Source organism: Devosia limi DSM 17137 (genome assembly GCF_900128975.1).
GTDB lineage: Bacteria > Pseudomonadota > Alphaproteobacteria > Rhizobiales > Devosiaceae > Devosia > Devosia limi.
This window is the reverse complement of record NZ_FQVC01000001.1, coordinates 626972-684642: the sequence shown is the minus strand read 5'-3', so window position 1 is coordinate 684642 and position 57671 is coordinate 626972. Positions and strand designations below refer to the sequence as shown.

At 62.9% G+C, this 57671-nt stretch carries 48 protein-coding genes and 1 pseudogene (2 of these 49 running past the window's edge); 28 read left to right on the top strand and 21 right to left on the bottom strand.

Translation table 11 applies throughout. The features are described from left to right. Positions 1–1365, bottom strand: partial view of a hypothetical protein gene (locus tag BUA69_RS03030; protein WP_143154389.1) — the 5' portion only. Its footprint begins 585 nt before the window's first position; the window shows 1365 of its 1950 coding nt (coding positions 1–1365); its start codon is at positions 1363–1365; the stop codon falls past the left edge of the window. Positions 1366–1484: 119 nt separating this feature from the next. Next, positions 1485–2402 (bottom strand): hypothetical protein, encoded by a 918-nt coding sequence (locus BUA69_RS20885; RefSeq protein ID WP_052950692.1) that lies wholly within the window; start codon positions 2400–2402, stop codon positions 1485–1487. Positions 2403–3038: 636 nt separating this feature from the next. Between BUA69_RS20885 and BUA69_RS03020 the strand changes: the two genes are divergently transcribed. The 9 genes from BUA69_RS03020 (at position 3039) to BUA69_RS02980 (ending at position 12973) form a co-directional block, all read left to right on the top strand. Continuing rightward, positions 3039–3812, top strand: coding sequence for a helix-turn-helix transcriptional regulator (locus BUA69_RS03020; protein ID WP_160300148.1), 774 nt, complete (start codon positions 3039–3041; stop codon positions 3810–3812). A gap of 4 nt (positions 3813–3816) precedes the next feature. Next, on the top strand, positions 3817–4299 hold the full coding sequence (locus tag BUA69_RS03015; RefSeq protein ID WP_046136353.1) for a hypothetical protein: 483 nt from the start codon (positions 3817–3819) through the stop codon (positions 4297–4299). Between the two features lie 117 nt (positions 4300–4416). Beyond that, positions 4417–5808, top strand: coding sequence for a GNAT family N-acetyltransferase (locus BUA69_RS03010; RefSeq protein WP_052950693.1), 1392 nt, complete (start codon positions 4417–4419; stop codon positions 5806–5808). 174 nt (positions 5809–5982) lie between these two features. Further along, positions 5983–6927 (top strand): alpha/beta hydrolase, encoded by a 945-nt coding sequence (locus BUA69_RS03005; protein WP_143154387.1) that lies wholly within the window; start codon positions 5983–5985, stop codon positions 6925–6927. A gap of 5 nt (positions 6928–6932) precedes the next feature. After that, the gene (ligD, locus tag BUA69_RS03000; RefSeq protein ID WP_046136354.1) at positions 6933–9377 is read left to right on the top strand and encodes a DNA ligase D; all 2445 of its coding nucleotides are present in this window, start codon (positions 6933–6935) and stop codon (positions 9375–9377) included. A gap of 21 nt (positions 9378–9398) precedes the next feature. Next, entirely contained in the window at positions 9399–10295 is an 897-nt protein-coding gene (gene ku, locus BUA69_RS02995) for a non-homologous end joining protein Ku (protein ID WP_046136355.1), read from the top strand. A 6-nt stretch (positions 10296–10301) separates the two neighbouring features. Further along, complete coding sequence (locus BUA69_RS02990) at positions 10302–11384, top strand: tetratricopeptide repeat protein (RefSeq protein ID WP_046136356.1); 1083 nt, start codon at positions 10302–10304, stop codon at positions 11382–11384. Continuing rightward, positions 11385–12026 (top strand): alpha/beta hydrolase family protein, encoded by a 642-nt coding sequence (locus tag BUA69_RS02985; RefSeq protein WP_046136357.1) that lies wholly within the window; start codon positions 11385–11387, stop codon positions 12024–12026. It abuts the gene before it with no gap. 173 nt (positions 12027–12199) lie between these two features. After that, the gene (locus BUA69_RS02980; RefSeq protein ID WP_046136358.1) at positions 12200–12973 is read left to right on the top strand and encodes an exodeoxyribonuclease III; all 774 of its coding nucleotides are present in this window, start codon (positions 12200–12202) and stop codon (positions 12971–12973) included. On the opposite strand, the gene BUA69_RS02975 is transcribed toward BUA69_RS02980, so the two are convergent. From BUA69_RS02975 to BUA69_RS02960, 4 genes are all read right to left on the bottom strand, one after another. Further along, positions 12963–13715 carry an RES family NAD+ phosphorylase gene (locus BUA69_RS02975; RefSeq protein WP_046136359.1) on the bottom strand — a complete coding sequence of 251 codons (753 nt, stop codon included), beginning with the start codon at positions 13713–13715 and terminating at the stop codon, positions 12963–12965. The two genes, BUA69_RS02980 and BUA69_RS02975, sit on opposite strands and share 11 nt — an antisense overlap. After that, positions 13675–14058, bottom strand: a complete 384-nt coding sequence (locus BUA69_RS02970) for an MbcA/ParS/Xre antitoxin family protein (RefSeq protein ID WP_046136360.1) — start codon at positions 14056–14058, stop codon at positions 13675–13677. The genes BUA69_RS02975 and BUA69_RS02970 overlap by 41 nt, the downstream gene beginning before the upstream one ends. Before the next feature lie 122 nt (positions 14059–14180). Beyond that, positions 14181–16313, bottom strand: coding sequence for a penicillin-binding protein 1C (pbpC, locus tag BUA69_RS02965; protein ID WP_082093925.1), 2133 nt, complete (start codon positions 16311–16313; stop codon positions 14181–14183). Further along, positions 16310–21811: an alpha-2-macroglobulin family protein gene (locus tag BUA69_RS02960; protein WP_046136361.1), complete on the bottom strand. Its 5502-nt coding sequence runs from the start codon at positions 21809–21811 to the stop codon at positions 16310–16312. Before BUA69_RS02960 ends, pbpC begins: the two co-directional genes overlap by 4 nt. Before the next feature lie 289 nt (positions 21812–22100). Here BUA69_RS02960 and BUA69_RS02955 point away from each other — a divergent pair, with 289 nt between their 5' ends. The 4 genes from BUA69_RS02955 to BUA69_RS02940 all read left to right on the top strand — a co-directional run bounded on the left by BUA69_RS02955 (position 22101) and on the right by BUA69_RS02940 (position 27142). Next, positions 22101–22346 (top strand): hypothetical protein, encoded by a 246-nt coding sequence (locus BUA69_RS02955; protein WP_046136362.1) that lies wholly within the window; start codon positions 22101–22103, stop codon positions 22344–22346. Positions 22347–22441: 95 nt separating this feature from the next. Further along, complete coding sequence (locus BUA69_RS02950; protein ID WP_046136363.1) at positions 22442–22654, top strand: hypothetical protein; 213 nt, start codon at positions 22442–22444, stop codon at positions 22652–22654. Positions 22655–22813: 159 nt separating this feature from the next. Then, entirely contained in the window at positions 22814–24580 is a 1767-nt protein-coding gene (locus BUA69_RS02945) for an SLC13 family permease (RefSeq protein ID WP_046136476.1), read from the top strand. 267 nt (positions 24581–24847) lie between these two features. Continuing rightward, positions 24848–27142, top strand: a complete 2295-nt coding sequence (locus tag BUA69_RS02940) for a Tex family protein (protein ID WP_046136364.1) — start codon at positions 24848–24850, stop codon at positions 27140–27142. Positions 27143–27226: 84 nt separating this feature from the next. Here BUA69_RS02940 and BUA69_RS02935 read toward each other — a convergent pair whose 3' ends face one another. After that, complete coding sequence (locus BUA69_RS02935) at positions 27227–27826, bottom strand: hypothetical protein (protein WP_052950696.1); 600 nt, start codon at positions 27824–27826, stop codon at positions 27227–27229. A 204-nt stretch (positions 27827–28030) separates the two neighbouring features. Between BUA69_RS02935 and BUA69_RS02930 the strand changes: the two genes are divergently transcribed. Further along, on the top strand, positions 28031–28639 hold the full coding sequence (locus BUA69_RS02930; RefSeq protein WP_046136365.1) for a zinc metalloprotease: 609 nt from the start codon (positions 28031–28033) through the stop codon (positions 28637–28639). Between the two features lie 2 nt (positions 28640–28641). Here the strand turns inward: BUA69_RS02930 and BUA69_RS02925 are convergent, their stop codons facing one another. The 6 genes from BUA69_RS02925 to BUA69_RS02900 form a co-directional block, all read right to left on the bottom strand. After that, a complete protein-coding gene (locus BUA69_RS02925; protein ID WP_082093927.1) occupies positions 28642–29457 on the bottom strand; it encodes a substrate-binding periplasmic protein in 816 nt (271 codons plus the stop codon). Between the two features lie 70 nt (positions 29458–29527). Beyond that, positions 29528–31288 (bottom strand): pyrroloquinoline quinone-dependent dehydrogenase, encoded by a 1761-nt coding sequence (locus BUA69_RS02920; RefSeq protein ID WP_046136367.1) that lies wholly within the window; start codon positions 31286–31288, stop codon positions 29528–29530. A 22-nt stretch (positions 31289–31310) separates the two neighbouring features. Continuing rightward, positions 31311–31931, bottom strand: coding sequence for a c-type cytochrome (locus BUA69_RS02915; protein ID WP_160300149.1), 621 nt, complete (start codon positions 31929–31931; stop codon positions 31311–31313). A gap of 194 nt (positions 31932–32125) precedes the next feature. Further along, on the bottom strand, positions 32126–32941 hold the full coding sequence (locus BUA69_RS02910; protein ID WP_046136368.1) for a substrate-binding periplasmic protein: 816 nt from the start codon (positions 32939–32941) through the stop codon (positions 32126–32128). Further along, on the bottom strand, positions 32938–33753 hold the full coding sequence (locus BUA69_RS02905) for an ABC transporter permease (protein ID WP_046136369.1): 816 nt from the start codon (positions 33751–33753) through the stop codon (positions 32938–32940). Before BUA69_RS02905 ends, BUA69_RS02910 begins: the two co-directional genes overlap by 4 nt. 62 nt (positions 33754–33815) lie before the next feature. Further along, complete coding sequence (locus tag BUA69_RS02900) at positions 33816–34790, bottom strand: ATP-binding cassette domain-containing protein (RefSeq protein WP_046136370.1); 975 nt, start codon at positions 34788–34790, stop codon at positions 33816–33818. 217 nt (positions 34791–35007) lie between these two features. Between BUA69_RS02900 and BUA69_RS02895 the strand changes: the two genes are divergently transcribed. Then, a complete protein-coding gene (locus tag BUA69_RS02895) occupies positions 35008–35451 on the top strand; it encodes a pseudoazurin (RefSeq protein ID WP_425283952.1) in 444 nt (147 codons plus the stop codon). 67 nt (positions 35452–35518) lie between these two features. Here BUA69_RS02895 and BUA69_RS02890 read toward each other — a convergent pair whose 3' ends face one another. From BUA69_RS02890 to BUA69_RS02865, 6 genes are all read right to left on the bottom strand, one after another. Then, positions 35519–36943: a M20 family metallopeptidase gene (locus BUA69_RS02890; RefSeq protein ID WP_046136372.1), complete on the bottom strand. Its 1425-nt coding sequence runs from the start codon at positions 36941–36943 to the stop codon at positions 35519–35521. A gap of 21 nt (positions 36944–36964) precedes the next feature. Further along, positions 36965–37684: a copper homeostasis protein CutC gene (locus tag BUA69_RS02885; protein WP_046136373.1), complete on the bottom strand. Its 720-nt coding sequence runs from the start codon at positions 37682–37684 to the stop codon at positions 36965–36967. Then, positions 37681–38652 (bottom strand): ROK family protein, encoded by a 972-nt coding sequence (locus BUA69_RS02880; protein WP_046136374.1) that lies wholly within the window; start codon positions 38650–38652, stop codon positions 37681–37683. Before BUA69_RS02880 ends, BUA69_RS02885 begins: the two co-directional genes overlap by 4 nt. Continuing rightward, positions 38649–39518 (bottom strand): ABC transporter permease, encoded by an 870-nt coding sequence (locus BUA69_RS02875; protein ID WP_046136375.1) that lies wholly within the window; start codon positions 39516–39518, stop codon positions 38649–38651. The genes BUA69_RS02880 and BUA69_RS02875 overlap by 4 nt, the downstream gene beginning before the upstream one ends. Continuing rightward, positions 39518–40438, bottom strand: a complete 921-nt coding sequence (locus BUA69_RS02870; RefSeq protein ID WP_046136376.1) for an ABC transporter permease — start codon at positions 40436–40438, stop codon at positions 39518–39520. The genes BUA69_RS02875 and BUA69_RS02870 overlap by 1 nt, the downstream gene beginning before the upstream one ends. Before the next feature lie 67 nt (positions 40439–40505). Continuing rightward, the gene (locus tag BUA69_RS02865) at positions 40506–42044 is read right to left on the bottom strand and encodes an ABC transporter substrate-binding protein (RefSeq protein WP_046136377.1); all 1539 of its coding nucleotides are present in this window, start codon (positions 42042–42044) and stop codon (positions 40506–40508) included. Positions 42045–42166: 122 nt separating this feature from the next. On the opposite strand from BUA69_RS02865, the gene BUA69_RS02860 reads away from it, so the two are divergent. The 4 genes and pseudogenes from BUA69_RS02860 to BUA69_RS21590 all read left to right on the top strand — a co-directional run bounded on the left by BUA69_RS02860 (position 42167) and on the right by BUA69_RS21590 (position 48729). Continuing rightward, a complete protein-coding gene (locus tag BUA69_RS02860) occupies positions 42167–43294 on the top strand; it encodes an ROK family transcriptional regulator (RefSeq protein WP_046136378.1) in 1128 nt (375 codons plus the stop codon). 12 nt (positions 43295–43306) lie between these two features. Next, on the top strand, positions 43307–44755 hold the full coding sequence (locus BUA69_RS02855) for a M81 family metallopeptidase (RefSeq protein ID WP_046136379.1): 1449 nt from the start codon (positions 43307–43309) through the stop codon (positions 44753–44755). A gap of 25 nt (positions 44756–44780) precedes the next feature. After that, positions 44781–46601, top strand: coding sequence for an ABC transporter ATP-binding protein (locus tag BUA69_RS02850; RefSeq protein ID WP_046136380.1), 1821 nt, complete (start codon positions 44781–44783; stop codon positions 46599–46601). Positions 46602–46783: 182 nt separating this feature from the next. Further along, positions 46784–48729 (top strand): annotated as a pseudogene (locus BUA69_RS21590) (GTP-binding protein). A 260-nt stretch (positions 48730–48989) separates the two neighbouring features. On the opposite strand, the gene BUA69_RS02840 reads toward BUA69_RS21590, so the two are convergent. Then, positions 48990–49679 (bottom strand): GntR family transcriptional regulator, encoded by a 690-nt coding sequence (locus BUA69_RS02840; protein WP_046136381.1) that lies wholly within the window; start codon positions 49677–49679, stop codon positions 48990–48992. Positions 49680–50000: 321 nt separating this feature from the next. Between BUA69_RS02840 and BUA69_RS02835 the strand changes: the two genes are divergently transcribed. From BUA69_RS02835 to BUA69_RS02805, 7 genes are all read left to right on the top strand, one after another. Then, the gene (locus BUA69_RS02835; protein WP_046136479.1) at positions 50001–50810 is read left to right on the top strand and encodes an ABC transporter substrate-binding protein; all 810 of its coding nucleotides are present in this window, start codon (positions 50001–50003) and stop codon (positions 50808–50810) included. A gap of 102 nt (positions 50811–50912) precedes the next feature. After that, positions 50913–51578 carry an amino acid ABC transporter permease gene (locus BUA69_RS02830; protein ID WP_046136382.1) on the top strand — a complete coding sequence of 222 codons (666 nt, stop codon included), beginning with the start codon at positions 50913–50915 and terminating at the stop codon, positions 51576–51578. Between the two features lie 9 nt (positions 51579–51587). Further along, entirely contained in the window at positions 51588–52241 is a 654-nt protein-coding gene (locus tag BUA69_RS02825) for an amino acid ABC transporter permease (RefSeq protein WP_046136383.1), read from the top strand. Further along, positions 52234–52956, top strand: coding sequence for an amino acid ABC transporter ATP-binding protein (locus tag BUA69_RS02820; protein WP_046136384.1), 723 nt, complete (start codon positions 52234–52236; stop codon positions 52954–52956). Before BUA69_RS02825 ends, BUA69_RS02820 begins: the two co-directional genes overlap by 8 nt. 35 nt (positions 52957–52991) lie before the next feature. Then, complete coding sequence (locus BUA69_RS02815) at positions 52992–54104, top strand: cis-3-hydroxy-L-proline dehydratase (protein WP_046136385.1); 1113 nt, start codon at positions 52992–52994, stop codon at positions 54102–54104. Then, a complete protein-coding gene (locus BUA69_RS02810) occupies positions 54104–55144 on the top strand; it encodes a trans-3-hydroxy-L-proline dehydratase (RefSeq protein WP_046136386.1) in 1041 nt (346 codons plus the stop codon). Before BUA69_RS02815 ends, BUA69_RS02810 begins: the two co-directional genes overlap by 1 nt. Positions 55145–55146: 2 nt before the next feature. After that, a complete protein-coding gene (locus BUA69_RS02805) occupies positions 55147–55341 on the top strand; it encodes a 2-hydroxymuconate tautomerase (RefSeq protein ID WP_046136387.1) in 195 nt (64 codons plus the stop codon). Between the two features lie 334 nt (positions 55342–55675). Here the strand turns inward: BUA69_RS02805 and BUA69_RS02800 are convergent, their stop codons facing one another. After that, complete coding sequence (locus BUA69_RS02800) at positions 55676–56710, bottom strand: proline racemase family protein (protein ID WP_046136388.1); 1035 nt, start codon at positions 56708–56710, stop codon at positions 55676–55678. Between the two features lie 205 nt (positions 56711–56915). Between BUA69_RS02800 and BUA69_RS02795 the strand changes: the two genes are divergently transcribed. After that, complete coding sequence (locus BUA69_RS02795; RefSeq protein ID WP_244468799.1) at positions 56916–57647, top strand: GntR family transcriptional regulator; 732 nt, start codon at positions 56916–56918, stop codon at positions 57645–57647. Positions 57648–57661: 14 nt separating this feature from the next. Continuing rightward, a protein-coding gene (locus tag BUA69_RS02790; protein ID WP_046136389.1) for an NAD(P)/FAD-dependent oxidoreductase crosses the window boundary here: on the top strand, positions 57662–57671 show its 5' portion. 1217 nt of this gene lie beyond the right edge of the window; 10 of the gene's 1227 nt are visible here — the first part of the coding sequence; its start codon is at positions 57662–57664; its stop codon lies off the right edge, out of view.

Genomic DNA, 57671 nt, shown 5'->3' with positions numbered 1-57671 from the left:
GCCGTGGCTGCCGCCCCCTGCCCCGCCGCCCATGCCGGTATCGTCATCGAGCAGCACATTGGTCTGCAGGATCACGTTGGCGTCGTACAGATTGCCCCCGACCAGGATCAGGTCGTAATAGGACCCCAGATCCTCGAAGGAGACGATGTTCTGGGCAAAATTGGCGCCGGTAGTGAGCACCGTGTTGGCGCCGGTCTGCGACAGGACGTGGATGTCGTGGTCGTATGCGAAGGTGACCTGGGTGATCCACTGCATGAATATGGCGTTGCCGTCGATGACGCTGAGTTGCCAAGAAGCGGGCATGACATCGCTGTCGGGGTCGATGCCCCTGACGTCGGCGTCCGGCGTGCTGGCGAGAAAGTTGGCGACATTGTAGGCAGCTGACTGGGTGCGGGTCGGATCGACCAGGTCAGTCAGGCCACTGTCATTGTCGCTGATGGCATTGACCTGGATGACGGCATCGATGCTGTGGACATTGCCGGCCACCGCGACGACGCCCCCCATCAGCCCGGTATTGGTGAGGATGGCCGAGTTGCTGAGCAGGTTGGCGCCGGCCTGGACGGTCAGCGAGCCCTCAGGGGCCGCGGTGATTTCCTTGGTGGCGTGGGAGACTACGGGCACGTCATCGATGACTTTTTCGTCGAACACGGCGGGCAAGAGGTCATCGAGCCCGGGAGCCTCATCGACCGCGACGCCGTTGACGTAGATGCCCTGGATGGACGCACCCGAGGCGACGACATGAGCTCCGTCATTGGCAAGTGTCTGGATCGCCCCCGCAGCGTCGTCGAAGAAGTCCGGGATGGCGGCAACATTGTGCGGCATATCGAGCTGGGTCAGTTCGGCGCCAACACTGAGGGCGCTGATCACCAGTTGGTCCAGCCGCGCGGCGAGTGTGGGATCCAGCTCTGGTGCAATGCCGTCGCCCAGAACCACCACGTCATTGTCATGCAGGAGAATTTGCTGCTGGGCGACCAGAATGACCTGGCCCGGTCCGGGATAGAAGTGGCCGGCGTCGTGGCTGACGGGCCCGTGGGACACACGGACGCCACCATCAAACCAGAAGTCATGCGGCACGCGCCAGACCGGGACATCAATGGGTTCGGGCCAGCGCATTTCGAGGGGCGCGTGGCCCTGTGGATGCCAGAACCTGGGGGCATGATCGACGCCCGGCTCGTGATGCGCCACCGCCACGAACTGGAAGTTGTGCAACCTGATATTGACCAGATCGCCCGCTGGCTCGTCGGCGCGGTGGCGAAAGGCAAACTCGGCATAGTCCAGCCGTTGGCGCATCTCCTCGACCCGGACATCGAAATGGCCGATAAAGTGCGCGATGATTTCCTCAGCTCGATTACTGAACATTAGCATGGCGATAACCCCCAGCCGTTCGGGTGCCGGGCAACAGTATGCCCGGGGCAATTAGGCCTGCGCGGTGTGATCGCGCAGGCCCTTCCTAGCGTAGCGGTGCGGAAAGAACCGCGGGGAGGTCAGGCCTCGGAGTCGTCCCCACCGGCGCTGGCATAGTTGCTGTCGCCACCGACGATGCTGACATCAACAGCGTTCTGCTGCAGATTGGCACCCACCACGATTTCCTGGGAGAAGGCGTTCGAGGTGATCGACGCTGCTGCACTCGCTGCTGCCGATGCGGCGATGTCGTCACCGGCTTCCACGCTCCAGCCACCGCTCGGATCGTCATGGTGGTTGCCACCGCGGGCGAAGTCATAGCCGTCACTGCCACCGCCTGCACCAAGCCCGATGCCGTCGCCGGCTGTGGCAGCGCCGCCAGTCGCGGTCCAGTTCAGATTGTAAGTGCCGCTGTTGTCCATGCTGATGTTGTCGACGCTGTCATTGTCGACAAGATCGGCGATCTGGTTGATGGCGAAGGCGGAGTTGTGGTCGCCCGAGCCGAAGGCATCATTGAAGATGTCCTGGAAGTTCACGTCATCACCAGGGTTGAAGTCGATATCGCCGTCCTTGGTGATCAGCATGTTGTCGAAATCGACATCCTTCATATCCAGATCGACGAAGTCGTCATCGGTCGGCTCGTAGCCATCGAGGTCGAGGTCAACGTCGACATTCACATCAACGTCAACGTCGGTCGCATTGACGTTTTCGTTGTAGTTCAGGTTGCCATTGGCGTTCAGATTGCCATTGAGGTTGCCGTTCAGATTGCCATTGCCATTGAGATTTTCGTTCTCACTGGACTGCCACTGACCCTGGCCTTGCCCCTGGTCTTGATCCTGATCTTGCTTCTGGTCCTGATCCTGATCTTGATCCTGCTTCTGGTCCTGATCCTGGGCCTGCAGCTCGGCCTGGGCCTGCAGCTGTGCCTGGAGTTCGGCCTGGGCCTGAGCCTGGTCCTGAGGATCATAGTAGTTGTTCTGGTTGTGACGATTGCGAGACATAGTGACGTCCTCCGCGCTGGAGCGGCAGGCAAGACCCCACTCATTTCCAAGGGGCTATATGCCAATCCGCCAGACAGTTACCGGCAGCGGTAGTGTACCGACGCGTGATCCCCGCTCGGAAAACGGACCGAGTGGCTGCACGCTGGGAATACTGACCTTGCCGTGGGCGATGATGGGGGACCGATCACTGTCGCCAACTGGCGGCTTGGATCGAAAGCCCGGCGCTGCACCCGTCTGGCACCGCGTCATCCCGAGGCCCACCCGAGACAGTTGTGATCCTGCTGATGTTTGACCAGACGATAAAGACGCCAATTCGAGCTAGGCCAGTCAAGGGTCTCAATTCACTCAAGAATCGACGATTTCATCGGCCCTAGTAGTCCCCGCCCCATGCCGCTGGCATCAACGAAACCGGGGCCCGTCCGGCGACTCACACCCCGATGACTCAGGGGAGCTAATCCGGCAGTGATTCACCTAATCAGAAGTGTTAAGTTCCGTGGCGGCCTAAATTGATGTAGTTAATACTTAGTGAGAAACCCAGTTACGTTATCCTCGCTCGCCACTCGCAGCTGAATCACCATTTGGGGGCAGATGAGAATGGGCTATCCTGGAGATAATCCGACCATCACAAGCGATCTTGTGGGTGGCGCAATCGACGACGGTGCCGCCCGCAGAATTCTGTTCGTCGCCGAGTCAAACGCCATGTTCCAGGGCCTGGTTCATGCAACCCGGCAAAGCCTGCCGGGATATGTTCCCACGATCACCCAAAGCCTGCCGGCGGACGGCCGCGATATCGCGCTGGTCCTGATTTATGGCGAGGCATTCAGCAATCTGCTGCCAACCCTGATCGCAGCGCGCGAGCGCTACGCCAATGCCGCCGTAGTTCTGCTGGTGGACAAGGCGACAGACCCGATCCCCGACCTTGATCGCATTCTCAACGAGCGCCTGGTGCAAGGCATTCTGACGCTCAACCAATCCTTCAAGATCTGGATCGCAGCGCTGTGGCTTCTGCTCAACGGCGGGGAGTATTTGCCGGCTGCTTTGGTCCGGCGCAATTTCCGCTGGGCCGCACCAAGCGAGACTGGCGGCCCGGAGGAGCGACGCGAGACGGTCTCGCCCGAGCTGATGGAGGCGGTTACCGAGGTGGCCGACGACCTGACCCGGCGCGAGCATGAGGTGCTGAACTACCTTTCCGAGGGGTGCCAGAACAAGATCATCGCAGCGCGGATGAGCCTGTCGGAACATACCGTCAAGGTTCACGTTCACAACATCATTCGCAAGCTACGGGTCCATAACCGAACCCAGGCAGCCAATAGCTACCTGACCGATGCCGGACGGCGGCGCCCCAAAGCCCCGGCGCGTGCAGCCCTGCCGCCTGTGAGCACCCGAGGGGCGCCGGAAGACCAAGGTTAGCGCCATGCCGGCCATGCAGGAAGTTTTGCAGCTTGTCGGACGGCTCAACTATGTATGGACCAATACCGAAAGCCTGTTCATCTACCTGATTGCCCATCTCATGGGGACGAGCAAGGAAGCGGCGATCGTTGTCTTTCTGACGCTGAACACCACCCGGGCGCGGCTCGACCTGATCGAGCGGCTGGCGAAATTGCCCAGTACCAATGCCGACGACCGCAGCAAGGTCCTTGGCTTTGCCAAGCGGCTGGGGCGCGAGGCCCGTCTACGCAACAAGTACAATCACTGCATCTATTCGTTTGATGCAGCCGGCAGCGTTGCCTCGACCCAATTGATGCGGATTGCCGACATCAATGACGACCTGCGCTACGGCAAGACCGAGGCGCTGGACGATGCCGAGATGGCGCGGATCGAGGAAACCATCCATGCCATCGGAGCGGTGAACAAGGACATCTGGAGCTTCCTGCATCTGCATCACATTCAGGCGTGACCCACCCAAAAGAGCTATCCAATTAAACCGCTCAGTTTATTTTCGCTGCGATCACAGGGTGTTAGCGTTAGTCCTAGCACGGGGTGACTTGAGGCGAGTTGAGTCATGGGGCAACACATGCGCGTTGATCTCATCGATACCGCAGAGGGCTTTGCTGCATTGCGTGAGCAATGGGACGCGGTTTATGCCGCTGACAGCTTCGCTCGCTACTTCCTTTCCCACCGATTTCTGAGCGGCTGGCTGCCAACGCTGGGCACGCAATGGCTGGTGCTGGCGGCGCGCGGCGACCGGCGAAAGGATCCCTATCAAGCTTTCTTTCCGCTGCGGCTTGGCTCGGTACGGCGGCCGGATGGACACTATGTCAACGAGGTGTTCATGGCGGGCAATTACAGCGTCGACTATACCGGCATGCTCACCGAACCCACAGTGGAGCGCTCAGCGGTGTCGGCCTTTGCCGCGCGGCTGAAACAGATGCATTGGTGGGAAATCAATCTCGACTATGTGCCGGCGGGGGATCGGCGCTATCACGACCTGGCGGCGCATTTTCCGCGCGCGGTTTTCGGCATTGAGACCGAGGAACGCGTGAACAAGCGCGATGGGGTCAATAACCTGGTTTGTCCCTGGGCGCGATTGCCCAACAGCTGGGACAGTTATCTCGACCAGCTCAGCGCCAATACCCGGCAGAAATTGCGGCGGCTGCTGCGGGCCTTCGAGGCCGATCCCGAAATGGACATCATCTTTCCGAGCGCCGAGAGTTTCGACGGCGACATGGAGCGGCTGTCATTTTTATGGGCCAGCAAATGGGCAGCCCGCAAGGGCGAAGCACGGACACGGACCCTTTTGAAAGGCAGCGCCGCGTTGCTGCGCGAGAGTTTCAGTATCGGCGACCTGTTTATGCCGATGCTGCGCCGGAATGGTCGCATGGTGGTGGGATTGGCAAGCTTTCTCGACCGGCAAAAGAAGGCTGCACATTTCTATATGACTGGCCGCGACGAGACCTATGAGGGCGCATCGCCCGGCCTGTTGCTGCACGCCTGGTCGATCCGCCACCTGATCGACCAGGGCTTTGTCAGCTACGATTTCATGCGCGGGGACGAGCCCTATAAATGGCTGTTCGCCGGGGAACAGCTGGACCTCCAATGCCTTCGCATCGCCACGCGGTCACAGAAAAATCTGGGGGAACGGCTGGACCTGCGGAGTCTGCCCGTGGTGGTGGAAGGGGCCACGGCGCTGCATCGCAAGGGCAGAGTCCTGCAGGCAGCGACCGCCTATAAGCAGGTGCTGGCGATCGAGCCGGACAATGTCAACGCGCTCTATCGCTATGGCCAATTGCTGGAAGACAATGGCGACTATACCGGAGCAGGCAGACTGTACCGCCGGCTGCTGACCAATCATCCCGGATCAAAGAAGGCCTGGCTGCGCCTTTCCAATTGCCTTGCCCATCTCGGCCATCTGACGGCGGCAAGCGACGCCAGCCGGCGCGGTGGCGTCGGCGCCAGTATCCACTAAGGCTCAGGGCAATGCCACATCGGCACCGTTGCGCCGGCGTCGGAAGCGGCATGTCACCACCGCCATAATTTTAGAACCAGGGGCTGTCCGCCGCATCGGGCAGCCGCTTTGCCATGACTGGACGTTTGTCGCCAAACCGGGAACACTAGGATGGCAGTGCAAGGAGGTGCGGTCATGCAGGATATTCTGGGCGCTGACTGGGTATCGCGGACAATCGAATTGGCGCCGGACGCGGAAGGCGCGGTGGTGGCGACGCTGGTGGAGCGGGCCGAGCGGTCCAAGGCAACGCGCGCCGTGCTCTATGTGCATGGCTTTGTCGATTACTTCTTCCAGACGCACATGGCGGAACAGTGGGAGCAGCAGGGATATGCGTTCTATGCCCTGGACCTGCGCAAGTATGGCCGTTCGCTGCTGGACCACCAGACCCCAAATTACACCTCCGATCTCAGCGTTTATGGCGAGGAGCTGGACGCGGCTGCGCGGATCATCCGCGAGGACTATGGCCATGGCGTGCTGGTGGTGATGGGGCATTCAACGGGCGGACTGATTACGAGCCTCTGGAGCCACGACCGGCGCGAGGCGGGGATCATCGATGCGCTGGTGCTGAACAGTCCGTGGTTCGATCTCAATGGGACCTATTTCGAGCGGACGCTGGGCACCTGGATGATCGACAAGTTCGGCGCTGTCTCGGCGCGCACGCCCGTCAGCACGCTGGGCGAGCATTATGGGCGGAGCCTCCACAAGAGCACCGGCGGCAACTGGGATTATGACCTGAGGCTCAAGCCGCTCAAGGGGTTCCCGGTACTGGCGGGCTGGGTGCGTGCGGTGCGGCGGGGGCATGCGCGTCTGCATGCGGGGCTTGATATTGCCTGCCCCGTGATGGTTTGTGCCTCGACCGAGAGCGGGCCGCATACGCGCTGGCATGACAAGCTGGACCGCACCGACAGCGTGCTCAATGTCGAGCATATCGCCGAGCGCGCCGTGGGGCTGGGCAATCTGGTGACGGTGGCGCGGATACAGGACGGCATCCATGATCTGGCGCTGTCGCCGGAGCCGGCGCGGCAGCGGTTTTTTGACGAAGTGTTCCGCTGGGTTGGCACCTATGTGCCCGAGGCGTAAGCCGCATGACGCCCAAGCTCGATACCTATCGCGCCAAGCGAGACTTTACCAAGACCGCGGAGCCCGCGGGTGGCGAGGCGATCGAAGCGGGCAATCGGTTCGTGGTGCACAAGCATTCGGCCACGGCCGACCATTATGACCTGCGGCTGGAAATCGGCGGGGTGTTGAAAAGCTGGGCGGTGCCCAAGGGGCCATCGCTGGACCCGGCCGAGAAGCGCTTTGCCGTCGAGACCGAGGACCATCCGCTCGACTATATCGACTTCGAGGGCGTGATCCCGGCGGGAGAATATGGCGGCGGGCCAATGATCGTCTGGGACAAAGGCGTGTGGGCGCCGATGGACGATGTGGACAAGAGCCTGCGCAAGGGCGCGTTCAAATTCCGGCTGGCGGGCGAAAAGCTCAATGGCGGCTGGATGCTGGCGCGGCTCAAGATGCGGCCGGGTGAGGACAAGCAGGGCTGGCTGCTGATCAAGGAACATGACCTGGCGGTCGATACCGAGAACGACATTCTGGTGACGCGGCCGGAGAGTGTCAAAAGCGGGCGGCGGATCGAGGAACTGGTCGCGGTGGTCAAGCCGGCGCGGGTGGCGCGGATTGTGCCGGGCAAGCTGGCGGGCGCCGTGGCGGCACCGATGCCGGAGCGGCTGGCACCGCAATTGGCGAGCCCGGCAGCAAAGGCGCCGGATGGGGGCGACTGGCTGCACGAGATCAAGTTCGATGGCTATCGGACCATGGCGCATGTGCAGGACGGGGCGGTGAAGCTGATCACCCGCAGCGGGCTGGACTGGACGCATCGCTTCGGCACGCTGCCCAAGGCATTTGCCCCCCTGCCCTGCAAGGGCGCGGTGATCGACGGGGAAATCGTGGTGCTCGACGACAAGGGCATCAGCCGGTTTGCGGCGCTGCAGGATGCGCTGGCCAATGGCGCAGGCAACAGCCTGGTGTTTTATGCGTTCGACCTGGTGCATCTGGATGGCTGGGACCTGACCAAGGTGGCGCTGGAAAAGCGCAAGCAGCTGCTGGCGCAGCTGCTGGGCGGGCATGTAAGCGGCACATCGGCAATCCAGCTCAGCGACCATGTGGCGGGGAGCGGGAGCGAGCTTTATGAGCGGGCCTCGGAGCTGGGGCTGGAGGGCATTGTCTCCAAGCGTGCCTCGGCGCCGTATCAATCGGGACGATCGACCACCTGGACCAAGACCAAGGCGCTCAAGGTCGATGACTTTGTGATTGCTGGCTTCACCACCTCGCAGGCAGCCGAAGGGCTGGCAGCGCTGGCGCTGGGCGAGTGGGTGGATGGCGAACTGCACTATCGCGGCAAGGTGGGGACCGGGTTTGATGCGGCGACGCTGGTGAGCCTGTTACGCCGGCTGGAAGCGCTGGAGGATGGCGCGGTGCCGCTCGATGGCGCGCCGAAGGATATTCGCTGGGTGCGGCCGATGCTGTCGGCGCGGATCCATTATGCCAACCGCACCGCCGACAATGCGCTGCGCCACGCGGTGTTCAAGGGGTTGCGCGAGGCGGCTCTCTCGACGCCGACAACGGGGCCACGCAAACGGCTGATTTCGGATGCGGATCTCGCGACGATCTGGGTAACCAATCCGACGCGGCGGCTGTTTGGCAAATCGGGGCCGACCAAGCTGGATATCGCGGTCTATTACGCGGCGGTCGGCGACTACATGCTGCCGCATCTGTTCGGGCGGCCGGTCTCGCTGGTGCGCTGCCCGACGGGAAAGCCAGCCGACTGCTTCTTCCAGCGCCACGCCTTTACCGGCATGCCACCAACTATCGAGGCATTCGAAACCAAGAATTCGGATGATGAAACCAAGACTTACCTGACCGTGGCGGATGCGCGCGGATTTCTGGCGCTGGCGCAATTTGGGGTGGTCGAATTCCATACCTGGGGCACGCATAAGAGCCATCTCGACAAGCCGGACCGCATCGTCTTTGACCTCGATCCCGGCGAGGGCATCGGCTGGCGCGAGGTGGTGGAAGCGGCCGTGCATATTCGGGGGCAGCTGGAGGATGACGGGCTGGTGCCGTTTGTGAAAACCTCGGGTGGGCGGGGGCTCCATATCGTGGTGCCGATCAAGCCCAAGCTGGGTTGGAAGCAGGTGCATCAGACGACAAGCGCCATTGCCAACCAGATTGCGGCGGCCGCGCCCGAGACCTTTACCGCGACCATGGGCAAGGACAATCGCAAGCGGCGCATCTTCATCGACTTTCACCGCAATGCGCGCAGCGCCACGGCAGCAGCGCCCTATTCGCTGCGGGCGCGCACCAACCTGCCGGCCTCGACGCCAGTTGATTGGCGAGACCTCGAGTCCATCGACGCCCCCGAGGATTTGAACTATTCTTCCCTTCCCGGACTATTAACTACATCAGGCGATCCCTGGGCCGAGATTAACGAGTCCGCGCGGGATTTGCCGGCAAAATTGCGGTCGAAGACTTAGTGTGTCGCGTAGGAGAAGACGATGGCGCCAAGGGCAAGTTGGAAGGGTTATCTGAAGCTGAGTTTGGTGAGCTGCCCGGTGCGGCTTTACCCGGCGAGCAGTTCGAGTGAACGCATCACGTTCAACCAGCTGCACAAGGATACCCATAACCGGATCAACATGAAGCCGGTGGACCCTGAACTGGGCCTCGTCGAACGCAGCGACCTCGTCAAAGGCTATGAATACGAGGACAAGCAATACGTCATCATCGATGAGACTGACCTCGAAAGCGTGCGCATCGAGTCCAATCACACGATGAATATCGAGGCGTTTGTCGACGAGGATGAAGTCGACCAGATCTATCTCGATGCCCCCTATTACATGGCGCCGGACGGGGCGATGGCGGAGGAAACCTTTGCCGTGCTGCGCGAGGCGATGCGCAAATCGGGCAAGGTGGCGATCGCCCGGCTGGTGCTATCGAGCCGCGAGCGGGTGGTGACCATCGGGGCGCGCGAGAACGGCATGTTCGTCTGCACGCTGCGCAATCCTAACGAGGTGCGCGGCACGGCTGAATATTTCAACACCATCCCCAAGGGTGAGCCAGACCCCGAAATGCTGGAGCTGGCGGAAAAGCTGATCGAGCAGAAGGTGACCCATTTCGATCCCAAGAATTATGAGGATCGCTATGAGGCGGCGCTGATGCAGATGATCCGCGAGAAGCTCAAGGGGCACAATCCGATCATTGCAGCGGCACCGGAGCGCGGCAATGTCATCAACCTGATGGACGCCCTCAAGGCGAGCCTGGGCCAGGCCAAGCCGCCCGCCAAGAGCAAATCCAAGGCGGATGCGCCGGCCAAGACCTCGGTGGACAAGGCAGCGCTGGCAGCGGCGGTGGAAGCCTCCAAGCCAGCCAAGACGGCGACCAAGAAGAAGGCCTAATCCGACATGCCGATCCGAGGCGCGACATTTGGCATCGTGGGGGCGCTGGCCGCGTTCCCGCGGCGGCTGGCGGCGCGCGAAGTTGCCCGCCTGAACGGCGTATTGCGGCGCGGGGTGACGCGCAAGACCACCCATGTGGTGTTTGGGCGGATCCTGCTGGAAAAATCAACCGCTGCGGAGATCGAGGCGCGCTATGACGCGGTGATGACGGCGGCGCAGCGAGCGCTGAGCGAGGCGGGATTTCTGCGCTTGTTGGAACTGGCGCGCGGGCCCGTGGCCTCGGCGATTTCGGCACAGGCGCTGCGCGAGCAATCGCGGCTATCGGAACGAGACCTGGCGCTACTGTCGCTGTTCGATGCGTTTGAGCATGATGGCGAGCCCTATTCGTTTCGCGATGTGATCCTGGCGCGCAAATATGCGGGGCTGATCGCTGGCGGCGCGGGCTGGCATGCCATCGCCCGTTCGGCGCACCGGACCGGGGAAGTCACCTCGCTGACGGCTCTGTCGCTGCATGTCGAGGATGGCGAAACGATCTATGTGCGCAGTGGCGATCTGCTGCATGAGCTGGATGGGCAGACGCTGCTGCCACTGGGCGATAGCGACGACGCGGAGCTGGAAGAGCTGTTCGGCGCGGCTGAAATGGCCGAAGCGGAGCATGATTTTGCGCTGGCCAGCGCGCTCTATCGCCGGTGCCTGTCGATTGATCCCAGCGACTCGGTGGCGGCGTTCAACCTGGCCAATGTGCTCAAGGCCGAGGGCAAGGTCGACGAGGCCAGCCATGCCTATGCCATTGCCATCAAGCAGGACCCCGATTTTGTCGAGGCGTGGTTCAACTTCGCCGACCTGCTGCGTGGGCAGGACCGGAGCGATGCGGCACGCAAGCATCTGCTCAAGGCGGTGGCGATCGACCCCGACTATGCCGACGCGGTCTATAATCTGGGTGCGCTGGAATATGACCTGGGCAATCTGGCGGCGGCGCGGCGCTGGTGGGTGCGTTATCTGGAGCTGGACGCCAGCTCGGACTGGGCCAAGACAGCGGCGCGGGGTATTCAGTTTGTCGATCTGCACAAGACCAAGAGCGCCAGCTAGATGAGCACCATGTTTCTGTTTGACGGGCCGGAGGACGCCGAGGCGACGATCCTGTTGGCGCATGGCGCAGGGGCGCCGATGGACTCCGCCGCGATGAACGCGGTGGCCAAGGCGCTGGCGGATGTACGGCTGCGAGTGGCACGTTTCGAGTTTGGCTATATGGCCGCGCGCCGGACGGATGCGGGGCGCAAGCCACCGCCGCGGGCCGAGACGCTGATCCCGGAATATCGCGCCGCAGTGGCGGCATTGGGGGCCAAGGGGCCGCTGATCATTGGCGGCAAATCCATGGGTGGGCGGGTGGCCAGCATGGTGGCCGATGAATTGCATGCTGCTGGGGCGATCAAGGGATTGTTGTGCCTGGGCTATCCGTTTCATCCACCTGGCAAGCCGGAGCAATTGCGCACCAAGCATCTGGTGGGTTTGCAGACGCCAGCGCTGATCTGCCAGGGCACGCGGGATGAATTCGGGACGCGCGACGAAGTGCCGAACTATGCGCTGTCGGAGCGGATCGAGCTGTTCTGGTTGGAAGATGGCGACCATGACCTCAAACCTCGTAAGACGATTTCTGGGTTTAGCGCGGCGGATCATTTGAAGGCGGTGGGGGATAGGGCTGCGGCTTGGGTGGAGCGGGTGGTCAGGTAGGTTTTTGGGGATTGCGGGTGCTGGAACCGCAGCACCCCCACCCCGGCCGTCCCCTCAAGGTGGAGGGGCGAAGAAGCCGAGGCATCTGTTCCGGGAAGAATGGACCACCCGGACGCGCCGGGTGGTGACGCGGTGGCAAGACCGTGGCTCGGCGACGGCAGGATTGCACAGGCATGAAGATCGCCACCTTCAATATCAACGGGATCAATCGGCGGTTGGGGAATCTGCTGGCATGGCTGGCACAGGCGCGGCCGGATGTGGTGTGTCTGCAGGAGTTGAAGGCGACGGATCGGCAGTTTCCGCGCAGTGCGCTTGCAGCGGCGGGATATGGAGCGGTGTTTCGGGGGGAATCGGCGTGGAACGGGGTGGCGATCCTGGCGCGGGGCGTCGATCCGATCCTGACGCGCGATGCGCTGCCGGGCGATCCCGAGGATAGCCAGGCGCGCTATATCGAGGCGGCGGTCAACGGGCTCATAGTGGCCTCGCTCTATGCCCCCAATGGCAATCCGCAGCCGGGGCCGAAGTTTGACTACAAGCTGGCCTGGGGCGAGCGGCTGATCGGCCATGCTGCGGAGCTGCTGGAGACCGGGCTGCCGGTGGTGCTGGCCGGGGACTACAATATCGTGCCGGAAGCGCGCGATATCTATCAGACCACATCCTATGCCAAGAACGCGCTGGTGCAGCCGCAGAGCCGGGCGCAGTACCGGTCTTTGCTGGAGCAAGGATGGAGCGACGCCCTGCGCAAGCGCCATCCCGAGGCGGTGATCTATACGTTCTGGGACTATATGCGGAACCGCTGGGACCGGGACGCCGGTTTGCGGCTCGACCACTTGTTGCTGAGCAAGCAGCTGGCGCCGAAGCTGACGGATGCCGGGGTCGACAAGGCGGTGCGCGGTGCGGAGGGCGCGAGCGACCACGCGCCGGCCTGGATCACGCTCAAGGATTGAGGCGCGGATCGGCGAGGAAGGCTTCGCGCGGGAACTCGATGCCGAGGGCGGGGAACTCGCAGATGGCCTGGGCGCCACGCGCACCGATGCGGATGCGCCAGGTCTGGCGATCGCGCGGGGCCGAACCGGCGAAAGCCCGGCAGGTGAGGAGCGCCAGGTTGGCCCCCTGCCCGGGATCGCGCACCGAGAGAAAGCGGATCAACTGCAAATCGGCGTCACGGGCGGCTTCGGCGAGGCGCTGGCAAGCTTCGTAATCGGTCAGATGGGTCCAGTGAGCGGCGTCGCGGATGAGCGGCTCGGCGGTGAGATCGAGAGCGGCGGTGGTCGTCGCATCGGCGGAAAAGGCGGTGTATTCGGCAGCGCCATCGGGGAAAGGGGTGGCGGGCGACTCGGCGAAGAACAAGAAGCGGTAGAAGACAATTTCGGCGGCGGCAGTTTCGGGACGCTCGGAGGCGTAGAACACGCCCGGCGTCAGCCCGGCGCGACGGAAGCGCGAGCCGTGGGGGTATGGCGCGCCATAGCGGAACGGGGTTGCCAGCAGATAATCGAGATGCCGGCATTCTACGGGAATGCGCGGCTTGGTGGTTTCGAGAATGTCCTCGAGCAAAGCCTGTTCGGCGAGGCTATCGACGAGCTTGAGCGTCGAGACGCGATGCTGCGCCTCGACCATGCGCCAGGCGCGGCCGCGATAGGGCCGCGCCTCAGACGAGAGCGCGGCGGGCGTCCAGATAGGCCATGACATCGGTGAGCCCCGTAATGGTGCGGATTTTCTCGGCAGGCACACCGTCGAGGGCGATATTGGGATTGCTCATCCAGGCGCGGGCGACACTTTCGTCGCCGCCGGCAATGGCATCGAGCGAGCGAAACACCCGCACCAGCAGCACGGCGAGTTCAAAGGGCTTGCTGCCGCTTTCGAGGGCGTAGTCACCCGACTTCATCCGCGACACAGTCGGCTCGCTGACGCCGATGACCTGGCTCAGGGCGCGCGCCGTCAGCCCCAGGCGGGCGGCAGTGCGCAGAACGGCTTTGGTGATGACCGGCCCGCTGGCAATCCGATCGGCGGGATTTTCATCATGGCGCAGCATGGGCACCTCACTTTCCACGGAGAATATAGTGCACCATAATTTCCTTGGAAAGATGACAAATTGAAGATCGCGGGAGGCACTCAGGCACTGCCGGGATCGAGTCGACCGCCAAACGATTGGCATCAATCAATAAAAACTGTGACCATGTCCGAACGTCCTTCGGCATCGAGGACGGAGAGGGTGACGTAGCCTGGGCCATCAGGCGTCCAGCTGTTCTGGCGGGCAAAGGCGGAGCGGGCGAAGGGCGCGCCATTGGCGAAGAAGGTGAAGGGTGGCACGCCATTGCGCACCTTGACCATGAGCGGTCGCTCGGAACCGCCAGCAGCGCCGAGATCGACATCGACGCCGTCGGCCGGGAAGGCAATTTCGGGGGCGGCATCGCGGGCAACCATCTGCAGGTCAGGGTGGCGGAAGCGGCGGAGCGGACTGGGCAGCTGGGAATTGGAGGCAACAATGGCGCCTGCAGGCGCGGGGCGGAGCCGGACGGTTGGCGCGCCCAGGCGGTCAAAGCTCTCGAACAGGATGGGGGCCGCGGCGACAATGCCGGAAATGCCCGGAACCGGCACGCCATCGGGACGGCCAACCCAGACGCCGATGACGGTCTTGCCGTCATAGCCAATGGCCCAGGCGTCGCGATAGCCATAGGAGGTGCCGGTCTTGTAGGCGATGCGGCCGGGTGAGCCATTGAGCGGCGGCGGCACATCGGCCAGTATATCGGAGACATACCAGGCGGCCACCGGATCGAGCACCGGCGCGACTTCGCCCATGGCTGGCGAGCGGACGGAGACGCCATCGTTGAGCCGGACGGGCGAGCCGCCACGGGCAATGGCGGTGTAGATCGAGACCAGATCGCGCAGCGTGACGCCGACGCCGCCCAGCCCGATGGCCAAACCCGGCGCGGTATTGCCCGGCAGCTTAGGATCGACATTGGCGCGCTTGAGCCGCGACATCAGCCGGGCCGTCCCCACCGCATCAAGCACGATGACGACGGGAACATTGAGCGACTCGGTGAGAGCCTGGCGGATGGTGACGGTGCCGCGGTTATAGCCGTCAAAATTGACCGGCACATAGCCGTTAAAGGCCGTCGGGCGATCCTCGATCAGGCTTTCGGGATGGGCGAGGCCGAGCTCGAAGCCAAGCCCATAGATCAGCGGCTTGAGCGTCGAGCCCGGCGAGCGGACGGCATTGGTCATATCGACAAAGCCATCGCTTTGCCGGGCGAAGAGACCGGCGGAGCCGACCGAGGCGAGGATATTGCCGGTGGCCTGATCGGCGACGACGATAGCGACCGACAAGTGCGGGCCAAGCTGGCGGGCGCGCGAGGCGCCGAGACGTTCGAGGGCCGACTGGATCTGGCGATCGACGGTTAGCGCGATGCGGCGCGCATTGGGCTGGGCGGTGATGGCCGACTGCGCCAGATGGGCTGCCAGCATGGGGAACTGGTGGCGCGCCGTGGGGATCGGCTCGCGCCTGGCGCCATCGGCCTCGTCGGCGGTGATGACACCCTTGGCCACCATGCGATCGAGCACCTTGTTGCGGCCAGCCAGGGCCGCGGCGGGATCGCGATCTGGGCGGCGGGCTTCGGGCGATTGCGGCAAGGCAACCAGCAGCGCGGCTTCGGCCGAAGTCAGGCGCGTCGGCTCCTTGCCGAAATAGGCGAGGCTGGCGGCACGGATGCCCTCGATATTGCCGCCATAGGGGGCGAGCGTCAGATAGAGGGTGAGGATGTCTTCCTTGGTCAGGCGATGCTCCAGCACATCGGCATGGACCATCTGGCGCACCTTGCCCCAGAGATTGCGGGTGGGCTGCTGGTCGACCAGCCGCGCCACCTGCATGGTGAGGGTTGAGCCGCCCGAGACAATGCGGCCGGCGCCGACATATTGGCCAGCAGCACGCAGCATGGCGGACCATTCGATGCCGCCATGGCGCTCGAAATTCTGGTCCTCATAGGCAATCAGCATGTCGATGAAGCGGCGGTCTACCTCGTCGACGGTAACCGGCAGGCGCCAACGACCATCGCTGGTGGTGAAGGGGCGCAGCAGCAGGCCGGCGCGATCCACCACCGCAGTGGAGACGGGGAGCGTAGCGATATCGGGGGTCGCAGGGAGCGTTGTGGCGATCTCATCGACGATGGAACGCACATAGAATACGCCACCGGCAGTCAGCGCGGCGGCGGCCACCAGGCCAATAGCGGCCCACCGCGCCAGACGGCGCGATGGACGGAATCTGGGCTCAACCGGTGCGGCCGAAATCATGGGCCGGCTGTGCTGATCTCGATGCTGCCGGCAGCAGTATTACCGCGCAGTTCGGGGCGATACATGTCTTCAACCGTCGCACCCGGCAGCGAGAAGGCTCCGGGGGTAACCGCGCGGACCAGATAGGCGGTACTGAAGCTGGTCACATCGGACCAGTAGCGGAATGCCGCGACATACTGATCGGTGCGGGCTTCGGTGTGCACTGGCGTATCGACGCTGAGCCAGGACAGGTCGGATACCCCTGCCCCAGCGGACAGATCGGGATTTTCGATCTCGAAGCCGGCCGGAAGTGGATCAGCGACGATGTACTGGCCGGAGCCGAGCATGTCCGGATACATGGTCAGCACCACTACGAAGCGGTCGTTCTGGCTGGCAGTGGCAAGATCGCGTCCCAGCTCGATGCCATCGGGGGTGAAGTAGGTGCGGGTGATCAGGAACCCGTTTCTGCTGGCCGGCGGCGGCACGATCGGGATCGCCGTCACCGAGACCCTGGCTTCGGTGGCCTCGGCACCATTGTTGACGATGCTGACAGCAGCGCCGTCGAAGTGTTCCTGATCGTAGCGGTCATAGACCGAACCGGTCAGCTCGACGCCATCGACGCTCACCGAGCCATCGGCGGTGTCGCGGGCGATTGCGGAAGCGGCAACCAGGGTCCACGCGTCTTCCTGGGTGGACGTGTAGGTGGCGATATCGCGCAGCTTGGCGAGGCGGGTGGTCAGAGCGGCGATATCGACGCTGGTCGGCGCAAACTCGGCCGCCAGGGCCAGCAAGGCTGCGGTATCGCGCAACTGGCTGCCATAGTCGGTGCGGAAGCGGTTGCGCTGCTCGGGCGTCCGGAGCGCCTCCACTGCCGCGTCAAAGGCCGTCGCGGAGCGGGTGGTATCGCCGTAAAGCGCCAGGGCCGCACCAAGCTGGGCCTTGGCCAGGGGTGAGCCGAAGGCATCGAGGCGCGCCTCGAGATAGTAGCGCAGATCGCCGATGGCGGCGCGACCGGCGCGGGCAAGGTTGTAGAGCGCATAGGCAATGTCTTCACCGCCATTGCTGAAATCGGAGGCGTAGGAGACCTGGTTGCCCAGATTGTCCAGCGCCATGCTCATGGCCTGTTCCGGCACAATGTAGCCGGCAATCTGAGCGCGCAGCAGGAAGTCGGTAACGTAGGAATCCAGCCACAGATCGCTGCCGCTGAAGGGGCCCCAGAGGCCAAAGCCGCCGCTGGACGTCTGCTTGGACAGCAGTGTGACGATGGCTTCGCGGATGCGCAGATCGAGTTCGGCATCGGTGCCCAGGCCAAGCATCTGCGCCACTTCATTGAAATAGAGCAGCGGCAGGACGCGGCTGGTGACCTGCTCGGCGCAACCATAGGGGTAGCGATCGAGCTGGAGCAGCAGGCCGGGGATATCGAGGCGGGCGACCGGACCGATAGCCATGGTGAGGCTGCCGGTGTGGGGCACCATGCCATTAAAGAAGCTGGCATCGAGCGTGACGGTTTCGCCGGGCTCCATCGGCAGCAGCGTGCTGCTGGTCAGAGGAGCGCTGGTGGCGCGGACGCCCAGCGTCAGGTTCTTGATCAGTGGCTTACCCGTTGGCGGGGTGATGGTCACGCTCAATTGTTGGTCGCCGATAGCGATGCCGGTCAGGTCAAGATTGAGCGCGGTACGGGCGCCCTCGGCCAGCTCGACTGTGGTTTCGGCGGCGCCGGTGGCGAGGCCTGTACCGGGGGACAGCGCGATCTTATAGGCGCCGGCAGAGCCGGAGACATTGTTGACCTCGACCAGGAGGCGCGACACGTCATCGAGCCGCAGGAAGCGCGGCGGGCTGAGCGTGACGACGACCGGATCGCGGACGATCACATCGGCCTGGGCATGGCCCACGGCGTCAGCAGTCCAGGCCATGGCCATGAGGCGCACTGTGCCGGCAAAGTCGGGCATGTCGAAGCTGACCGTGGCATTGCCATCGGCATCGACCTCGACAATCCCCGAATGCAGGGCGACCAGCACCGAAGTGGGCGGAGGCGTGCCGAGACGGGCTGCGCCACCATCACCGCCCGAGCGCATGGCGCCGGGCATGCCCTGGGTCGGATCGATCAGCTGGCCATAGAGATCACGGAATGCCATGCCGAGCTGGCGCTGACCAAAGAACCAGCCATCGGGATCGGGGGTCTTGAAGTTGGTGAGGTTGAGAATGCCCAGATCGACGGCAGCAATACCGACATAGGCCTTTTGGCCGGCAGCGACATTGCCCAGCTTGACGGTGGTGGTGAAGGCCTGGCGCGGCAGCGATACGGCGGGCGCATCGATGGTCACGTCGAGCTGGCGATCGCCCGGCTCCACATCGGCGAAAGCAAGGCCCAGAGCGCGGGCGGGCATGCGCTTTTCGGCGGCGCTGGAGGGACGATAGAGCACGGCGGTGACATAGGCGCCAGGGCCCCAGTCATCGGTGACTTCGAGGGGGATCGTGGTGCCTTCAGCGGGAACCGGCACGGCGATCATGTCGATGATGCGATCATCGACCACCATGACCAGCGCGGTGCCGGCAAATTGTGGATCGAGGCGCAGATTGGCGGTTTCGCCGATGCGGTAGGCGGGCTTGTCGAGCGCAACCTGCAGCGTATCGGGCGTGTCGGAGCCGGCATCGGCGTAATAATAGCCAGCATAGAATTCATAGCTGCTGGAGGTGGCGTCGCGGCCGGTGCTCTCGATTTCGAGCTGGTAGCGGCCCCAACGAACGGCGGCACCGACCTGCACGGGCGCATCGGCGAGCGTATCGACACTGCCATTGGCGACTGCGCGGGTGGTGGTGATGGCTTCCCACTTCCAGGTGCTGCTGTCGCGATACCACTGATAACTGGTTTCGATGCGCGACAGGGTCCAGTTCAGACCCGACTTGGCGATAGTTTCCCCGGTGGGCGCCACGGCGATGATATCGAAGCTGGCTTCGCTGCCTTCGGCCAGACCATCGCCCCGCTCAAAACGTGGCTTGATGCCAATGCGGTCGGTCTGGGCCAGGACAGGACGAACCAGGCTGCGCTCAACTGGACGGCCATTGGTATCGACCAGACGCAGGATGATCTGCGCTTCCAGCGGACGGGTTGTGGACTGTGGTTCCGGCAGGGTGAGTTCGGCAGTGAGGTTGCCTGTCGCATCGGTGGTGCCGATGACGCCAAGAGGCTCGCGGCTGGTTTCGATGGTGTCGTCGACCCGCCCGAAGGTGTAGCCCGGAAAATCAGCCAGACCATTGACCGGACGGATAACGGCATCAACCTCAACCGCAAGGTCCGGCGCGGTGGCGCCATAGAGGTATTTGGCCGCGATGGTGATTGGGGTCACCTCGCCGATGGGCATGGGCTCATCGGGGGCACTGACTTCAAAGGCGAGGCGTTCGGGTTCAAAGTCCTCGACGAGGAAAGCCACGCTGGCAAGCGGCTCGGCCTTGGGATCGGCAAACAGCCGGATGGCCCAGGAGCCGCGCATGGCGCCCTCTACCATGGGCAGGGCGGCGAAATAGCCGCCAGCGCCGGCATCGCTCAACACTTCGCGGGTGGCGATAACGCCATCGGGGCGTTCGACTTCCAGAGTCAGGGGCAGATCGGCGACGGCATTGGCGTGACTGTCGCGCAGGAGCGCGGTCAGGAACACGGTCTCACCCGGGCGGTAGACGCCACGTTCGGTGGTGGCGAACAGGTCGAGCGGGCCCGGGGACGGACGGCCTTCCACGCCCCTGTCGGTCAGATCGAAGGCGGGCTTGGAGACATTGAGGAAGGCATAATCGCCCTGGCTGGTTTCGGCCACCAGCAGCTGCGGCGCACGCCCACCGGCGCCACGGGCCAGGCCCGGAGCGAAATCGGCGCGGCCTTCGGCATCGGTGATGGCTTCGCCCAGGATCTCATTATTGACCGCAACCAGGCGCACCTTCGCATTGGCCACCGGTTCGGCACTGCCCAGGGCGCGTACAAAGGCGTGGACACCATCGCTGCCCGAAATGGTGGTCAGGCCGAGATCGGTGACGATGAACCACTGGGTGGCGGTTTCGGCCCAATAATCCTCCTCCGCGCCAGCAACGCGAGCGGTGACGACGTAGGCGCCCGGCTCGACGCCGCTCAGCACATCGGCCACGGGAATGGCGGTGACGGACATGGCATTGGGCGAGCTCTGGGCCAGATCGACCTGACCGTTCCAGATTTCCTCGCCATATTGATTGGCCACGTCGGAGGCGGAATAGCCGGTCAGGTTGCCCTGGAAAATGCCATTGCGGACGGCGGCCGCAATCGAGCGATCGCCAATGCGGTAGATGATGACATCTGCCGTTTCGGCATTGACCGAGGTGATCGGCAGGCCGCCACCGAGGCCGGCGGGCAGCACATAGGCATTGTTGGCGAAGCCGACAAAAGGCGAGCGATCAGGCACATAGACGTTCAGGGTCACATCCTTGCGCAGACTCTCGCCATCAGCGGACGGCAGGCCGGCGCGCAGCTTGATATTGTAGCGGCGACCATGCTCGACGCCCTGCAGACAGATCTGGCGCTGTTCGGTTTCGACGGCGAGCTGCGCCGCGCCTTCGACGCTGACATAGCTGGACAGATCAGTGCTGCCAGAGGGCAGCGGATCGGAGAAGACGACGCAAATGCGGGGGGCGGCGGCTTCGGCATCGACCTCGTTGGAGGTCACGCGGAAGCCATGCTCGGCCACGACCCTGTCGAGACGTTCCTGCAGGGCCATATCCCCGGCCAGGGCCAGGCTGGCGCGATAAGTGGCGATAGACTCCCGCCACTTCTGGCGATGTTCGAGGCCGCGCGCCAAGGCACTGAGGGCATCCGCCCGTTCCTGTTCAGAGTTGGACAACAGAAAGGCATTCATCGCGGCGGAGGTGCCGATAATGCCAAGATCATAGCTGTTGTCGCCCTCGGACTGGCCTTCGACGAGATCGGCCTGGTTCAGCGCAACATTGGCCAGCGACAACCAGACAGCCGGGTCATTGTCGACGATTGCCAGAGCCTGACGATAGGACAGCATGGCGAGGGAGGGATTGCCCTGGCCGGCGGCGGTATCGGCCGCGGCAACCAGATCGGCATAGGCCGCGCCGGGCGGGGGCGCGTCGGTGGTGGGCAGTTCGCGGGCAAAGCGCCGGGCGGAATCGATCAGGTCTGCGGCGGGAAAAGGCAATTCGGACTGACGGGCGGCAGCGGTCACCTCGGGCGCGTCCGCGTGGGTTACGCGACCGGAAAGGGCGGCTGCGAACGGGGTTTGTTCGCCGACATCGCCCTTCAGGAAGCACCAGCTGGACTTCTGATTGAAGGTGAAAGCACGGCAGATGCGATCATCCATGCAGGCGGCCTGGCAGGCCTCAGCGGTGGTACCCTTGAGGATAGAATAATCGAAGCCCGGCAGATCCATGCCTGGCAACAGCGTCACCTGGTCCTGCGCCGATACCCCGCCAGACGCACCCAGCGTCATCAAGAGCGCAGCACAAAGTCCCATCGCCGACCGAAACATCTGCCGCATACCAGCCCCCTGCAAACCCATTTCCCGCACCATAGGAGCGCAACACATTGCGGTAAAGGTGCGGCAGCAAACAGAAAACCTGCGATTGACGTCACTTCGAGGGGAGATGTCATTGTTAAATGCGACCGCCCACAGACCGGCTAGGTTCAATGGCGGCATCGTGGACACATGCTGCACACTGGGCCCAGGCGGTTCCGGCCGCTTGGGTCGATTTTTTCCGGAGCCCCGGGCGTACCGATCTTGACGGCGACTGGCCCGACACCGACAATTCGATGGGAGGATAGGCGACGTGTATCCAGAATCCGAAGTCCACGACATTCGTATTACCCAGGGCGGCGCATCCTATAAGGCCACTTTCTTCGTCGAACACGGCATCATCAATGCCAATATCGCCGGCCGCATCATCACTGCGCCCCTGGGCGACCGGCCTGCGGAAGTATCGGTCTCCGAATTATTGGCGGGCTATATCCACCAGCAGACGCGGCGTGCGCGGACCGGCCGTCGCTGGGCGGACGTCCTGGCCAAGCCGAAATGAATGGGCAAAACGGGTTTTGATAAAATTGCCCGTGTCAGCTTAACCGAAGGCATTCCTGCCCCGAATAAAATGGCGCGATTGCTGAAAGGTGAGCGATGCTAAAACAACTGGTGCCCGATCCCTTATACGAGCACGTGCGAGATCACCTTGAACAGGCCCTCGCCATCGTGCCGCTGGATCCCAAGACCGATGAATTGCGCGCATCTATCGGCGAGGCCGTTGATACGGCGATTGAACTCGCCTATCGCCGCCGCGAACGTCACGGGCGGCGGGCGGCGCTTTATGTCATCAGCAGCGAGCACCATTGAGGCAATGCGGTGATCGCGTGACAAGCGAACCGAACATTCATAAACCTGATCCCCGTACGTAGCGACAGTGGCCAATTCAGATTGGCTGCGCAATTATCGATGGTGCCCTGCGCCCAATTCGATCCCGGCGCGTTTGTACTGTCGGCACCGGGGATTTCTATGACGACACCGCAAATTCTGGCCTTTGGCATTATCGCAGCGATGATGGTTGCCTTCGTCCTGGGGCGCTGGCGCTATGATGTCGTTGCCGTGGGCGCGTTGCTGGCGGCGGTGACCGTCGGGGTCGTCAAGCCCACAGAGGCCTTCAAGGGGTTTTCCGATGACATCGTCATCATCGTGGGCAGCGCGCTGGTGGTCAGTGCAGCGGTGGCGCGTACGGGGATCATGGAAATGGCGGTGCGGCGCTTTGCGCCCAATATCAGCACGCCACGGGCGCAATTAATTCTGCTGGTGCTGACCGTCACGGTGCTGTCGGCCTTCATCAAGAATATCGGCGCCCTGGCAATCATGATGCCGATTGCCTTCCAGATGGCTCGGAAATCGGGGGTGTCGCCCTCCTTGTTCCTCATGCCGATGTCGTTCGGCTCGCTGCTGGGCGGGTTGATGACCCAGATCGGCACCTCGCCCAACATCATCGTATCGCGGGTGCGTCAGGATCTGACCGGCGTGCCGTTCACGATGTTCGACTTCACCCCGGTGGGTGCAGCGCTGGCGCTGGTCGGGCTGGTTTTTCTGGCCTTTTGCTACAAGCTGCTGCCAGCACGCACGCGCGATACCAGCTCGATGGACCAAGCCATCGAGATCAAGAACTACACCACAGAAGCCCATGTGCCCGCCCAATCGTCCGCTGTCGGCATGACCATCGGCGAACTGCAGCGGCTGGGCGGCGGGGCCGCAATGATCATCGGCATCATCGGGGAATCCGGTGCGCGCCGGAAGCCCTTGCCGGATTCGATCATCAAGGAAGGCGATGTGCTGCTGCTGGAAGGCGCCCCCGAAGCGCTCGACACCATGGTGGCCCAGGGCAAGCTGACATTCTCCAAGCGCCGCGACACCAAAGCGACGTCGGACAATACCGGCATTGTCGAAGCCGTCGTCACCAAGACATCGGACCTGATCGGGCGCAGTGCGCAGGAATTGAGCCTGTTCGACCGGACCGGGCTGAACCTGCTTGCGGTCAGCCGACGCGACAAGCGGTTTACGGAACGACTCGGGCAAATCCGGTTCCAGAATGGCGACGTCATCGTGCTGCAGGGCGACCTCAAGGAATTGCCCGACCTGCTGCGGCGGTGGAACTGCCTGCCGCTGGTGGAGCGCGGCCTGAAGCTGGGAAGCGTCCGCAATGGGCTGGTGCCGCTGCTGATCCTGGCGGCTGCCATGGCGACCACCGCGCTCGGCCTGATACCGGTGGCGATTGCCTTTTTCGCCGCGGCGGTGCTGATGGTGGTCAGCCGCGCCCTGCCCTTGCGTGAGGTCTATTCACATCTCGATGCACCGATCCTGATCATGCTGGCGGCGCTGATCCCGATCAGCGACTCGCTGCGTACCACAGGCGGCACCGACGTGATTTCCAGCTGGCTGTCGCAAGCGGCGAGTGTATTGCCCGCCTATGGTGCGCTGGCGCTGATCATGGTAGCGGCGATGGCCGTGACGCCCTTCCTCAACAATGCCGCGACAGTGCTGGTCATGGCGCCAATTGCCGCGACCTTTGCCACCGACCTCGGGTTCCAGCCGGAGGCGTTCCTGATGGCCGTGGCCATCGGCGCGGGCTCGGACTTCCTCACCCCCATAGGTCACCAGTGCAATACGCTGGTGATGGGCCCGGGCGGTTACCGGTTCGGGGATTACTGGCGGTTGGGACTGCCGCTCTCAATCCTGGTGGTGCTGGTTGCGGTTCCGATGCTGCTGCTGGTCTGGGCGCTTTAGCGCCCTTTGCCGATGGGGATGGACCCAACGGAACTGCTGGTGCACTGGCATATCGCCTCGGCCCGCACGGGCGTGCAGGCCACATTTCCGGCAGGATAGGCCTGAGGGCTTCCTCCCTCGTTGCTTGCCACAAGCAGACAGCGCGGCAATGCAGGCATCGTCACAGCCGCACCCCTACATCAGAATGAGGATATCGCGACTGGCGGGTAGTCCAGGGGCAGCGGGGGCAGTATGGTCCGGGCTCCTGAACGAACCGAAACGACTGCCATGACCGACCTCGCCCGCCGTATCGCTGCCCAGATTGCTACCGAAATCGCTGCTCGTCCCGAGCAGGTCAATGCCGCGGTCGAGTTGCTCGACGGTGGCGCGACGGTGCCGTTCGTGGCGCGCTACCGCAAGGAAGTGACCGGAGGGCTGGATGATACGCAGCTGCGCAATCTGGCGGAACGGCTGGTCTATCTGCGTGAGCTGGAAGCGCGGCGGGCCTCGATCATCGCTTCGGTCGAGGAACAGGGCAAGCTGACCGATGCGCTGCGCGTGAGCATGCTGGGCGCCGCGACCAAGGCGGAGCTCGAGGATCTCTATCTGCCGTTCAAGCCTAAGCGCCGGACCAAGGCCGAGATTGCGCGCGAGCGGGGACTGGGGCCGCTGGCGGCGGCGATCCTGGAGAATCGCAGCGCCGATCCGGCAATGCTGGCAGCAGCTTACCTGACCGAGGACGTGCCCGGCACCAAGGAAGCGCTGGATGGCGCTCGTGACATTGTCATCGAGGGGCTGTCGGAGAATGCGACCCTGCTCGGGCGCCTGCGCGATCATATGCGCGACAAGGCCATGCTGCGGGCGCGCGTCGTCGCCGGCAAGGAAGAGGCTGGCGCGAAGTTTTCGGATTATTTCGACCATAGCGAACGCTGGGCCAAGGTGGCCGGGCACCGGGCGCTGGCGATGATGCGCGGGCGCAACGAGGATTTCCTCAGCCTCGATATCGAGGTGAATGCCGATGTCGAAGACAAGGTGAAGCCGGCCGAGCGGTTCGTTATCGCGGCGCTGGAGGCACAGGGCAGCGGCCCGGGCGATCAATGGCTGCGCGAGGTGGCCAGCTGGGCCTGGCGGACACGGCTGCGGGTGACGCTCTCCATCGACCTGATGGTGGAATTGCGCGAGCGCGCCGAAGAGGAAGCCATTGGCGTCTTCGCGCGCAATCTCAAGGATCTGCTGCTGGCGGCACCGGCTGGCGCCAAGAACACGATGGGGCTCGATCCCGGTATCCGCACCGGGGTCAAGGTGGCGGTGATCGACGCGACCGGCAAGCTGCTGGATACCGAAACGATCTACCCCTTCCCGCCGCGCAACGACATCATGGGATCGCAAGCCGCGATCCAACGCCTGATCGGCAAGCATGATGTGCAGCTGATCGCCATTGGCAACGGCACCGGTAGCCGCGAGACGGAGAAGCTGGTGGCCGACCTGATCGCCCGCCTGCCCGCACCCAAGCCGACCAAGGTGATCGTTTCGGAAGCGGGCGCGTCGGTCTATTCGGCGTCAGAAGCGGCGGCGAGTGAATTTCCGCAGCTCGATGTATCGCTGCGCGGGGCGGTGTCGATTGCCCGCCGGTTGCAGGACCCGCTGGCCGAACTGGTCAAGATCGAGCCCAAGGCAATTGGGGTCGGGCAGTACCAGCATGACGTCGATCAGTCGCGGCTCAATCGCTCGCTCGATGCGGTGGTGGAAGATGCGGTGAACGCGGTGGGTGTCGATCTCAATACCGCTTCGGCGCCGCTGCTGGCGCGCGTTTCGGGCCTGGGGCCGGCGCTGGCCGAGGCTATCGTCGTGCATCGCGACAGCAATGGCCCGTTCCCCAGCCGCAAGGCACTGCTGGATGTGCCGCGGCTGGGTCAGCGTACCTTTGAACAGAGCGCCGGGTTCCTGCGCATCACTGGCGGCACCGAGCCGCTGGATGCGTCGTCGGTACACCCGGAAGCCTATGGCGTGGCGCGCAAGATCGTTGCCGCCTGTGGGCGCGACCTGCGCAGCCTGATGAATGACAAGACGGCGCTGGCCGGGCTTGATCCGCGCGGCTTCGTCGATGACCGGTTCGGCCTGCCGACGGTGCGCGATATTTTCCTCGAGCTGGAAAAACCGGGACGCGATCCGCGGCCCAGCTTCAAGACCGCCTCGTTTGCCGATGGCATCGACGACATCAAGCACCTCAAGCCCGGCATGCTATTGGAGGGCACTGTGACCAATGTGGCGGCCTTCGGCGCCTTCGTCGATATCGGCGTGCATCAAGACGGGCTGGTCCACGTTTCTCAGCTGGCCGACAAATTCGTCAAGGACCCACATGAGGTGGTCAAGGCGGGGGATGTGGTGAAGGTGCGGGTGGTCGAGGTGGATGTGCCGCGCAAGCGCATCGGACTGACCATGCGGCGCGAGATCGACACCACACGGCCGACGGAAATGCCACGGGACAAGCCGCAGCGGGTGCCGCAGACGCGGCCGCAGGCGGCGCCGAGCATGGGTGCGCTGGGTGACAAGCTCAGCGCGGCGTTGCGGCGGAAGGACTGATATTCCTCAACGCAAGCCGAGGCGACAGATCGACCACCCGGACCAGCCGGTTGGTGACGGCGGGGACGAAACCGGCCCAGCCAATCAGAACTTTGGCAATTCGGCGGCGGCGAGGGCCGGGACCTGGACCGCCTTCAAGTCCTGCAGCGATGCGAGGAAGGCGCGGGCGGCAGGTTCGCCATAGGCGCGACGGCTAATGGCCAGCAGCATGCCGCCGGTCTTGCCCGCAGCGGTCTGGGCCTGCGCATAGCGATAGGCATTCCATTCGACCACGATCCCGCCGGTTTCGTCGCGGCCGCTCAGGATGAAATCAAGAATGACCTCGCCGCTCTGCGCATTCTCGGTCAGCGCCATGCTGACCAGGGGGTCGCTGGCCTTACGCCGGTTCAGCAGGTCCATCTGGGCGCCGGCCATGCTTGTGGGCTTCAGGTCGCCGGCCAGAAATTCCACCATCAGCATACTGCTATAGGCCTCGGGCACCTGCCCTCTCGGCAGGTATTCCTGCTTGATATAGTCGGGCGTCGGCTTGGAGGACCAGGACAGCGCATAATCGGTGCCGTTGAAGGTTATGGGGCCGGGAACGCCCAGATAATCCGTCACCTGCTGGGCAAAGACCGGACTCGCCAGCGCCAACACCACAAGCACTGCAGCTGCCATGCGATGGAGCTTGGGGTGGCGTGACATGTTGGCTCCTGTTTTGCCTGAGGCAGGTTCGCGACAGTGTGGATGGCAGACTGCGATCAGGCAACCGCCCCGATACTGCTCATTATGAGGTCTTTCCCAGCCTGGAAAGAGTCATTTCGAAGTCCCGTTGAAGCTGGCCGAAGCAGTGATAAATCCGTAACATCGGGGGGCGCGCCACGGTCCGGCGCTGTCGGGATAGAGCCGTTGAATTTTCTGAACAATCTGACGATGGAAGAGATCGTCACGCGAGTAGTGGCGCTGTTGATCTTCGCGGCGTTGCAGGGCGCAATTCTGGCAGGACTGGCCAGGGCGATGGGCGATAGCAGGCCCCGTCATGACGGCCGGCTGACGCTCAATCCGTTCCCGCATCTCGCCGTGCTGGGCCTGGCCATGGCGGTATTGTTCAGGATGGGCTGGATACGCCCATTGCGCTACGACGTGAACAGCAATCGGCTGGGCCGTTGGGGGCTGGTGGTCATCGCACTGGGTGGACCGCTGCTGATGCTGTCGGCGATTCCGCTGGCCGATCTGCTTGCTCCACTGGTGCAGGCGAGTCTGCCGCGCACGGCGGGCTATGTGGTGCTGTATAGTCTGCAGCAGTTCCAGATTGTCTGTGCCGGGTCGGTGCTGCTCAATCTGTTGCCGCTGCCCGGCCTGATCGGTGGCACGCTGCTGGAGGCGATCTGGCCATCGGCCGAGAAGCGCCTGCAAAAGGCAGAGCCCGTTGTTCTGGTCGGGCTCTGCGTCCTGCTGGTTCTGGGCTGGGTGCCCGATTTCTCACCGGTGCTGCTGGACTGGCTGCGGCTCAGCTGAACCTATTCACCGGCGTGGCCGGTATAGCCGTAGCGTTCCATCAACGCTGTGATGGTGCCATCGGCCACCAGGGCATCGATGGCTTCATCGACCTGCGAGCGCAGGAAGCTATCCTTGCTGGAAACCAGCGCACCGACATGAACATCGACGGCGGGAACCGGGGCCAGATCGATGATGCGCACGTCCCTGGCGGCCGGGACCGTCTGCTGCAGCTTCACCAATGAGGGCTGCCAGAGCAGCATGCCGCCAAGGCTTTGGTCCTGCACGCGCTTCAGCATTAATTCGAAATTGGCATAGGGCAGACGCTTCCAGCGCTCGGCCTCGGGCTGCTGCTGCGCCCAGGTGATGAACACCAGTTCGCCCAGGCTTTGCAGCGCGGTGCCGATCTTGCGGTCGTGAGGAATGTCGGCAAGGCTCTGCCAGTCGGGGTTATCGACGGCGAGCACGAAGGGCATGGAGGCGTAGGGGCGCGAGACCGCAGCCCATTCGGGGAACTGGGAATTGACCTGGACCGAGATGCCCATGAACAGATCGCAGGTATTGTTCATGGCAATCGACAGTTCGTCCATGAAGCCAGCGCCATCAATGGGGAAGCCGCCGAAGCCGTCGCGGGTCTGCAGATCAACGAACAGGGAATCGGCGATCAGCCTGGCGACCTCGCGGTCGAATTCCAGCGTGGTCGCGGTGGTGTCGAAACAGGCCGTGATCGACTCGCCGTTCTGGCGCCGCGTGTTGTTGAGCAGTTCAGGCGGCACCTGCGCGAAAGCGGGGAGGCTGACCACCAGAGCGAGGCCCGTCATCAAACCACGTAGCATCATCGAAACCGTCTCCTGAATGGAGAAAAGGGGCCGTTTGGCCCCTTTTCAGTTAGTCGCCTTGGCGCAGCAATTACTTGGCTGCAGGCAGCTTGAACACGAAGATCGAGTTGCCGGTACCGGTCGGCAGCGGGATTTCCGGGAAAGCCGACGAGATCGAGCTGGCGGCATTGGAGTAACCAGTCGGGATGACCAGGTACTGTTCGCCATCGAGTTCGTAGGTCATCGGATAGCCACCGATCGGGGCGTTCAGACGCTGTTCCCAGAGCACTTCACCAGTTTCCTGATCCCATGCCTTGACGAAACGGCCAGCGTCGCCGCCGAACACCAGATCACCAGCGGTGGCCAGCAGCGAGCTGGTCATCGACGGACGGCTGCGCGCCTGCCACTTGGAATCACCCTCGGTGGGGGAAACCGACAGAGCCTGCACGAGGCCGGCTTCGGTGATGCCTTCGGGCAGAACGCGTGGGCCGAACTTGACCGCACCAACGGCATTGCCGGCGGTGAATTCGGTCTGGGTCGGGGCCACGGTGTTGCAGGCCTCGGTCAGGGGCACGAAGAAGGTCTGGGTCTTGGGGCTGTAGGAGCCAGCCATCCAGAGCTTACCGCCGGAAACCGAGGTACAGATCAGGTGGGCTTCGCCAACAGCGGTCGAGATCAGGTCTTCGTTGATATGGACAGTGCCGTCCGGATCAATGCCGGTCACAACGTTCTGCTGAACGGTTTCCTTGGACCACAGATACTTGCCGGTGTCGCGATCGAGACCGAACGCAATGCCGTTCTTGCCGGGGACGGAAACGACCATATTGGCCATTTTCCCATCGACTTCCTGGCTGACCAGGATGCGCTCGAACGGGCTGTCCAGATCCCAGTTATCGCGCGGCAGGTGCTGGTAGTACCACTTCAGCTCGCCGGTATCGGCATCGAGAGCCAGGGTCGAGTTGGTGTACAACACGCTGCCATCGCCCGAACCACGGATCAGTTCCGCGTAAGGACCAGGCATACCGACGCCCCAGAAGGTCACGTTGGTTTCCGGATCATAAGCGCCCGTAGCCCAAGGCGTGCCGCCCCAACGGTTTTCCGCCGGAACTTCGCCCCAGCTTTCCTGCTGGGCCGGGTTATTGGGATCGTCGATGGTGTTGAAGCGCCAGAGCTCTTCACCGGTATTGGCATCGTGCGCCAGGATGAAGCAACCACCGGCCGTGCCGGCGATCGAGCAACCCGAGATTGCCGAGATGATCTTGTCCTTAACGATCAGCGGCCCAATCGTGTAGCTGTAGCCGACCTGGTAATCGAGGACCTGCTTTTCCCAGGCAACGGTGCCGTCGGCGGCATTGAGCACGACGATCTTGGCATCGACGGTGGTCAGGATCACCTTGTCGCCGTAGAGCGCGATCGAGTTCTTCTGGCGACGAGCCTGGTTCAGCTGGTAGCCCCAGGCTGCGGGCAGCTCGGGCAGCACGTGGCGGTACTGCCAGATGCGGTCACCGGTCTTGGCATCGAGTGCCTCGACGATGTTGTTGTTGGTCTGCAGGAACATGACGCCGTCATGGACGAGCGGCGCGGTTTCCTGGATGCCAACATCAGCCATCGGCCAGGCCCAGGCCAATTGCAGGCCCGCGACGTTGTCCTTGTTGATCTGGTCGAGTTCGCTATAGCCCTGGTTGGCATAATTGCCGCGCCACATCAGCCATTCTTCGGCCGGCGGGTTGAGCAGCATCTCGTCGGTGACAGGCTCGTAATTCTCGCGAACGCCCTGCGCCTGAGCTGCCGTGCCGAGCATGAGCAGCGCTGTTGTCGCAATAAGGCAGGTCTTCATTAGCCCCAGTTTCATTTTCTATTTCCTCTGGACTGGATCAGTTGGCAGCAGTCGGCAACTGCTTGCCGAATGTGAATGCTTGAGGGACGCCTGGTGCCGCAGGCGCAGCAGAGGCTGCGGCGGGGGCCGCTCCGCCCGGCAATTGCTTGCCGAAGGTGAAGGCCTGATTGACAGGAGGCGTCGGATTGAGACCGCCGGCGGCGGCCGCATCGGTGGCAGTAACCGCCGGGGCCGCTGCTGCGGCGGCGGCAGCGCCAGCGCTGGTTTCGGCCGGCAGGCTGATGGATGCCAGCAGGTCAGGATCGGCGCTCATCGGCGTTTCACCCGGCTGCGCGCCGTTGAACGACATGATGTAGGAGACGATGTTGAGATACGCATCTTCGCCCAGCATACCGGGCGCGGATGGAGGCATCGCGACCGAGATGAAATCGTAAAGGCCTGCAGCGCTATCCCAATTCTGCATCACGTCCATGCCGACCAGGCCGGGAGCTTCCGGGCCTTCGAGTTTGAACCCGTGGCACTGAGCGCAGTTGGAATCATAGGCCGTCTTGCCCGCCGTAGCTTGCTCGGCAGTGAAACCGGCAGCGTATGCACCGGACACTGCCAGGGACATAGCGGCGATCGCAAACGGGATCACGCGCCTAGATCGTACGTGCACGACATCCTCCATTTTTTAAAGTGTTGTAAAATCTTCTTCGAATGCCGTTTTGAAACAGGCATTTATTGCTCGAGGACAGCCCTCGGGCCATTCGCGCAACTCTTGTATTCATACGCACAAACCCGTCGTAACGGCAATGTGGAGCGACACCAATCAGCACAGAAACAAGACTAAAGTCGCACTTCAGCGGGGGCCTAAGGTTCTGGCGCGTCGTCCAATCCACCGGACAGGCCATAGCGGTGCCGCAGTGCTTCCAGGCTTCCATCGGCCTTCATGGCATCGACAACGCCATTGACGGCGCGCCACAAGGTTTGGTCGCCCTTCCACAGGCCCAACGCCATCTGGTTGCGCGCAAAGCCCTCTTCCGTGAGCCAGGCGACACTCAGCCCCCGTTCGGCAGCATCGCCGGTGGAAATCAGGAAACGCTCGGTAATGCCGATACTCGCCTGATCATCGGCGACCGATTCGAGCAGAGCCGCCGGATTGGCGGCGCGCTGCACCTGCCAGCCGCGCCCGCGGAGCCAACTGGACAGGGCGACCCGGGCGAAGCCGCTGGTTGCTGGCAGCACTGCCACTGTCGCGCCTGCGGCGGGCAGCGTGCCGCCACGCGAGACGACAACCCAGCCGGTCTCGACGCCAGTCGGCAGCATTTGCAGGAAGCCCCGGTTCTGCAGGGTATCGGCGAGGCCGCCGGCGATCATATCGCACTGGGCGCGCGTCAGCAGCCAATTGCGCGGATTGAAGTCGCTTCCCATCGCTGCCAGCGGATTGAGCGCAAGCCGCAGGCCAAGGCTATCGGCAATATGCTGGACCAGTTCGACATCGAAGCCGGGGTCTGTGGCGTTGCCGGTAACCAGCGGCGGAAATGTCGGCGGCACGCAAACCTTGAGCACCCCGCTGCGCTGCACATCGCGCAACGAGGTATCGGGGGGCAGAAAGCTGACAGCGACCAGCAGCAAGGAAACGGCAGCGATATTGACGAGCCCGGCGCGCCAGCGCGACCAGGTCATTTGGAACGACCGAAATCAACAAGCGCGAGCAGGAAAAACCCTATCGCCATGGCAGCAATGACCGCCGGGCCATAGGCTGGCGGAAACTGATTGAAATTGATCAGGATGCCGCGCAGCAGATCGACCGCATAAGTGATTGGATTGATCTGCACCATGAACACCAGCCACTCTGGATAAGTCGCCGCCATCTGGGTGCGCGACAGTGCCGGATCGAGTGGAAAGATCGAGGACGAAGTGAAATAGAGCGGCAGGATGATGGTGTTGGAAAACACTCCGAAGCCTTCGAAGCTGCGAATGCGCGAGGCCAGCAGGACGCCAAAGCAGGTCAGGCCGAACGACAGGGCGAACATGGCGCCCAGCGCCATGACCACTTGGTCCGGGGTCAGCGTGACATCGGCGAAACGGGCCAGGATCAGCACGATGGCGCCATGCAGCGTGGCCGCGGTACTGCCGCCCAGCACCTTGCCGAGCAGGATCAGCGGACGCGGCATCGGCGACACCAGAACTTCGCGCAGGAAGCCGAATTCACGGTCCCAGATCACCGACACCGCGAACTGGATCGACGTATACATGATGTTGAGGACGATGACGGCGGGGAACAGGAACTGCAGGTAGGTATAGGGCACCACATATCGGACTTCGCCGAAGACCTCGCCACGAAAATAGGGATTGAGGCCGACGCCCATGATCAACAGCCAGACCAGAGGACGGCTGACCCCGCCGATCATCTGGCCCCGGTCGCGGGTGGCTCGCAGGATCTCGCGAAGCCAGATGCCGTAGACCCCGCGCAATAGCGGCAGAATCCTGCTCATTTGGTTTCTCCCACCATTTTTGGTCAGCGCCATGTCGTGGCGCCCATCAGGAAGCAATTGCATCATCGGCGCCCTGCCCGGCGGCCGGCGGCCTGCTCGATGGCATGTCGATCGGCCATGCGATCGCGCAATTCGCGGCCGGTCAGCGAGAGGAAGACGCTTTCGAGCGAAGGCGGCTCGTACCGTGTTTCGGCCAGCAGCGAACCGAACTGGCCAAGAAAGGCATCGACCTTGTCAGCACCAGCAAGCGGGATGGCCAGGCGGCCATGGCTGAGTTCACGACAATCGGGGACCGCGGCGGCTATGGTGTCGCGCGCAGCAGCATCCAGCGGCACGACATGCAGCCAGCTGCGGGCATACTCGTCCTTGAGGGATTGCGGACTGCCTTCGGCCACGATCCTGCCGCCATCCAGAATGCAGACCTGATCGCTGCCCTCGACCTCTTCGATGTAATGGGTGGTGGTGAAGACGGTCAGGTCGCGCTCCCTGCGCAACTGATCGAGATAGGCCCAGATGCGTTGTCGGGTCTGGGCGTCCAGCCCAACCGTCGGCTCGTCCAGAAACAACAAGGCCGGCTCATGCAGCAGGGCCCGGGCAATCTCGAGGCGGCGGCGCATGCCACCGGAAAAACTCCGGACCACCGTCTCGCGCCAGTCGCTGAGCTCGACAAGGTCAAGAACCGCATCGATGCGCTGGCGGCGCTTCCGGGCGGGCATGCCATAGACCAGCCCGTGGAACTCGAGGTTCTCCCAGGCACTCAGGCGGTCATCAAGGCTGGAATCCTGAAACACCACGCCAATGCTGTTGCGCGCCTGAGTAGGATGGCGCGCAACATCGACGCCGGCGACCATGGCGATGCCGCTATCGGCTCCCTGCAGCGTACACAGGATGTTGATAAGGGTGGTTTTACCTGCGCCATTCGGTCCCAGCAGCGAGAAACTTGCGCCGGTGGGAATGGTCAGGCTGACACCATCCAGCGCGCGCTTGCCGGCATAGCTGCACGTCAAATTCTCAACAAAAACAGCGGGTTTCGTCATGGCGCGCGTTCCAGGAAGGATGCTTGAGGGGTGCGGGCGGCGCTGCCCGTTGCGGTCTTCATGTCTCATTCGGGGCTTGAACGCAAACCGGCACGGGCCTTTTGAAAATTGGCAGTGGCGCTGCGATGTCCTATATCGCCAGGACGTTGGGCAAGCCGGGGTCAATCGAGCCGCTGGCTGGCCCTTGCCAATTCAATCTCACCCCAGAGGTCCCCAAATTCGTACTCTTCAAGCCGTTTTTCTCGCTGCAGCCGTAACCCTGACGTCGTCGATCGCCGCAATGGCAGCCGATCACCAGGTCATGATGCTCAACAAGGGCACTGACGGCAGCACCATGGTGTTCGAACCAGCGTTCCTGTCGATCGAAGTTGGTGACACCGTCACCTTCGTGCCCACCGACAAGAGCCACAATGCCGAAACCATCAAGGGCATGACCCCCTCGGCCGACGCGACCTTCAAGGGTAAGATCAACGAAGAATTCAGCTACACCTTCGATGTGGCCGGCGTTTATGGCTACAAGTGCCTGCCCCACCTGCCGATGGGCATGGTTGGCCTGATCCAGGTCGGCGGCGACTCCAGCAACCTGGAAGCCCTCAAAGCCGTCAAGGTGCCGCCCAAGGCCGCCGCTCGCTTTGAAGAGCTGTATACCCAGCTCCAGTAGACTTCTCGCAAATGACAGATGCCCGGCTGGTACAACCGGCCGGGCATTTTACTGCCCGCTGCCGGGCCTATTGCGACATCGCAGCGATGGGCGGCAAGGCGCCGTCCGGCAGGGCCGAGCGATAGCGCGAGCGGCCGGCAATTGCTTCGAGCGCGGCCTTGGCTTCGGCGCGAAGCTCCTGATCGATGAAAAGGCGCTGGGCGGTGGCGGCCATGACCTTGGCGGCATGGACCATGCCCTTGTGCGCCGCTTCGCTCTTGCCCTGGGCAACGAGCTGCCAGGAATGGAACGGCGTGCCGATGGCGAAGTTGGCGCCATCGAGCTGCACGGTCGGGACGACCCAGGTGACATCGGCAACGTCGGTCGAGGCCACGCCGGCCCGCGGGGCTTCGATCTCGCGCGGGATGAGGAAGTCACCAAGCGCGCGCCCGGTTTCAGGCGCCATGCCGTGGCGCGTGTAATCGAAGGCGATGTGCTGATCGGTCAGGCTCTGCTGAATCTGGCGGGCAAAGGCCTCGTCGGCAGCGCTGAACAGGGGCGCACCGAGCTCTTCAAGCGCGTCCTGCATGGCGTTTTCGAGCGGCAGATTGGGGATCATGTTGGCGACCGAGCTGATGATCTCGGTCTGGACCGAAGTGCCGGTCATCATTGCGGCGCCTTCTGCAACCTTGGTGACGCGTTGCACCAGGTCGATCATTTCATCGACGGTCCTGGAACGCACCGAATAGCGGACCTTGGCACTGGCCTGGACGACATTGGGGGCAATGCCGCCGGCGTCGAGATAGGCATAGTGCAGGCGGGAATCGGCGGGGATGTGCTCACGCAGGTAATTGCAGCCGACGCTGGTCAGCTCGACCGCATCGAGCGCGCTGCGGCCCAGATGAGGGGCGCTGGCGGCGTGGGCAGCCTGGCCGGTGAAGGTGAAATCGACGCGGGTATTGGCGAGCGAGCTCCGGCGCGTGACATTGGCAAAAATGCCGGGATGCCAGGAGATGGCGATATCGACATCATCGAACAGACCGGCCTTGACCATGAAGGCCTTGGCGCCACCGCCCTCTTCGGCGGGGCAGCCATAATAGCGCACGCGACCAGCAAGCTTGCTGGCAGCAAGCCAGTCTTTGATGGCAGTTGCTGCCAGCATGCTGCCAGAGCCGAGAAGGTTATGACCGCAGCCATGACCATTGGCGCCGGTCTGGATCGGGGTATGGGTGGCAACGCCGGCTTCCTGGCTGAGGCCGGGCAGCGCGTCGAACTCGCCGAGGATGGCGATGACGGGACCGCCCTGCCCCGCTTCGCCGATGACGGCGGTGGGCATCCCAGCGACATTGGTGGTGACGGTAAAGCCCTGCTCGCGCAATGCGGCTTCATGGGCGGCGGCGGATCGCGCTTCCATGTAGCAGGTTTCGGGCGTGCCCCAGACGGTATCGGCAAGGGCGATAAACGCCTGTTGCTTGGATTCGACATGATCCCAGATGTCGCGGGCATTCTTCATATTGATACTCGATTGGTCAGTTCACGAATGGATGGCAGCCAGCATCTCGGCGACGATGGCGGCGCTGGTGTCGGCTTCGAACTCGGTGCGGAAGCCCAGCGCGACTTCGAGAGGCTGGTCGACGGCAACCGGCGAGCGGCAGGAGGCGTGGACCTGGCGAACGCCGGTGCGGGCGATGAGTTCTGCGACATTGGCTGGCTTGACGCCGGAGCCGGCCATGATGGCGATGCGGTCTCCGGCCTGCGCAACGAGCGCGGCGAGGATATCGGCCCCCTCGATGCCGGTAAGCCGGCCACCAGAGGTCAGAATCTGGTCGAAGCCCAGATCGACCGCGGATTCGAGGGCGGCGGGGAAATCGGGAACCAGATCGATGGCGCGGTGCAGCGTGGTGCCGAGGTCACCGGCGGCGTCGACCAGTTCGGCGAGCATATCTATGTCGAGGGTGCGATCCGGGCGGTTGACGCCAAGCACGACACCAGCAAGTCCAGCGGCACGGATGCCGGCAATCTCGACGTGCATGGCAGCGAGATCGGTGGCGTCGAAGACGAAATCGCCAGGACGCGGCCGCACCATGGCATAGACCGGGATCGGGCTGGACGCTGCGGCGGCGACCAGACCGGGGGATGGTGACAGCCCGCCAAGACCGAGCGCCGAACACAGTTCGATGCGATGGGCGCCACCGGCAATGGCGGCCTGCAGCCCGCGAGGGCTATCGACGCAGACTTCAAGCAGGATGGTCATTTCTGTGCCACCAGCACCGACATGCCGACCAAACCGCCATTGGCAACCTGCGTACCGGGGACCACCAGCGGCTCGGTAAAGCGGATCAGCGTGTGCTCACGCACATGCAGGTCGAGCGCGGCGATGAGCGCGGTGCGGCTGGCAAGGCCCCCGCCGACCGGCACGATGGAGGCGCCGGTGATGTTGACGGCAAAGGCCAGCGGCTCGCTCAGCAGTTCCAGGAAAACGGCGACAGTGCGCGCGGCAGCGGCCTCGCCCGTCTCCCAGGCATCGAGGATTTCATGGCTGGTGGCGCGGACGCCATGCAGATGGTGATGCAGCCGTTCGATACCACGGGCGCCGCCAATGGTATCGGTGCAGCCGACCTGCCCGCAGCCGCAGGGGAAGCGCGGCACGCTGATCGGATCGGCCAGGCCGGGAAGCGTGACTTCGGTGCGCACAATGGGGCCGTGGCCCCATTCGCCGGTGACGCCGGCGGCGCCACGCACCAGACGGCCATTGGCGACGAGACCGCCACCAATGCCAGTGCCCATGATGGCACAGAACACCACGTCATGCCCTCGGCCGAGGCCGACATTGGCTTCGGCAAGGGCAAAGCAATCGGCATCATTGGCGATCAGCACCGGCCGGTCGAGATAGGCCGAGAGTTCGGTGACGACATCATGACCGGACAGGCACGGAATATTGGCGGCAGTGACCGAGCCGGTGCGGACGTTGAACAGGCCGGTGGTCGAGATCGCCAGCGGCAGACCAGCATCCTGGCTGCTGCCCCAGCGCTTGATCAGGGCCGACATGGCGGCAATCAGATCGGACCAGGAATCGATGGGGGTGGGGACCTTTTCGCGCAGGTCCACATTGCCGGGGCCGAAAGCGACACCGAACTTGATGAAGGAGCCGCCCATATCCACGCAATAGGCTGTGGGTGAAGGCAGTTGCGAGGTGGCTGTGCCGAAATGGGCAATACTCATTTACGCGGATCCAGCAGGTCACGCAGACCATCGCCCAGCACGTTGAAGCCAAGCACCATGACCATGATGGCCAGACCGGGGAACAGCGACATCCAGATATTGACGCCCAGATAATTGCGGCCGACGCTCATCATCGCGCCCCATTCGGGGATGGGCGGCTGAGCACCGAGGCCAAGGAAGGACAGGCTGGCAGCCGAGAGGATCACGGTACCGGCCGTCAAGGTCGACTGCACGATCAGCGGGCCGACCGAATTGCGCAGGATGTAGTGGGTCAGGATACGTGGCCGCGAAATACCCAGGGCATTGGCAGCCTCGATGAATTCCATGCGCTTGAGACCCAGCGTCAGGTTACGGCTGAGGCGAGCATAAACCGGCACAGCGAAGATAGCGATGGCTATCAGCAGGTTAATGAGGTTGGGGCCGAGTACCGAAACGATAAGAATGGCGAGCACAATGCCGGGGAAGGCAAACAGCACGTCCATCACCCACATGATGACGGTATCGACGACGCCACCGGCCATGCCCGCAATGATGCCAAGCGGGGTACCGACGATCAGCGCCAGACCGACGCTGAGCACCACTTCAAGCAGCGAGATGCGGGCGCCATAGATGACGCGGGCAAAGATATCGCGACCATTATCGTCGGTGCCAAAGGGATGCTCCCAGGATGGCGGCAGCAGGGTCGCCATCAGGTTCTGGGCATAGGGATCAGCCGAGGTGATGAGCGGCGCAAAGATCGCGGCAAAGACGATCAGGCCGATCAGCCCGCCGCCGATGACGATATTGACGTGGCTGCCGCACCAGCTCAGGGCGGCTCGCATGGCGCTGCGCTTGCGCGGGGCGACGGTGGAAGGAGCGAGCGTCATTAGTCGAACCTGATTCTGGGGTTGAGGAAGGCAATGAGCATTTCCGCGAGGAAGTTCATCAGCACCACGCCGAACACGGCGACCAGCGTGACGCCCTGGATCACCGGATAGTCGCGGAAGCGCACGGAATCCACCATCAGGCGGCCAATGCCGGGCCAGTTGAACACGGTTTCGGTGACCACGGCACCACCGATGAGGCTGCCGAAATTGAGGCCGACAATGGTGACGATGGGGATCACGGCATTGCGTAGCGCGTGGCTCCAATAGATCGAGCGGACCTGCAAGCCCTTGGCGCGGGCGGTACGGACATAGTCCTGCCCCAGCACTTCGATCATCGAGGAGCGCGTCATGCGGGCGATAACGGCGGTGGGTAGAACGGCAAGGGTGATGGAGGGCAGGATGTAGCTTTGCCAGCTATTGGCGCCGAGCAAGGGCAGCCAGCCCAATTGCACCGAGAAGAAATTCATGGCCATCAGCGCCAGCCAGAAATTGGCGAAGGAGGCGCCCATGATGGCTATGATCATGACCACATAGTCGGGCCAGCGATTGTGATAGATGGCGCCAATCATGCCGGCGGGCACACCAATACTGATGGCCAGCAGATAGGCAGTCAGCGCCAGGGTGAGCGTATAGGGCACGCGCTCGGCAATCTCCTGGATCACCGGGAGGCGTGAGCGGAGGGAATCGCCGAAATCACCGCGGATCGCGTTGCCGGCAAAGGTCAGATATTGCTCGAGGAGCGAGCGATCGAGGCCCAGCCGGATCGTTACCAGGTCAACCGCTTCCTGGGTCGCTTCGGGCCCAGCCATGATGCGCGCCGGCTCTCCCGGCAGCGCGCGCAGCGCGATGAACACCAGGATGGAGACGCCCACCAGGATCAGCGGCAGTGCGATGAGCTTGCGAAAAATATAGGCCTTCATGACCCTGCCCCTTCAAAAATCCCGGGCACGGCAAAGCCGGCCCGGGTTTGATCGTTTGTCGTTGCGCTTAGTTCTTGGTGGCCGTTTCAACGCGGATCTGGCCGCCCGGAATGGTCCACACACCTTCAACATTGGCGCGAGTCGCCACGAGGTCCTTGGTCACGTAGAGCAGCACGTGCGGAGCATCTTCAGTGATCAGCTTCTGAGCGTCGACATAGATGGCGTTCCGCGCGTCTTCGTCGATGGTGGCAGCGGCCTTGTCGAGGAGGGCGTCGAGTTCCTCGCTCTTGTAGAAGCCGAGATTGGCGCTACCGGGCGAGAAGCTGCTCGAGTGATAAAGCGGACGCAGCTGCAGGTCGGCGCCATTGACGCCGCTGGACCACGAAGCCATCACCGAATCGGTGCCTTCAGCTGATTTCTTGGCCTGATCGCCAAAGGCGGCATCGGACCAGACGCCGCTTTCCATGCGACGGACATCAAGGGTGACGCCGATCTGCTGCCACATGGCCTGCAGAACTTCGCCGATCCGCGCTTCTGGCTCCTGCACCACCACCGACATGGTGAAGCCGTCGGCATAACCTGCTTCGGCGAGCAGTGCCTTGGCCTTTTCCAGATCGAGCGGATAGGGATTGAGCGAGGGATCGAAGCCCGGCGCGACGCTTGGCAGCGGCGAATTGGCCGGCGAGCCGTAGCCGCTCATGATCGCCTGCACCAGGCCAACCTTGTCGGTGGCGAAGTTCAGGGCCTGGCGGACGCGGACGTCGGACAGCGCATCGTTCTCGGTATTGAGCGAAACCCAGAACACGGCCGAGCCATCGGAAACCGAGAGCTTGAGGTCGGGGTTGGCTTCGATCTGGGCGGCGAATACCGGGGGAACCGGGTTGATGATGTCAGCATCGCCAGTCTGCAGCGCCATGTTCAGCACCGAAGTTTCGGCCGACCAGGTCCACTTGATCTCGTCTTCGCCGGCGGCCTTGTCGCCCCAGTAGTCGGCGAACTTTTCCTGCAGGACATATTCGCCCGAATTGTACTCGGCCATGCGATAGGGACCGGTGCCGACGGCAGCGGCGCCCAGATTGCCGGCAGCGTCGGCCGTTGGGCTGACCTGCTGACCGCTATTGGAAGTCAGGATGGCCAGGAATGCCGGATAGGGCGACTTCAACGTGAATTTGACGGTGAAATCGTCCAGCTTTTCGATCTTGGACAGGAAGGTCCGGATACGGCCGCTGGCGGCGAGGCCGCGCTCGGTATTGAGGTGACGCTCGAAATTGTAGACCACGGCGTCAGCGTTGAACGGAGTGCCATCATGGAACACCACGCCTTCGCGCAGCTTGAAGGTCCACTCCAGGCCGCTCTCGTCCACCGACCACTCGGTGGCCAGCGCCGGCTGCAACTTCAGATCGGAACCGCGGATCAACAGGCCCTGATACATCGGCCCCAGCAAGGCGTTGGTATAAGTGGCGCTCTGATCACCTGGATCCATGGAGCGCGGGCCTTCGATCTGCATTACGGTCAGCGTGTCGGCCATAACGGCGGTCGATGCCAGCAACGAGGCGAGCAGCGCTCCGCCAACCAGCCAGCCACGATTCTTCAGCTTTAGATTCATTTCGTTCCCTCCACGTACATAAGGAGCCAATTTGAGCGCTGAGTTACATCACAAATTGAACTCAAGACGCTTGAATAGTTCACCTACTGTACTTAGTGTCAAGCCACAGAGAGAGAGTTTGCATGCTCACAGCCACCCATAACCAGATTTTGCGCGCCATCGGCGCCTCCGGCCCGGTCACCCGGACGGAGCTGGTGGCTCGTACTGGATTGAGCAAGGCGGCGATGAGCGGGCTGACCCGCGAACTCATCGAAGCCGGCCTCGTGCATGAGACCGACACGGTGGGTGGCCAGGGCCGGCCATCGGCCATGCTCGATATGCGGCCGGAAGGCGCCTATTTCATTGGCGTTTCAATGCTGACCGACCCGGCAATCGTGGCGCTGGCCGACCTCAAGGGAAATATTGTGGCGCGGCTGACAATGCCGCGCGATACCGATCCCGAGCGCTTTGCGCAGGACCTCGGCAAGGTTGTGCCCAAGCTGCTGGAAATGGTGCCGGCGGCGCGTGAGCACCTCAATGGCATCGGCGTTGCGTTGTCCGGCCTGATCGATCAGGCGCAGGAAACCTGCATCGAATCGACCCTGTTGGGCTGGAAGGACGTGCCGCTGGCGCGGCTGGTGCACAAGGCTGTGGGCCTGCCCACCTATATCGAGAACGACGCCAAGGCCTTGGCGCTGAGCGAGAAGCTGTTTGGCAGCGCGCGCGACATGCAGAACTTCACCGTGGTCTCGCTGGGCGACGGCATTGGCTGCGCCCATTTCATCCGCGACCAATTGCACCGTGGCGCCCATGGTGGCGCCGGCGAAATCGCCCATAGCACCATCGAACCCAATGGCCTGCCCTGCCGCTGTGGCAAGGTCGGGTGCCTCGACACCATTGCCTCGGTCTATGCCCAGCTGGCGCTGGCCAACGACCAGGGGATCGAGGCCAAAACGCTCAGCGACATCGAGACGGCGGCAACGCGCGGCTCGGCCCAGGCGATTGCGCTGCTGCATCGCGCCGGCAATGCGCTGGGGCTGGCTATCGCCAATGTCATCCAGATCAACGATCCGGAAATGGTGCTGATCACCCACCAGGAGCCCGCATTTTCCGGGCTGTTTGCAACGGTGGTGAAGCAGGCCATCGAGAACAATGTGCTGCCGCGCCTGTCCGGGCGCACCCCAATCCGCAGCCAGAAACTGAGCGATGATGTGTGGGCGCGTGGCGCCGCCGGCATCGCCACCCATAACTTCCTGCTCGGCTTCAACTAGAGGGAAAAGCCTATGCGTATCGCCGTCGGTGGCATTCATGTGGAATGCAGCACGTATAATCCGGTTCTGACCCGCACTGCGGATTTCCGCGTGACGCGCGGCGATGGTCTGCTGACTGCGCCCTATTTCGCCTTCCTCAAAGATTATGACGTGACCTGGCTGCCGCTGGTGCATGCGCGCGCCGTGCCGGGCGGCCCGGTGGAACGCGCCACCTATGAGGCGTTCAAGACCGAATTTCTCGATGGGCTGAAGGCCCTGCTGCCGCTCGACGGGCTGTACCTGGCCATGCATGGCGCGATGAACGTGCAGGGCATGGAGGATGCCGAGGGTGACTGGATCACCGCCGCCCGCGCCGTGGTGGGCGAGGATTGCATCGTCACCGCCAGCTATGACCTGCATGGCAATGTCACCCAGCGCATCATCGATAGCCTCGACATGTATTCGACCTATCGCACGGCGCCCCATATCGACGTGGAAGAGACCATGCGCCGCTCGGTGACGATGCTGGTGCGGGCGCTGACGACCGGGGAGATTCCACAGGTGGTGTGGGCGCCAATTCCGGTGGTGTTGCCGGGTGAGCGGACCAGCACGGTCGACGAGCCGGCAAAGGGGCTTTATGCCCGCCTGCCCGGCATTGATAGCGATCCCGGCATCTGGGATGCCTCGCTGATGGTGGGCTATGTATGGGCCGACGAACCGCGCGCCACGGCCGCTGCGATCATGACCGGCACCGACCGGGCGGCGCTGGAGCGCGAAGCCAAGAAACTGGCCCAGGCCTATTGGGATGCGCGCGAAGAGTTCGTCTTCGGCTGCGAGACCGGGACGATCGAGCAATGCGTGACCCGCGCGGTCAATAGCGATACGGCACCGGTGGTGCTGGCCGAATCGGGCGACAATCCGACCGGCGGCGGCGTGGGCGACCGGGCAGAGGTGCTGGCGGCGCTGGTTGCGGCTGGCGCGCAGGGCGTGGTGCTGGCAGGAATTACCGACCCGGCAGCGACGGCTGCGGCTTATGCGGCGGGCGTTGGCGCCAAGCTGACGCTTTCGGTTGGCGGGGCGCTGGCGCCGCAGGACAGCACGCCGTTTACCGGCGAGTTCGAAGTTGTGTTCGTGCTGGACACCAATGACATGCCGGAGCGCCAGGCAGTGCTGCGCATCGGCGGCATTGATGTGGTGGTTGCGGCGCGCCGCCGCCCCTATCACAACATCGCCGATTTCACCCTGCTGGGGCTCGATCCGCACAATGCCAAGATCATAGCGGTGAAGTCGGGCTATCTGTCGCCGGAACTGGCACCGATCGCCAATCCGAACCTGATGGCGCTCTCGACTGGTGCCGTCGACCAATATGTCGAACGGCTGGTGCGTGATCGCAAACTGACCAAGACCTTCCCCTTCGACCGCGACTTTACCTTCACGCCGCAAGCCTTTGTTTCGGCCCGCGCGGCCAAGACGCAAGCCTGATAGCGCCTTCGACCGGAGACAGACCATGCCCGATATCAATGCCGTTCAGCCGGTGCTTTCGGTCCGCAACCTGACCACGTCCTTCCTGTCCAATGGGGACTGGAAGGACGTGGTGCGGGACATGTCATTCGATGTGATGCCGGGGGAAACCGTGGCCATTGTCGGCGAATCCGGCTCGGGCAAATCCGTCACCTCACTCTCGATCATGCGGCTGCTGGCCAGGACCAGCAGCCGCATCGATGGCTCGATCCTGCTCAATGGCAAGGACCTGTTGAACCTGGACGAAGAGGCGATGCGCAAGGTACGCGGCAATGATGTCGCGATGATCTTCCAGGAGCCGATGACCAGCCTCAATCCGGTGTTCACCATCGGCCGGCAGATTTCGGAGGCCCTAACCTGCCATCGACCGATGAGCGCGGCCGAGGCGCGCGCCGAAACCATCAGGCTGCTGGAAAAGGTGCGCATTCCCAATGCCGTCCAGCGGCTCAAGGAATATCCGCACCAGTTTTCCGGCGGCATGCGGCAGCGCGTCATGATCGCCATGGCGCTGGCCAGCAAGCCCAAGCTGCTGATTGCCGACGAGCCGACAACGGCACTGGACGTGACCATCCAGGGGCAGATCCTCGACCTGATCAAGACGCTGCAGGAAGAGGACGGCATGTCGGTGCTGTTCATCACCCATGACATGGGCGTGGTGGCCGAGATCGCCGACCGCACCATCGTGATGTATCGCGGCGAGGCGGTGGAAAGCGGCGATACCGCCGATATCTTCCATCGCGGTCAGCATCCCTATACGCGCGCCCTGCTCTCGGCCGTGCCCAAGCTGGGATCGATGACCAACGAGAAATATCCGCGCCGCTTTCCCATCGTCGATCCGGTGACGGGCCTGTCGAGCGAACCGACGGCGCTGGAGCGCCCGGTCGAAGTCGACCATCCGGTCCTGCAGGTGAAGAACCTCGTCACCCGCTATCCGCTGGCCGGCGGGTTTTTCGGCAGGAACAATGGCGCCGTACATGCGGTGGAGAATGTGTCGTTTGACCTGTTCCAGGGCGAGACCCTGTCACTGGTGGGGGAATCGGGCTGCGGCAAGTCCACTATCGGGCGATCCATCACGCGGCTGGCGACCCCAAAGAGCGGCTCCATCGAAATGGACGGCCGCGACGTGATCAGCATGAGCCGGCCGGACCTGCGCGAGTTGCGCAAGTCGATCCAGATGATTTTCCAGGACCCTTTCGCCAGCCTCAACCCGCGCGCCACCATTGGCGAAGCACTGATGGAGCCGTTTCTGGCGCATAAGCGCGGCACACGGCAGCAGGCCAGGGAAAAGGCGGCGCATCTGCTGGCCGAGGTGGGTCTGTCGCCCGACATGCTCAAGCGCTATCCGCACGAGTTTTCGGGCGGGCAACGGCAGCGCATCTGCATTGCCCGGGCGCTGACGCTCGATCCCAAGGTGATCGTGGCCGACGAATCGGTTTCGGCGCTGGATGTGTCGATCAAGGCGCAGGTGGTCAACTTGCTGCTCGACCTGCAGGAGCGGCTCAACCTATCCTACCTGTTCATCTCCCACGATATGGCCGTGGTGGAGCGGGTCAGCCACCGCGTGGCGGTAATGTATCTGGGTGAGATCGTCGAGATCGGCCCGCGCGAGGCGATCTTTGCCAATCCGCAGCACGCCTATACCAAGAAGCTGATGGCGGCTGTGCCGGTTCCCGACCCAGCCCGCCGCAACATGCGCCGCAAGATTGCCAATGACGAGCTGAAGAGCCCGGTCCGGCCCGCTGGCTTTGTGCCGCCGACGCGGAACTATACCAGCGTTGGCGAGGGCCATTACGTCCAGGCGAGCTAAGCGTCCGAGCCGTATGGCAAAAATACATCACTGCGATTCACTGTAGCCGTCCGCCCGTTGCAAGGCGGGCGGCTCCTGCATATCATCGCCGGAGTGTTCACCCTTGATTATGGAGTTCGCAATGCCTCGCCTCATGTTCATCGAGAAAGGAGATTTTACCAATCTTGAGGATGTGACGCTGCATGCGAGCACTGAATTTAGGGATCCTGGCGCATATCGACGCCGGAAAGACTAGCCTTACCGAACGACTGCTGTTTGACGCCGGCGTCATCGACGCCATGGGGAGCGTCGACCGCGGCAATACGCAGACCGACACAATGGCGCTCGAGCGCCAACGCGGCATCACCATCCGATCCGCGGTTGCTTCGTTCGTCGTCAATGACGTTACCATCAACCTGATCGACACCCCCGGCCACCCCGATTTCATCGCCGAGGTCGAGCGGACGCTCGCCTGTCTCGATGCGGTGGTACTGGTGGTTTCAGCGGTCGAGGGCGTACAGGCGCAGACGCGCGTGCTGATGCGGACGCTACAGCGGCTGCAGATACCGACGCTGATTTTCGTCAACAAGATCGACCGGATGGGGGCCGATCCCGAGGGGGTGGTGGCGCGCATTGCCGACAAGCTGACGCCAGCAATCCTGCCGATGCAAAGGGTGGTCACCGCCGGGGAACGCGGAGCGGATGTCGTCACCCCGGGAGCGACGGAGCACGCCTTTGTCAGCAAGCTGGCCGAAGCGCTCGCCGAGAATGATGCTGCCGTGCTGGAAGCTGTCATTGCTGACCGGGCCTTGCCCTATGCCGACCTGCAACGGAGCTTGGCGCAGCAAACAGGGGCTGGACAAATCCACCCCATCTTCTTCGGCTCGGCGATGACCGGTGTCGGGATCGCGAGTCTCATGGCAGGGATCACCGGGTTGCTGCCGGTCGGACAAGGGGATGCCGCGGCGGAACTGTCGGGCATTATCTTCAAGATCGATCGTGGACCGGCAGGCGAGAAGATCGCCTATGTCCGGCTATTCTCGGGCGTATTGCATGCCCGGGAGCGCCTGCAGTACGGCAACGGGCACCATGAGAAAGTTACCGCGATCAGCATGTTCGACCGCGGCTGGAAGAGTGGCGCAACCTGCATTGCCGCTGGGCAGATCGGCCAGATCCGCGGGCTGGTGCATGCACGGGTGGGCGATGCCATTGGAGCGAACCCACGGCGCCGCGCCACAGCTTTGCGCCCCCTGCCCTCGAAACCCGGGTTTCGGCGCAACTCCCCCGTGACCGGCCCAGGCTATGGGTGGCCCTCGGCCAATTGGCGGAACAGGATCCGCTGATCAATCTGCGCAAGGACGACAGCCAGCAGGAGATGTTCATCTCGCTTTATGGCGAAGTGCAGAAGGAGGTGATCGGGCAGATCCTGCTCGACGATTTCCATGTCGCGGCGGTGTTTGACGAAACAAGGCCGATCTGCGTCGAGCGGCCGGCCGGGATTGGCGAGGCGGTGGACCGGGTGCCGGACCCCTTCATTGCCACCATCGCGCTGACGCTGGAGCCGGGAGCCATCGATAGTGGCGTGGTGTTCCGGATCGGCATTGAGTTCGGCTACCTGCCGATGTCCTATTACACGGCAATCGAGGATGCGGTGCGGGAGACGCTGAAGCAGGGGCTGCATGGCTGGGCGGTCACCGACTGCATCGTCACCATGACCGAGGCGATCCGCATCCGAGATTGGGGGCCGATGACCAATGCGGCGGAGCATCGCAAGCTGGCCCCGCTGGTGGTGATGGCGGCGCTGCAGCGGGCCGGGACGGTGGTCTGCGCACCGATGAACCAGTTCCGGCTAGAGGTTCCGGTGGAAGCACTGGCGCCGGTGCTGGGCCTGCTGGCCCGATTGGGAGCAACAGCGGAGGCCAGTGAAATCGGGGCGGTTCGCTGCACGATCACCGGGACCATCGCAGCATTCCAGTTGCATGACCTGGGACGGCAATTGCCGGGGCTGACGCATGGCGAGGGGATGCTGGAGTCCAGTTTCTCACACTACGAGCCAGTGCAGGGCGTGGTGCCGAAGCGGCAGCGGACGGGGATCAATCCGCTGAACCGAGGGGAGTATCTGCGTGGGGTGGCAACAGGGGAGTATTAGGGGGAGTCCGGGGTCAGTTCCACCGTCATTGTCCGGTTTGTTCGGGCAATGACGATGGGGAGGGATCGGGGACCAAAGCTTGCACCCGACTGTCCACGGTTGCTTGACCCGTGGGTCACTCCCCACTTGTGCCGGGTTGAGAGTGGCCCTCGGGTCAAGCCCGAGGGTAGCGCTGTGGTGGTGGGTTTTGGTGGGTGCAGGGCCGCAGTGAGAACTGTGAGGCTGCGAGGCTGGGCGGGTAGCGAAACCGATATCGCCTCCTAGCCCGCGTCCTTCTTGCCCTGGGGCAGGTTGGACAGGAGCGATTGCCAGGCGGCGACGATATGGTCGGTAAGAAGGCGTGCGGCGAGGTCGCTGTCGCCGGCGACGCAGGCGGCAAGGATGTCGCGATGTTCGCGGTCGGCGGTGCGCTCGCCATGCGACAGCGTCAACTGCAGGCGGATATAGCGCTCGATACGGTCATGAACCGAGCGGATCAGGTTCATCAGATAAGGGCGGTTGGCGTCCTGGTACAGGGTGGAGTGAAAGCTCCAGTTCAGTTCGGCCCAGCGGGCGACATTGGACTCGCCCATGAATTCGTCGCAGATTGCCTCTGCCCGCGCGAAGGTTTCGGCGGTCATATGCGGGATGGACAGACGGATCGCATTGGCCTCCAGCATGGCGCGGATTTCGAAGATCTGCGCCAGTTCGGTATCGCTCATGCTGGTCACGACAGCGCCCTTGTTGCGCTGGAACAAAACCAGGCCCTCTGCCTCCAGGCGCTTGAGCGCCTCGCGAACCGGAATTTTGGAGACGTTGAAGAGCTTGGCAACGTCATCCTGACGGATGGGGTCATTTTCTTCCAACGCCCCTGAAACGATCGCATCACGGATGTGATCGGCGATAACGTCGGAGGCCGTCGGCAGGGCTCCTAGGTCGGGGGTTTTGTAGCCCTTCAGAGGCACTTCCATACTCCAAAAATCAAACTCGGCAGCGGCAGATCATGGCGCATCAGTACTGGGTTGGCGGGCGAGTCGGCAGGTCGAATTCCCGCAATCCGTCCGCCGGACAACGCTTTATTCGACCAAAGAAAATGCCGGGGCGAGCTAGTGACGTCGAGGTCGAGCCCGCCCGGCGTGTGGCTGCATCCTTGTCGACAAATTGCGCACAAGGGTCTGTAGAGGGGTTGACGGCATTAGGAGATCGTATACGCTTCTTATCTGTTTAGGATATCGTATACGAAAAGTCGAGTGAGTGCTCGGCTTCAATGAAATGGGGACGTCATGAAATTCATGCTGACTGCCGCCGTAGCGATTGCCTCTCTTACCGCTGCCGCGCTGCCGACCTATGCGGACAAACTCGACGACATCATTGCTTCGGGAACCTTGCGCTGCGCAGTGGTGCTGGACTTTCCGCCGATGGGATCGCGCGACGCCAGCAACACTCCCGTGGGGTTTGACGTCGATACCTGCAACGACCTCGCCGCCGTGCTGGGCGTGACGGCCGAGATCGTCGAGACACCGTTCCCGGACCGTATTCCCGCGCTGATCTCGGGCCGCGTGGATGTGGGCGTCGCCTCAACATCGGACACGCTGGAACGCGCCAAGACCGTTGGCTTCTCCATCCCCTATTTCGCCTTTGAAATGGTGGTCCTGACCAAGGACGGCCTTGGCATTGCCGATTACGAGAGCCTCAAGGGCAAGAAGGTCGGCTCGACCTCCGGCACTTACGAGGCCATTGCGCTTGAACAAAGCGTCGCCGAATGGGCCGACCCTGCGGGTTCGTTCCGCTCCTACCAGACCCAGGCCGACGTGATGCTGGCGCTGAACCAGGGACAGATCGACGCCACTGTCGTCACCTCCACCGTCGCCGGCTCGACCATTGCCTCCGGCAATTTCCCCGGCTTTATCATGGGCGGCAAAGCGCCCTATGAAATCGACTATGTCGGCCTGATCACCCTGCGCAACGAACAGGGCCTGATCAATTACCTCAACCTGTTCGTCAATCAGCAGATCCGCACCGGCCGCTATGCCGAGCTCTACGCCAAATGGATCGGCGAAGGCGAACCGCCGAACCTGACCGTACCGGGTGTGTATTACTGACCTGACTTGGGGGAGCGTCCAGCGATGGACACTCCCCCTTTTGTTTCAGGAAACCTTCAAGCCGCCGCATCCTGACATCGCATCGATGGGAACGCGTCTTTAATGTTCAACTACACCTTCCATTGGCGTCCTGCCATCCAGGCCCTGCCGCAAATGCTGGGCGGGGCAGTGGTGACGCTGCAGATCGCTGTCATATCGATGATCATCGGCATCCTGATCGGCGTAGTGCTGGCGGTGATGAGCGGCTCGAGCAGCAAGATCCTGCGTGGTATCGCCGGTACCTGGATCGAAATCGCCCGCAATACCCCTGCCCTGTTCCAGATCTATATGGCCTATTTCGGCCTTGGACAGTTCGGCATCCATCTCGACAGCTTTGTGGCGTTGCTCTCCGGCATTGCCTTCAACAATGCCGGTTATCTGGCAGAGACTTTCCGCGGTGGCCTGCGCGCCGTGCCGGCGACACAGGTGCGGGCGGCGCGATCGCTGGGCTTTGGGCCGATCAGTGCTTTCCGGCTGATTGTGCTGCCGCAGATGTTCCGCGCCGTGTTCTATCCGATGACCAACCAGATGGTCTGGGCGATCCTGATGACCTCGCTGGGCGTGGTCGTCGGCCTCAATTCCGACCTGACCGGCGTGACGCAGGAGCTGAACGTCAAGACCTTCCGGACCTTCGAATATTTCGCCATCGCTGCGGTGCTGTACTACCTCATCGCCAAAGCGGTCACCCTCGGCGCGCGGGCCTTCGCCTACCGCCTGTTCCGGTATTGAGGGGGCGACATGTTCCAGACCAGTCTCAGCCTCAACGATGTCATGTTCCTGCTGCAGGGCGCAGGCGTCACGCTGCTCATCACCTTCTGGGCCATGCTGGGCGGCACCATTCTGGGGATCATCTTCGGCGTGTTCCGCGCCACGACGCCATGGTGGGCCACTGCGCCACTCGCCTTCGTGCTGGATATCTTCCGGTCGGTGCCGCTGCTGATCCAGCTGGTGCTGGTCAACGCCTTCCAGGCGATTGCCGGGCTCAATATCAGCGCCTTCGTGGTCTCCTGCATCGTGTTGGCGCTCTATACTTCGGCCTATTGCTCGGAGCTAGTGCGTGGCGGCATTGCGGCCGTGCCGGTGACGACGCGTCGGGCCGCACGCTCGCTGGGTATGACCTGGTGGCAGGACATGACCCAGATCGTCTATCCGATCGCGCTGCGCATCATGCTGCCGAGCTGGATCGGCCTGACGCTGGGGGTGATGAAAGATACGGCGCTGGTCTCCTGGCTCGGCATTATCGAGCTGCTGCGCTCATCGCAGATCATCGTCACCCGCATTCAGGAGCCGCTGTTCGTCCTCACAGTCGCCGGGCTCATCTACTTCATCATCAGCTTCCCGATCTCGCGCCTGGGCGCGCGGCTGGAAAGAAAATGGCGCGAAAATGATTGAGATCGAGAACGTTCATAAGTCCTTCGGCGACCTCAAGGTCCTCGACAATGTGAGCCTGACTGTGAAGAAGGGCGAGGTTGTCTCCATTATCGGCGGCTCGGGATCGGGCAAATCGACCCTGCTGATGTGCATCAATGGGCTGGAACCCATTCAGAGCGGCAGTATCCGCGTCGACGGGATCGAGGTGCATGCCAAGGGCACCGACATCAACAAGTTGCGCACCAAGATCGGCATCGTGTTTCAGCAATGGAACGCCTTTCCGCACCTGACCGTGCTGGAAAACGTGACGCTGGCACCGCGCAAGGTGCTGAAGAAATCCAAAGCCGAAGCGGATGCCATCGGGCGCAAGCAGCTGGAGCATGTGGGGCTGGGCGACAAGCTCGACGTTTATCCCAGCAAGCTCTCGGGTGGCCAGCAGCAGCGCATGGCGATTGCCCGGGCGCTGGCAATGGAACCGCAATATATGCTGTTCGACGAGGTGACCTCGGCGCTCGATCCACAATTGGTGGGCGAAGTGCTCGACACCATGCGGCTCCTGGCCAAGGAGGGTATGACCATGATCCTGGTCACCCACGAAATGGCATTTGCCCGCGAGGTTTCTGACCGGGTGGCGTTTTTCAAGTCCGGCAAGATGCATGAGATCGGCACCCCCGAGCAGATTTTCGGCAACCCGCAACGACCAGAGACCGCGCAGTTTCTCGCCTCGGTGCTCTAGGCGCTCATTCCCCTCCCTGGCTTGAAGAGGCCCCGATGAAAATCACCGCGATCACGGCGTGGCAGGTCGACCTGCCACTCAAGGAAGGCCGCTATAGCTGGTCGGGCGGCAATTACATGGAGGTTTTCGACACCACGGTGGTGGCGGTGGAAACCGATGCGGGCATTACCGGTTATGCGGAATGCTGCCCGCTGGGCTCAGCCTATCTGCCGAGCTATGCGCTGGGCGTGCGCGCCGGCATTGGCGAAATCGGGCCGAAACTGATCGGCATGGACCCGACCGATCTTGGCCCGCTCAACCGCCATATGGACGCGGTGTTGCGCGGCCATCCCTATGTGAAGGCGCCGATCGATATTGCCTGCTGGGACATTCTGGGCAAGGTCGCGGGCCTGCCGCTCTACAAGCTGCTTGGCGGCTTCGAGCAGAAAGAGATTGCGCTGTACCGCGCCATCTCGCAGGAAGACCCCGAGATCATGGCCCGCAAGATCGATGGCTATCGGGCCGAGGGATATACCAAATTCCAGCTCAAGGTCGGCGGCAATGCCAATGACGATATCGAGCGCATCCGGGCCTGCCGGAATATTCTGAAACCGACCGACATCCTGGTCTGCGATGCCAATACCGGCTGGACCATGGCCGACGCGGCGCGGGTGGTGAATGCGGTGCGCGACCTCGATGTCTACATCGAGCAGCCCTGCATGAGCTACGAGGAGAGCCTCTCGATCCGCCGCCGCACCAGCCTGCCTTTCGTGCTGGACGAAGTCATCGGGGGCGCCGACAGCCTGCTCAAGGCCATTGCCGAAGACGGCATGGACGCGATCAATCTCAAGATCTCCAAGGTCGGCGGGCTGACCAAGGCCAAGCTGATGCGCGATCTCTGTGTCGCTTCGGGCATTCCCATGACCATCGAGGACACCTGGGGCGGCGATATCGTCACCGCCACCATCGCCCATCTCGCCGCTTCGACGCCGGAAAAATTCTATCTGTCGGCCACCGACTTCAACTCCTACGGCACCGTCTCGATTGCCGAGGGCGCCCCCGAACGTGTCAACGGCAATATGTCGGCTTCGGAAGAGCCTGGCCTCGGGATCATTCCGCGGTTCGAGGTTCTGGGCGAGCCGGTCATGATTATCGGAAATCCAGCCTGATGCGCACCAGCAAGATCATCCAGACCATTTCCTGCCATGCAGAAGGGGAAGTGGGGGACGTCATCACCGGCGGCGTGGCGCCGCCGCCCGGCGATACCATCTGGGCGCAGCGCAGCTTCATTGCCAATGACGAGACGCTGCGCAATTTCATGCTGCAGGAGCCGCGCGGCGGGGTTTTTCGCCACGTCAACCTGCTGGTGCCGCCGAAGGACCCGCGGGCCCAGATGGGCTGGATCATCATGGAGCCGCAGGATACCCCGCCCATGTCGGGGTCCAATTCGATGTGCGTCTCCACCGTGCTGCTCGACGCCGGTATTATCCCGATGACCGAGCCGGAAACGCGCATGGTGCTGGAAGCGCCGGGCGGGCTGATCGAAGTGGTGGCGCAGTGCCGCAACGGCAAGGCCGAGCGCGTTGCGATCAAGAACCACCCAAGCTTTGCCGACAAGCTGGACGCGATTCTGGAAGTGGAAGGCGTGGGAACGCTGACTGTCGACACCGCCTATGGCGGGGACAGTTTTGTCATTGTGGATAGCAACGCGTTGGGCTTTGCCATTACCCCGGACGAAGCGCGCGATATTGCGCTGACGGGCATGAAGATTACCCAGGCGGCCAATGAGCAGCTGGGGTTCAACCACCCGACCAATGCCGACTGGAACCACTTCTCGTTCTGCCAGGTGGCGGCGCCGGTGACGCGGGATGCCGAGGGCGTGCTGACAGCGGCCAATGCCGTGGCGATCCGGCCGGGCAAGATCGATCGGTCGCCCTGCGGCACCGGCTGTTCGGCCCGTATGGCGGTGTTGCATGCCAAGGGGCAACTCAGGGTTGGCGAGTCCTTTATCGGGCGCTCGATTATCGGCTCACGCTTCGATTGCCACATCGATAGCGAAATCATGCTAGGCCAGCGGAAAGCCATTGTGCCGATCATTGCCGGCAGCGCCTGGATTACCGGGACGCACCAGCACATGCTCGACCCGATGGACCCCTATCCCACAGGCTATCGCCTGTCCGACACCTGGCCCATGGAGGGGCGCTTCTGACCATGCCTTACGTGAAGATCGAAATGCTCGACGGCCGCTCTGCGGAGCAGAAGGCGGCATTGGCGCGAGCCATTGCCGATGCCTTTGTCGAGCATGGCGGCGCCAAGCGCGAAAGCGTCTGGGTGGTGTTTGACGATGTGGCCCGCAGCAACTGGGCCATTGGCGGGGAATTACTGGAGAAGCCGGCGGGGAAATAGGCCTGGGCTTTTTAGGGCTAGCTTTTGGCGCGCGCTGTCGTCGCGCACGCGGCTGCCCACGGATCAGGTCCGTAGGCAGCGCGGTGGGTGGGATAGTTGGTGCGTAAGCAGTCTGCCAAATAGACGGATAGTTTCTGACGCTATCCCCTGCCCTGCACCGGGCTGCTCTCGGACTTGATCCCGAGGTCATTCGCCGCTCATGCCGCGCTGAGGGTGGCCCACGGATCAAGTCCGTGGGCAGCGCGGTGGGTGGGATAGTTGGCGTTCGAGCCACGGGTCCCTGGCTTGATACTGCAGGAAGAAGATTCCCGCCTGTGCGGGAATGACCAAGTGTCTAGTTCATCAGGTCGAACGCATCGCCCCAGGTGTCGGAGACGGAATAGCCCTGCTGATAGGGGTCGGTGGGGTCGACGCCAATCTGGTGGATGCCGTGGATCCAGCCGCGCCCGGAGATGATGGGCTGGACGGCAGGGCGGCCGGCGACGGTGGTGTCGCTGGCATAGGTCACTTCAAAGGTTGAATCGATGATCGAGCGCGCGGTGAAGCGGTCACCCGGCTTGGCGAGGCCTCGCGCGGCGGCGACGGCGAGGCGGGCGGAATTGCCGGTGCCACAGGGCGAACGATCGATGCGGCCCGGGGGCATGATGGTGGCGCCCTTGAGCTCGCCAGCCTCGTTGACGCTGTTGAACATTGTGTATGAGATGCCCTTGATCGCTTCGATCTCGGGATGAGCGATGGTCAGTTGGGCATTGACGGCACGGTGGATAGCGCTACCGGCTTCGACCAGCTTCCTGGCCTGATCGGGGCGAATTTCCAGACTCAGCTGCGCCGGATCGATCAGCGCATAGAAAATGCCGCCATAGGCGATATCGACTTTGACCTTGCCATAGCCTTCCACATCGACCACGGCGTCGAGCTGGTCGGCATAGGACGGGTTCATGGTGAGCGTCACGCGTTCGCACTTGCCGTTGCGGCAGGTGGCGCGGGCGGTGACGATACCGGAGGCGGTTTCGATCCGCACGATGGTTTCGGGTTCCTGCATCGGCAGCATGCCGGTTTCCAGCAGCACCGTGGTCAGGCAGATGCTGTTGGAGCCGGACATGGCATGAGCCTTGTCGCCCTGCAGGATCAGGAAGGCGATATCGGCATCGGGCCGGGTCGGTGGGAAAATCAGGCAGGTGCTCATCTGCGCAGAAGCGCGTGGCTCGAACACCAGGAAGCGACGCAGGCTATCGTCGACCTCGTTGAGGTGACGCAGCTTGTCGGCAATCGTGGCGCCCGGCACGTCGATGACCCCGCCGGTGACGATGCGCCCCACCTCGCCCTCCGCATGAGCTTCAACCAAGGTGACGGTTTTTGACCAGCGCATGCGGCGGCTTCCTTTCAGAGAGAACGCTCAATTCGTTTGTCGACAAACTGAATACGGTTTAACTTGCATGGCGACGTCGAAATTGCAATGTACTGGTTCAGGCGTGCTGGAACAGGTCGCTGGCTTGAACCCATCGCCAGTGGCTGGCTGAGCAAATCACCCATTTCGCCGGCAATCGTGGCCGTGCGAGCAACGGAGCCAAAACGTGAAAACGCAGGATACAACCGACAAACTGGCAAAAGTCGACCAGCCAGGCAAGCCGGATCGCACCCGCGGCTCCGGCGCGCAGACCGTGTACCTGCAATTGCGGCAGGCCATTCTGGAACTGGCGCTGGAGCCCGGTAGTCCCCTCGATGAAGTGACGCTCTCGGAACAGTTCGAGATGTCGCGCACGCCGATCCGCGAGGCACTGGTGCGGCTGGTGGCCGAAGGGCTGGCCAAGACGCTACCCAATCGCAATACCGTGGTTGCCACCATCGATTTCGCGCAATTGCCGGTCTATTTCGAGGCGCTGACGCTGATGTATCGGGTGACGACGCGCGCGGCGGCAATCAATCGTCGGCCCGAGCAAATGGTGACCATTCGCGGCTTCGAAGCTGCCTATGCAGATGCCGTGGAACGCCGCGATGCCCTCGACATGATCCAGGCCAATCGTGACTTCCACGTCGCCATCGCCGAGGCGGGCGGCAACAGCTACTTCACCGCTTTGTTTACCCGCCTGCTCGATGAAGGCCGGCGGATCCTGCGCATCTACTATCAGTCATTCGATGACCGCCTGCCCCACCAATATGTGGACGAGCACGGCAGCATCGTGGATGCCGTCGAGAAAGGCGAGGCCAACCGCGCCGACGCCCTGGCGGCCGAGCATGCCGCCCAGATCGTGCGGCAGATCCAGAGCTATATCGCCCGCGATACGGTTTCCGACATCACTCTTTAGAAGGACAACCGCTTATGGCGCGCA

Coding starts and splice junctions, on each gene's coding strand:
- BUA69_RS20885 (WP_052950692.1), bottom strand. CDS start 2,402: ATGTCTCGCAATCGTCACAACCAGAACAACTACTATGATCCTCAGGAC.
- BUA69_RS03015 (WP_046136353.1), top strand. CDS start 3,817: ATGCCGGCCATGCAGGAAGTTTTGCAGCTTGTCGGACGGCTCAACTAT.
- BUA69_RS03010 (WP_052950693.1), top strand. CDS start 4,417: ATGCGCGTTGATCTCATCGATACCGCAGAGGGCTTTGCTGCATTGCGT.
- BUA69_RS03005 (WP_143154387.1), top strand. CDS start 5,983: ATGCAGGATATTCTGGGCGCTGACTGGGTATCGCGGACAATCGAATTG.
- ligD (WP_046136354.1), top strand. CDS start 6,933: ATGACGCCCAAGCTCGATACCTATCGCGCCAAGCGAGACTTTACCAAG.
- ku (WP_046136355.1), top strand. CDS start 9,399: ATGGCGCCAAGGGCAAGTTGGAAGGGTTATCTGAAGCTGAGTTTGGTG.
- BUA69_RS02990 (WP_046136356.1), top strand. CDS start 10,302: ATGCCGATCCGAGGCGCGACATTTGGCATCGTGGGGGCGCTGGCCGCG.
- BUA69_RS02985 (WP_046136357.1), top strand. CDS start 11,385: ATGAGCACCATGTTTCTGTTTGACGGGCCGGAGGACGCCGAGGCGACG.
- BUA69_RS02980 (WP_046136358.1), top strand. CDS start 12,200: ATGAAGATCGCCACCTTCAATATCAACGGGATCAATCGGCGGTTGGGG.
- BUA69_RS02975 (WP_046136359.1), bottom strand. CDS start 13,715: ATGTCATGGCCTATCTGGACGCCCGCCGCGCTCTCGTCTGAGGCGCGG.
- BUA69_RS02970 (WP_046136360.1), bottom strand. CDS start 14,058: ATGCTGCGCCATGATGAAAATCCCGCCGATCGGATTGCCAGCGGGCCG.
- pbpC (WP_082093925.1), bottom strand. CDS start 16,313: ATGATTTCGGCCGCACCGGTTGAGCCCAGATTCCGTCCATCGCGCCGT.
- BUA69_RS02960 (WP_046136361.1), bottom strand. CDS start 21,811: ATGCGGCAGATGTTTCGGTCGGCGATGGGACTTTGTGCTGCGCTCTTG.
- BUA69_RS02950 (WP_046136363.1), top strand. CDS start 22,442: ATGCTAAAACAACTGGTGCCCGATCCCTTATACGAGCACGTGCGAGAT.
- BUA69_RS02945 (WP_046136476.1), top strand. CDS start 22,814: ATGACGACACCGCAAATTCTGGCCTTTGGCATTATCGCAGCGATGATG.
- BUA69_RS02940 (WP_046136364.1), top strand. CDS start 24,848: ATGACCGACCTCGCCCGCCGTATCGCTGCCCAGATTGCTACCGAAATC.
- BUA69_RS02935 (WP_052950696.1), bottom strand. CDS start 27,826: ATGTCACGCCACCCCAAGCTCCATCGCATGGCAGCTGCAGTGCTTGTG.
- BUA69_RS02925 (WP_082093927.1), bottom strand. CDS start 29,457: ATGATGCTACGTGGTTTGATGACGGGCCTCGCTCTGGTGGTCAGCCTC.
- BUA69_RS02920 (WP_046136367.1), bottom strand. CDS start 31,288: ATGAAACTGGGGCTAATGAAGACCTGCCTTATTGCGACAACAGCGCTG.
- BUA69_RS02910 (WP_046136368.1), bottom strand. CDS start 32,941: ATGACCTGGTCGCGCTGGCGCGCCGGGCTCGTCAATATCGCTGCCGTT.
- BUA69_RS02905 (WP_046136369.1), bottom strand. CDS start 33,753: ATGAGCAGGATTCTGCCGCTATTGCGCGGGGTCTACGGCATCTGGCTT.
- BUA69_RS02900 (WP_046136370.1), bottom strand. CDS start 34,790: ATGACGAAACCCGCTGTTTTTGTTGAGAATTTGACGTGCAGCTATGCC.
- BUA69_RS02890 (WP_046136372.1), bottom strand. CDS start 36,943: ATGAAGAATGCCCGCGACATCTGGGATCATGTCGAATCCAAGCAACAG.
- BUA69_RS02885 (WP_046136373.1), bottom strand. CDS start 37,684: ATGACCATCCTGCTTGAAGTCTGCGTCGATAGCCCTCGCGGGCTGCAG.
- BUA69_RS02880 (WP_046136374.1), bottom strand. CDS start 38,652: ATGAGTATTGCCCATTTCGGCACAGCCACCTCGCAACTGCCTTCACCC.
- BUA69_RS02875 (WP_046136375.1), bottom strand. CDS start 39,518: ATGACGCTCGCTCCTTCCACCGTCGCCCCGCGCAAGCGCAGCGCCATG.
- BUA69_RS02870 (WP_046136376.1), bottom strand. CDS start 40,438: ATGAAGGCCTATATTTTTCGCAAGCTCATCGCACTGCCGCTGATCCTG.
- BUA69_RS02865 (WP_046136377.1), bottom strand. CDS start 42,044: ATGAATCTAAAGCTGAAGAATCGTGGCTGGCTGGTTGGCGGAGCGCTG.
- BUA69_RS02860 (WP_046136378.1), top strand. CDS start 42,167: ATGCTCACAGCCACCCATAACCAGATTTTGCGCGCCATCGGCGCCTCC.
- BUA69_RS02855 (WP_046136379.1), top strand. CDS start 43,307: ATGCGTATCGCCGTCGGTGGCATTCATGTGGAATGCAGCACGTATAAT.
- BUA69_RS02850 (WP_046136380.1), top strand. CDS start 44,781: ATGCCCGATATCAATGCCGTTCAGCCGGTGCTTTCGGTCCGCAACCTG.
- BUA69_RS02840 (WP_046136381.1), bottom strand. CDS start 49,679: ATGGAAGTGCCTCTGAAGGGCTACAAAACCCCCGACCTAGGAGCCCTG.
- BUA69_RS02835 (WP_046136479.1), top strand. CDS start 50,001: ATGCTGACTGCCGCCGTAGCGATTGCCTCTCTTACCGCTGCCGCGCTG.
- BUA69_RS02830 (WP_046136382.1), top strand. CDS start 50,913: ATGTTCAACTACACCTTCCATTGGCGTCCTGCCATCCAGGCCCTGCCG.
- BUA69_RS02825 (WP_046136383.1), top strand. CDS start 51,588: ATGTTCCAGACCAGTCTCAGCCTCAACGATGTCATGTTCCTGCTGCAG.
- BUA69_RS02820 (WP_046136384.1), top strand. CDS start 52,234: ATGATTGAGATCGAGAACGTTCATAAGTCCTTCGGCGACCTCAAGGTC.
- BUA69_RS02815 (WP_046136385.1), top strand. CDS start 52,992: ATGAAAATCACCGCGATCACGGCGTGGCAGGTCGACCTGCCACTCAAG.
- BUA69_RS02810 (WP_046136386.1), top strand. CDS start 54,104: ATGCGCACCAGCAAGATCATCCAGACCATTTCCTGCCATGCAGAAGGG.
- BUA69_RS02805 (WP_046136387.1), top strand. CDS start 55,147: ATGCCTTACGTGAAGATCGAAATGCTCGACGGCCGCTCTGCGGAGCAG.
- BUA69_RS02800 (WP_046136388.1), bottom strand. CDS start 56,710: ATGCGCTGGTCAAAAACCGTCACCTTGGTTGAAGCTCATGCGGAGGGC.